The sequence below is a fragment of the Nocardia sp. FDAARGOS_372 genome, assembly GCF_002554515.1.
Lineage (GTDB): Bacteria > Actinomycetota > Actinomycetes > Mycobacteriales > Mycobacteriaceae > Nocardia > Nocardia farcinica.
On sequence record NZ_PDDW01000001.1, the window covers coordinates 1,614,336 to 1,672,006 of the forward strand.

Annotated in this window: 46 protein-coding genes and 1 pseudogene (2 of these 47 cut by a window edge); 17 read left to right on the forward strand and 30 right to left on the reverse strand. The window is 72.1% G+C overall.

Annotated elements, in window-relative coordinates:
- The 8 genes from CRM89_RS08085 to CRM89_RS08120 all read left to right on the forward strand — a co-directional run.
- Window positions 1–423, forward strand: partial view of an acyl-CoA dehydrogenase family protein gene (locus tag CRM89_RS08085; protein WP_098086918.1) — the final stretch only. 747 nt of this gene lie to the left of the window's left edge; 423 of the gene's 1,170 nt are visible here — the last part of the coding sequence; its start codon lies off the left edge, out of view; it ends in the stop codon at window positions 421–423.
- Window positions 424–452: 29 nt separating this feature from the next.
- Window positions 453–977, forward strand: coding sequence for a YiiD C-terminal domain-containing protein (locus CRM89_RS08090; protein WP_098083639.1), 525 nt, complete (start codon window positions 453–455; stop codon window positions 975–977).
- Window positions 974–1,864: an alpha/beta fold hydrolase gene (locus CRM89_RS08095; protein WP_098083640.1), complete on the forward strand. Its 891-nt coding sequence runs from the start codon at window positions 974–976 to the stop codon at window positions 1,862–1,864. Before CRM89_RS08090 ends, CRM89_RS08095 begins: the two co-directional genes overlap by 4 nt.
- A gap of 5 nt (window positions 1,865–1,869) precedes the next feature.
- Window positions 1,870–3,003: an ABC transporter ATP-binding protein gene (locus CRM89_RS08100; RefSeq protein WP_086846520.1), complete on the forward strand. Its 1,134-nt coding sequence runs from the start codon at window positions 1,870–1,872 to the stop codon at window positions 3,001–3,003.
- 45 nt (window positions 3,004–3,048) lie between these two features.
- Complete coding sequence (locus CRM89_RS08105; RefSeq protein WP_098083641.1) at window positions 3,049–4,422, forward strand: ABC transporter substrate-binding protein; 1,374 nt, start codon at window positions 3,049–3,051, stop codon at window positions 4,420–4,422.
- 78 nt (window positions 4,423–4,500) lie between these two features.
- Window positions 4,501–5,358, forward strand: a complete 858-nt coding sequence (locus CRM89_RS08110; RefSeq protein ID WP_098083642.1) for a metallophosphoesterase — start codon at window positions 4,501–4,503, stop codon at window positions 5,356–5,358.
- A gap of 2 nt (window positions 5,359–5,360) precedes the next feature.
- Window positions 5,361–6,305, forward strand: a complete 945-nt coding sequence (locus CRM89_RS08115) for a carbohydrate ABC transporter permease (protein ID WP_082668586.1) — start codon at window positions 5,361–5,363, stop codon at window positions 6,303–6,305.
- Window positions 6,295–7,128 (forward strand): carbohydrate ABC transporter permease, encoded by an 834-nt coding sequence (locus CRM89_RS08120; RefSeq protein WP_098083643.1) that lies wholly within the window; start codon window positions 6,295–6,297, stop codon window positions 7,126–7,128. Before CRM89_RS08115 ends, CRM89_RS08120 begins: the two co-directional genes overlap by 11 nt.
- A 74-nt stretch (window positions 7,129–7,202) precedes the next feature.
- Here the strand turns inward: CRM89_RS08120 and CRM89_RS08125 are convergent, their stop codons facing one another.
- From CRM89_RS08125 to CRM89_RS32210, 5 genes are read right to left on the reverse strand one after another with little or no spacing between them, the layout of a single operon-like run.
- Window positions 7,203–8,582 carry an acetyl/propionyl/methylcrotonyl-CoA carboxylase subunit alpha gene (locus CRM89_RS08125; RefSeq protein ID WP_229435030.1) on the reverse strand — a complete coding sequence of 460 codons (1,380 nt, stop codon included), beginning with the start codon at window positions 8,580–8,582 and terminating at the stop codon, window positions 7,203–7,205.
- The gene (locus CRM89_RS08130) at window positions 8,579–9,082 is read right to left on the reverse strand and encodes a biotin/lipoyl-containing protein (protein ID WP_194999069.1); all 504 of its coding nucleotides are present in this window, start codon (window positions 9,080–9,082) and stop codon (window positions 8,579–8,581) included. Before CRM89_RS08130 ends, CRM89_RS08125 begins: the two co-directional genes overlap by 4 nt.
- Window positions 9,079–10,824, reverse strand: coding sequence for an acetyl-CoA carboxylase carboxyl transferase subunit alpha (accA, locus tag CRM89_RS08135; protein WP_098083644.1), 1,746 nt, complete (start codon window positions 10,822–10,824; stop codon window positions 9,079–9,081). Before accA ends, CRM89_RS08130 begins: the two co-directional genes overlap by 4 nt.
- On the reverse strand, window positions 10,821–12,392 hold the full coding sequence (locus CRM89_RS08140) for a PfaD family polyunsaturated fatty acid/polyketide biosynthesis protein (RefSeq protein WP_098083645.1): 1,572 nt from the start codon (window positions 12,390–12,392) through the stop codon (window positions 10,821–10,823). The genes accA and CRM89_RS08140 overlap by 4 nt, the downstream gene beginning before the upstream one ends.
- Window positions 12,389–13,486 carry a hypothetical protein gene (locus tag CRM89_RS32210; protein ID WP_371392051.1) on the reverse strand — a complete coding sequence of 366 codons (1,098 nt, stop codon included), beginning with the start codon at window positions 13,484–13,486 and terminating at the stop codon, window positions 12,389–12,391. Before CRM89_RS32210 ends, CRM89_RS08140 begins: the two co-directional genes overlap by 4 nt.
- A gap of 412 nt (window positions 13,487–13,898) precedes the next feature.
- Here CRM89_RS32210 and CRM89_RS32215 point away from each other — a divergent pair, with 412 nt between their 5' ends.
- On the forward strand, window positions 13,899–14,405 hold the full coding sequence (locus tag CRM89_RS32215) for a hypothetical protein (RefSeq protein ID WP_368858363.1): 507 nt from the start codon (window positions 13,899–13,901) through the stop codon (window positions 14,403–14,405).
- On the opposite strand, the gene CRM89_RS08150 is transcribed toward CRM89_RS32215, so the two are convergent.
- The 12 genes from CRM89_RS08150 to CRM89_RS08205 all read right to left on the reverse strand — a co-directional run bounded on the left by CRM89_RS08150 (window position 14,347) and on the right by CRM89_RS08205 (window position 33,288).
- A complete protein-coding gene (locus CRM89_RS08150; protein ID WP_098083647.1) occupies window positions 14,347–20,898 on the reverse strand; it encodes a type I polyketide synthase in 6,552 nt (2,183 codons plus the stop codon). The genes CRM89_RS32215 and CRM89_RS08150 overlap by 59 nt on opposite strands.
- A 30-nt stretch (window positions 20,899–20,928) precedes the next feature.
- Window positions 20,929–21,531, reverse strand: coding sequence for an SGNH/GDSL hydrolase family protein (locus tag CRM89_RS08155; protein WP_098083648.1), 603 nt, complete (start codon window positions 21,529–21,531; stop codon window positions 20,929–20,931).
- Window positions 21,528–22,778, reverse strand: a complete 1,251-nt coding sequence (locus CRM89_RS08160) for an NAD(P)/FAD-dependent oxidoreductase (protein ID WP_098083649.1) — start codon at window positions 22,776–22,778, stop codon at window positions 21,528–21,530. The genes CRM89_RS08155 and CRM89_RS08160 overlap by 4 nt, the downstream gene beginning before the upstream one ends.
- Window positions 22,779–22,834: 56 nt before the next feature.
- Window positions 22,835–24,511, reverse strand: a complete 1,677-nt coding sequence (locus tag CRM89_RS08165) for a long-chain fatty acid--CoA ligase (RefSeq protein WP_098083650.1) — start codon at window positions 24,509–24,511, stop codon at window positions 22,835–22,837.
- A gap of 73 nt (window positions 24,512–24,584) precedes the next feature.
- On the reverse strand, window positions 24,585–25,529 hold the full coding sequence (locus CRM89_RS08170) for a LysR family transcriptional regulator (protein WP_098083651.1): 945 nt from the start codon (window positions 25,527–25,529) through the stop codon (window positions 24,585–24,587).
- 174 nt (window positions 25,530–25,703) lie between these two features.
- Window positions 25,704–27,419: a fatty acyl-AMP ligase gene (locus CRM89_RS08175; RefSeq protein ID WP_098083652.1), complete on the reverse strand. Its 1,716-nt coding sequence runs from the start codon at window positions 27,417–27,419 to the stop codon at window positions 25,704–25,706.
- A 34-nt stretch (window positions 27,420–27,453) separates the two neighbouring features.
- Window positions 27,454–28,683 carry a cytochrome P450 gene (locus CRM89_RS08180; protein ID WP_098083653.1) on the reverse strand — a complete coding sequence of 410 codons (1,230 nt, stop codon included), beginning with the start codon at window positions 28,681–28,683 and terminating at the stop codon, window positions 27,454–27,456.
- A complete protein-coding gene (locus tag CRM89_RS08185) occupies window positions 28,683–29,582 on the reverse strand; it encodes a class I SAM-dependent methyltransferase (RefSeq protein WP_098083654.1) in 900 nt (299 codons plus the stop codon). Before CRM89_RS08185 ends, CRM89_RS08180 begins: the two co-directional genes overlap by 1 nt.
- Window positions 29,579–29,830, reverse strand: a complete 252-nt coding sequence (locus CRM89_RS08190; RefSeq protein WP_216641964.1) for an acyl carrier protein — start codon at window positions 29,828–29,830, stop codon at window positions 29,579–29,581. Before CRM89_RS08190 ends, CRM89_RS08185 begins: the two co-directional genes overlap by 4 nt.
- Before the next feature lie 14 nt (window positions 29,831–29,844).
- The gene (locus CRM89_RS08195; protein WP_098083655.1) at window positions 29,845–30,849 is read right to left on the reverse strand and encodes an acyl-CoA desaturase; all 1,005 of its coding nucleotides are present in this window, start codon (window positions 30,847–30,849) and stop codon (window positions 29,845–29,847) included.
- Between the two features lie 237 nt (window positions 30,850–31,086).
- Window positions 31,087–31,869, reverse strand: coding sequence for a phytanoyl-CoA dioxygenase family protein (locus CRM89_RS08200; RefSeq protein WP_098083656.1), 783 nt, complete (start codon window positions 31,867–31,869; stop codon window positions 31,087–31,089).
- Between the two features lie 48 nt (window positions 31,870–31,917).
- On the reverse strand, window positions 31,918–33,288 hold the full coding sequence (locus CRM89_RS08205; RefSeq protein WP_098083657.1) for a GntR family transcriptional regulator: 1,371 nt from the start codon (window positions 33,286–33,288) through the stop codon (window positions 31,918–31,920).
- Window positions 33,289–33,394: 106 nt separating this feature from the next.
- On the opposite strand from CRM89_RS08205, the gene CRM89_RS08210 reads away from it, so the two are divergent.
- The 3 genes from CRM89_RS08210 to CRM89_RS08220 all read left to right on the forward strand — a co-directional run bounded on the left by CRM89_RS08210 (window position 33,395) and on the right by CRM89_RS08220 (window position 35,591).
- Complete coding sequence (locus CRM89_RS08210) at window positions 33,395–34,258, forward strand: hypothetical protein (RefSeq protein ID WP_082668585.1); 864 nt, start codon at window positions 33,395–33,397, stop codon at window positions 34,256–34,258.
- A gap of 32 nt (window positions 34,259–34,290) precedes the next feature.
- Window positions 34,291–34,968, forward strand: a complete 678-nt coding sequence (locus tag CRM89_RS08215) for an enoyl-CoA hydratase/isomerase family protein (protein WP_098083658.1) — start codon at window positions 34,291–34,293, stop codon at window positions 34,966–34,968.
- A gap of 119 nt (window positions 34,969–35,087) precedes the next feature.
- Entirely contained in the window at window positions 35,088–35,591 is a 504-nt protein-coding gene (locus CRM89_RS08220; RefSeq protein ID WP_011209551.1) for a hypothetical protein, read from the forward strand.
- A gap of 177 nt (window positions 35,592–35,768) precedes the next feature.
- On the opposite strand, the gene CRM89_RS08225 is transcribed toward CRM89_RS08220, so the two are convergent.
- Window positions 35,769–36,218 carry a putative glycolipid-binding domain-containing protein gene (locus CRM89_RS08225; RefSeq protein ID WP_107646859.1) on the reverse strand — a complete coding sequence of 150 codons (450 nt, stop codon included), beginning with the start codon at window positions 36,216–36,218 and terminating at the stop codon, window positions 35,769–35,771.
- A gap of 18 nt (window positions 36,219–36,236) precedes the next feature.
- Window positions 36,237–36,689: a GNAT family N-acetyltransferase gene (locus CRM89_RS08230; protein WP_229435032.1), complete on the reverse strand. Its 453-nt coding sequence runs from the start codon at window positions 36,687–36,689 to the stop codon at window positions 36,237–36,239.
- Between the two features lie 319 nt (window positions 36,690–37,008).
- Between CRM89_RS08230 and CRM89_RS08235 the strand changes: the two genes are divergently transcribed.
- Complete coding sequence (locus CRM89_RS08235; protein WP_060590881.1) at window positions 37,009–37,698, forward strand: sigma-70 family RNA polymerase sigma factor; 690 nt, start codon at window positions 37,009–37,011, stop codon at window positions 37,696–37,698.
- On the opposite strand, the gene CRM89_RS08240 is transcribed toward CRM89_RS08235, so the two are convergent.
- The 5 genes and pseudogenes from CRM89_RS08240 to CRM89_RS08255 all read right to left on the reverse strand — a co-directional run bounded on the left by CRM89_RS08240 (window position 37,616) and on the right by CRM89_RS08255 (window position 48,205).
- Window positions 37,616–39,061: a condensation domain-containing protein gene (locus CRM89_RS08240; RefSeq protein ID WP_098083661.1), complete on the reverse strand. Its 1,446-nt coding sequence runs from the start codon at window positions 39,059–39,061 to the stop codon at window positions 37,616–37,618. The genes CRM89_RS08235 and CRM89_RS08240 overlap by 83 nt on opposite strands.
- A 10-nt stretch (window positions 39,062–39,071) precedes the next feature.
- Window positions 39,072–40,514 (reverse strand): MFS transporter, encoded by a 1,443-nt coding sequence (locus CRM89_RS08245; protein WP_098083662.1) that lies wholly within the window; start codon window positions 40,512–40,514, stop codon window positions 39,072–39,074.
- Window positions 40,511–45,472: an SDR family NAD(P)-dependent oxidoreductase gene (locus CRM89_RS08250; RefSeq protein WP_371392052.1), complete on the reverse strand. Its 4,962-nt coding sequence runs from the start codon at window positions 45,470–45,472 to the stop codon at window positions 40,511–40,513. Before CRM89_RS08250 ends, CRM89_RS08245 begins: the two co-directional genes overlap by 4 nt.
- Window positions 45,473–45,538: 66 nt before the next feature.
- Window positions 45,539–47,067 (reverse strand): annotated as a pseudogene (locus CRM89_RS32220) (polyketide synthase); the annotation flags it as partial.
- A 136-nt stretch (window positions 47,068–47,203) separates the two neighbouring features.
- Complete coding sequence (locus CRM89_RS08255) at window positions 47,204–48,205, reverse strand: alpha/beta hydrolase family protein (protein WP_229435034.1); 1,002 nt, start codon at window positions 48,203–48,205, stop codon at window positions 47,204–47,206.
- Between the two features lie 139 nt (window positions 48,206–48,344).
- Between CRM89_RS08255 and CRM89_RS08260 the strand changes: the two genes are divergently transcribed.
- Both CRM89_RS08260 and CRM89_RS08265 read left to right on the forward strand, forming a co-directional pair.
- Window positions 48,345–49,010 carry a TetR/AcrR family transcriptional regulator gene (locus tag CRM89_RS08260; protein ID WP_098083664.1) on the forward strand — a complete coding sequence of 222 codons (666 nt, stop codon included), beginning with the start codon at window positions 48,345–48,347 and terminating at the stop codon, window positions 49,008–49,010.
- Window positions 48,961–50,181 (forward strand): oxygenase MpaB family protein, encoded by a 1,221-nt coding sequence (locus CRM89_RS08265; protein ID WP_098083665.1) that lies wholly within the window; start codon window positions 48,961–48,963, stop codon window positions 50,179–50,181. The genes CRM89_RS08260 and CRM89_RS08265 overlap by 50 nt, the downstream gene beginning before the upstream one ends.
- A gap of 24 nt (window positions 50,182–50,205) precedes the next feature.
- On the opposite strand, the gene CRM89_RS31970 is transcribed toward CRM89_RS08265, so the two are convergent.
- Window positions 50,206–51,183 (reverse strand): YafY family protein, encoded by a 978-nt coding sequence (locus CRM89_RS31970; RefSeq protein ID WP_098086922.1) that lies wholly within the window; start codon window positions 51,181–51,183, stop codon window positions 50,206–50,208.
- A 62-nt stretch (window positions 51,184–51,245) separates the two neighbouring features.
- Between CRM89_RS31970 and CRM89_RS08275 the strand changes: the two genes are divergently transcribed.
- The gene (locus tag CRM89_RS08275) at window positions 51,246–53,510 is read left to right on the forward strand and encodes an excinuclease ABC subunit UvrA (protein ID WP_098083666.1); all 2,265 of its coding nucleotides are present in this window, start codon (window positions 51,246–51,248) and stop codon (window positions 53,508–53,510) included.
- A 168-nt stretch (window positions 53,511–53,678) separates the two neighbouring features.
- The gene (locus CRM89_RS08280) at window positions 53,679–54,869 is read left to right on the forward strand and encodes a polysaccharide deacetylase (protein ID WP_098086923.1); all 1,191 of its coding nucleotides are present in this window, start codon (window positions 53,679–53,681) and stop codon (window positions 54,867–54,869) included.
- Between the two features lie 186 nt (window positions 54,870–55,055).
- Here CRM89_RS08280 and CRM89_RS08285 read toward each other — a convergent pair whose 3' ends face one another.
- The 5 genes from CRM89_RS08285 to CRM89_RS08305 form a co-directional block, all read right to left on the reverse strand.
- The gene (locus CRM89_RS08285; RefSeq protein ID WP_098083667.1) at window positions 55,056–55,427 is read right to left on the reverse strand and encodes a hypothetical protein; all 372 of its coding nucleotides are present in this window, start codon (window positions 55,425–55,427) and stop codon (window positions 55,056–55,058) included.
- 9 nt (window positions 55,428–55,436) lie between these two features.
- Window positions 55,437–55,916, reverse strand: coding sequence for a TetR/AcrR family transcriptional regulator (locus CRM89_RS08290; protein ID WP_098083668.1), 480 nt, complete (start codon window positions 55,914–55,916; stop codon window positions 55,437–55,439).
- A 90-nt stretch (window positions 55,917–56,006) separates the two neighbouring features.
- Window positions 56,007–56,756 (reverse strand): SDR family oxidoreductase, encoded by a 750-nt coding sequence (locus CRM89_RS08295; protein ID WP_098083669.1) that lies wholly within the window; start codon window positions 56,754–56,756, stop codon window positions 56,007–56,009.
- Between the two features lie 111 nt (window positions 56,757–56,867).
- On the reverse strand, window positions 56,868–57,524 hold the full coding sequence (locus CRM89_RS08300; RefSeq protein ID WP_098083670.1) for a response regulator transcription factor: 657 nt from the start codon (window positions 57,522–57,524) through the stop codon (window positions 56,868–56,870).
- Window positions 57,521–57,671, reverse strand: partial view of a sensor histidine kinase gene (locus tag CRM89_RS08305; RefSeq protein ID WP_098083671.1) — the 3' end only. 956 nt of this gene lie beyond the right edge of the window; only the last 151 of its 1,107 coding nucleotides appear in the window; its start codon lies beyond the right edge, outside the window — the gene reads right to left on this strand; the stop codon is at window positions 57,521–57,523. Before CRM89_RS08305 ends, CRM89_RS08300 begins: the two co-directional genes overlap by 4 nt.

Genomic DNA, 57,671 nt, shown 5'->3' on the forward strand with positions numbered 1-57,671 from the left:
TGGCTCGGCCTCGCGGTGCGGGCCCAGCAAATGACGCTCGACCACGTCACCACCCGCACCTCCTTCGGCGCGCCGATCGCCGAACACGGCATGGCACAGGGGCTGATCGCCGACAGCGAGATGGACATCGCGGCCGCGCGCGGTCTGATCCGCACCGCCGCCGAAACCATCGACGCGCAGGGGCCGACCGCGTCGCAGTCGCGGCACGAGGCGTCCATCGCCAAGACCTTCGTCTCCGAGGCGGTCTGGCGGGTACTCGATCGCGCCGTGCAGCTGCACGGCGGGCTCGGTGTCTGCGAGGACCATCTGGTGGCCCGTTTTCTCGTCGAGGCCAGGGCGTTCCGCATCTACGAGGGCCCCTCGGAAGTGCTGCGCTCCTCCATCGCCCGCCGGGCGTTGCGCGCCCGGCAACCGCGCGCCTGACCGGCGCCACGACACCGAAAGGCATCCCGATGACCACTGGTGAACGCACCGGTTTCGCGGCCGGGTTCCCCGGCCTGGACACCGCCGCCGTCGACTACGACTACCTGTGCACCGCCTCGCGCGCACTGATCCCGTTCGGCAACCATGTCGGCACCCTCATCACCGAGATCGGCCCGGGGCGGGCGACCGTCGAGATACCGGCGGGCGGGCCGGTGACCAACCACATGGGCACCGTGCACGCGGGTGCCCTGTTCACCGCCGCCGACATCGCCGGCGCGGCCGCCTTCGTCGGTGCCGCCGCCACCGGCCTGACCGCGGTCAAGCGCCTGGTGCTGCGCGGGGCGAGCGCCGCGTACAAGAAGCCGGCCGCGGGACGCATCCGGGCGATCGCCACCGTCACCCCCGACTCCGTGGCCGGCGTGCTGGCCTCCCCGGGTGGCGAGCGATTCGAGATCGCCGTCCCGGTCGCCCTGTTCGACGACGCCGACGTGCTGGTGGCCGAGTTCGGCTTCGACTACGTCTGCGACACCCAGCCCGGGCAGGACGCGCGATGAGCGGGACACCCTCGGGCGGGCGGCCCGGGCTCACCGACCTCGAGGCGCTGCGGGTCGAGACCGGCGACGGCGTGGTGTTCACCGTACGGGTGCTGCCCGCGGCCGACCCGGCCGCACCGGTGGTGCTGATCCTGCCCGCGATGGCGATGAAGGCCAAGCGTTATCTGGCGCTGGCGGCGAGCCTGCACGAGCAGGGCCTCTCGGTGGCGACCACGGATCTGCGCGCGCAGGGCGACGCGCGACCGGCGCTCGGCGAACACACCGACTTCGGGTACCGGGAGATGATCGAGATCGATCTGCCCGCGCTGGTGACGGCGGTGCGCGAACGCTTCCCGCAGGCGCCGGTCCGGTTGTTCGGGCACAGTCTGGGCGGCCAACTGGCGTTGCTGTTCGCCGCCGCGGAGCCCGAGCGCGTCGCCGGAGTGGCGACCATCGGCACCGGGACGGTGTTCTGGTGGGCGTTCGGACCGCGCCGCTGGTACGAGGCGCTGAGCCAGATCCAGTGGATCGGCCTGGTGGCGCGGTGGAAGGGCCACTGGCCCGGCGGCGTGCTGATTCCGGCGCCGATGGCGGGCGGGGTGATGCGCGACTGGTCGCTGCACTCGTTGACCAGCTATTACCGGCCCAAAGGCAGCACGCGACGGTACAACTCGCTGTTGCGCGCGATGCGACTGCCGGTGCTGGTGATCTCGCTGGACGAGGACATGCTCGGGCCGAAGTCCACGGTGGACTTCCTGGTCGGGCGCATGCCCGCCGCGGACCTCACCCGCTGGCACATCGACGCGGCCTCCGGTGTCACCCACCGCGACCACTTCACCTGGGTCGAGGACTCCCCCGTCATCGCCGCCCGCATCGCGGCGTGGGCGCGCGGCGAGCGGGCGGAGTAGCGGCCGTGGCACGATTGCGAATCGAGGCGGTGTCCAAGCGGTTCGGCGCCGCGACCGCGGTGCGCGAGGTCGATCTCGACATCGCCGACGGCGAGTTCATGGTCCTGCTCGGGCCCAGCGGCTGCGGCAAGTCGACGCTGCTGCGGATGGTGGCCGGCCTCGAGGAGCCCAGCGCGGGCCGGATCCTGCTGGACGACAAGGACATCACCCAGGTCGCTCCGCAGCAGCGGGATCTGGCGATGGTGTTCCAGAGCTACGCGCTGTACCCGCATCTGACCGTCGCGAAGAACATCGGCTTCCCGCTGCGGGCGCGCCGGACCCCGCGGTCGCGGATCGCGGCGCGGGTGGCGGAGGTGGCCGGCGCGCTCGGGCTCGCCGAGCTGCTCGACCGCAAGCCCGCCAACCTCTCCGGCGGCCAGCGCCAGCGGGTCGCCCTCGCCCGGGCGATGGTGCGCGACCCCGGCGCCTTCCTGATGGATGAGCCGCTGTCGAATCTGGACGCCAAGCTGCGCAGCGCGACCCGCGCGGAACTGATCGCGCTGCACCGGGAACTGGGCGCGACGTTCCTCTACGTCACCCACGACCAGGTGGAGGCCATGACGATGGCCGACCGGATCGCGCTGCTCGACGAGGGCAGGGTGGAGCAGGTCGGCACGCCCGCCGAACTCTACGACCGGCCCCGCTCGGCCTTCGTGGCCGGGTTCCTCGGCTCGCCGCCGATGAACCTCTTCCCCGCGACCGTGGACGTGCGCGCCGAGCGGCTGCACCTGAGCGCCGAGGGCGTCGACCTCGCGCTGCCGCACCCGGCGCGGGAGTTCCCCGGCCCGCTCGCGGTGACCGCCGGGATCCGCCCGGAACGGTTGCGCCCCACCGCCGTCGACCCGGCCATTCGCGGCCGGGTGCGCATGGTGGAGAACCTGGGCAGCGAGGAACTGGTGCACCTGGACACCGGCCCGCACACCCTCGCCATGCGGGTGCCGCGGCCCGCCGGGATCACCGCGGGCGACGCGCTCGGCGTGCACGCCGACCCCGCCGACGTCCACCTGTTCGACGCCGCCTCCGGGCTTCGGCTGAGCTGGCGCGACCCCGGACCCGGCGCCCCGATCGACCGCGACGCCGAGCGCGTCGCCGTCGCCTGATCGCGCGCGATCAGGTCCGCTCGAAGCGATGATGAGGAGAACACAGTGAAACGCACCGTGCCCGTCCTGGGCTTGGTGTCCGCGGCCGTCCTCGCACTCGGTGGGTGCGGCGGCCTCGGCCCGACCACCGGCGACGACGGCGGCGAGGCGGCCCGGATTCCCGAGCTCGCCCCGGACCAGAAGGTCTCGATCGTCTTCGAGTCCTACAACTACGGACTCGCGGGCGCCTGGACCGACACCTTCGACACACTGCTCGCCCGGTTCCGCGAGCAGCACCCGAACATCACGGTGACCGCGCAGAAGCCGCAGGGCAACAGCCCCAACCCGGCCACCGACACCATTTCCAGCATCCAGAACCAGATGGTCGCGGGCGCGCCGCCCGACGTCGCCCAGCTCGGCTTCAGCGATCTCGACTTCACCATCAACCAGCTCCGCGCCAAGCCGCTGGACCAGCTGGTCGGCGCCGACGAGGTGCAGGCCAATTTCGACGGCGCGAAGTACCCCTACGCGCCGCGCGCGCAGACGCTGGCGAACTGGGACGGCCACACCTACGGCGTGCCGTTCGTGTTCTCCACCCCGGTGCTGTACTACAACGCCTCGCTGTTCACCGAGGCCGGGCTCGACCCGGCCGCCCCGCCCGCCACCTGGGACCAGGTCGCGCAGGCGGCCGCGGCCATCACCGAACGCACCGGCAAGGGCGGTGTGTACATCGATTGCCTGACCAAGACCGCCAAGGACTGGTGCTTCCAGTCGCTGGTGCGTTCCAACGGCGGCCGGGTGATCAGCGAGGACCGCCGCACCCTCACCTACGCCGAGCCGCCCGCCGTGGCGGTCGCGGCGATGGGCCAGCAGCTGGTGGAGTCGGGGTCGATGCCGCGCTTGAACCAGAAGCAGGGCTACGAGGCGTTCTCCCGCGGCGAGATCGGCATGATCCTCGAGACCAGCGCCATCCAGGGCACCTTCGTCGCCGGCGCCAAGGACACATGGGATCTGCGGGCCGCGCCGATGCCGAGCTTCGCGGGCAAGCCGACGGTGCCGACGAATTCCGGTGCCTCCCTGCACATCCTGTCCGACGACCCGGCCAAACAGCGCGCGGGCTGGGAGCTGATCAAGTTCCTCACCAGCGAATCCGCCTACTCCACCATCTCGCAGGGCATCGGCTATCTGCCGTTGCGCACCGGCCTGATGGACGACCCGGCGGGCCTGCGGGACTGGGCCGCCCGTAACCCGCTGTTGCAGCCCAACGTCGCCCAGCTGGCGACGATGGAACCTTGGATCTCCATGCCGGGCAACAACTATCTGCAGATCCGCGACGGCATGATGGAGGCCGTCGAGGCCGTGGTGTTCCAGGGCAAGGATCCGGCGAGCACCCTCGCGGCGGCCCGCGAACAGGGTGCCCGGCTGATGCCCGAGCAGTAACGCCAGTTCCGTCCCAGACCCGACCACCGACCCGGCCGCGCGTCCCGTGTGGGAACGCGCGGTCTTCGAGGGGAATCCATGCCCGAGGTCACCATCGTCCAGCTCACCGACACCCACATCCGGCCGCCGGGCGAACGCCTGCACGGCGTCGTGGACACCTACGCCAACCTCACCCACGTGCTCCACCAGGTCCGCGCCTCGCACCGCGCGGTCGACGCGATCGTGCTGTCCGGCGATCTGGCCGACAACGGCGCGCCCGAGGCCTACCGCCGGCTGCGCGACGCCGTCGAACCGGTCGCCGAGGAGCTGGGCGCCCGGCTGATCTACGTGATGGGCAATCACGACGACCGCGGCGCGTTCGGCGCCGAACTGCTGCGCTCGGATGCGGCGCTGCGCCATCCCGACACCACCCACGATCAGGTCGTGCAGGTGGCCGGGCTGCGCATCATCGCCCTGGACAGCACCATCCCGCAGCGCCACGACGGCAGGCTCGAACCCGCCCAGCTGGCCTGGCTGGCCGACCAGCTGCGCGAGCCCGCACCGCACGGCACCCTGCTCGTGCTGCACCATCCGCCGATCCCCTCGCCGCTGCCCGCCACCGAATTCCTGCGGCTGCGGCAGCCCGAACTCCTCGCCGAGGTCCTGCACGGCTCGGACGTGCGGCTGGTGATCTGCGGGCACAACCACCTCACCGCCACCGCGGCGCTGGCGGGCATCCCGGTGTGGATCGGCCCGGCGCTGGCCTACCGGCTCGATCCGCTGGCCCCGGTGGGACGCCAGCGCGGGCTCACCGGATTCGGCTACAGCCGCATCGATGTGCTCGGCACGTCGATGGTCGCCACCGCCATCGAGGCCACCCCGGCCGGCATCGTCTACGACCGCGCCGAACAGGACGTGCTCGACCAACTCGCGGCACTGGCCGCCGAAGCGAGGTAGGCGTGTTCGTCCTCGACGCGCCCGCGCCTGCCCCGGCACCCGCCCCGGAGATCACCCCGCGTCCCGCCCGCCTGCGCCGGGCGGGACGCGGGGTGGTCCCGTATCTGTACCTGGCGCCCGCGGTGCTGCTGCTGGTGGTGTGGACCTACCGGCCGCTGGTGCAGGCCTTCGAGCTGTCGACCTACTCGTGGAACCTGCTGCCGACCTCGCCGATGCGGCCGGTCGGCGCCGGCAATTACGAACGGCTGCTGGAGCTTCCGGCCTTCTGGGACTCGCTGGGCCGTACCGGCGCGCTGATCGTGGGCCTGCTGCCGTTCACCGTGCTGCTGCCGCTGGTGATCGCGCTGGCCAGCCGCCGGGTGAGCGGGCGGGCCAGGACCTTCTACCACGCCCTGATCTTCGCGCCGTTCCTGGTGGCGCCGGTCGCGGCGTCGGCGGTGTGGCGCTGGCTGCTGCATCCCGGCGGCGGCTTCGTCGGGCAGGTGCTCGGCACCGACCGCAACTGGGTCTACGACGTGAGCACCGCGCACACCGTCATCATCGTCATCACCGGCTGGCAGCTGCTCGGCTTCGCCGTGCTGGTGGTGTGGGCCGGGCTCGCGGCGATCAGCAGCGATTACGACGAGGCGGCCCGGGTGGACGGGGCGAGCACGCGCCAGATCCGGCGCTGGATCACCCTGCCGATGCTCACCCCCACCCTGATGTTCCTGGTCCTGACCACGGTGCTGCTGACACCGACCCTGACCTTCCCGCTCATCGATTCGATGACCCAGGGCGGGCCCGCGCAGGCCACCACCAACATCTACTACCTGTTGTGGGACTACGCCTTCCACAGCTTCGACGCCGGACTGTCCGCCGCGGCCGGGGTGCTGCTGTTCGCCGGTTTCGGCGTGCTCGCCGGCCTCCTGGTCTGGATCTCGGAAAAGGTTTCCTTCCATGACGATTGAGCGCTCCCCCGCCCTGGCCGACCGACTGCGCGGCGCGGGCAGCCACCTGCTGCTCGCGAGCACCGCCCTGGTCGCGGCGTTCCCGATCTACTGGCTGTTCGCGACCTCGCTGCGCAGGCCCGAGGACGTCACCTCGCTCTCGCCGGTGCCGTGGCCGCTGTCGACCGCCAACTACACCGACGCCGCCGCCGAGGTCGACGTCGCCGGGCTGATCGGCAACACCTTCTTCGTCGCCACCTTCTCCGCGGCCGGGCAGCTGCTGGTGGCGCTGCTGGCCTCCTACGCCTTCGCCATGTACACCTTCCCGTTCCAGCGGGTGCTGTACCTGGCGTTCGTGGGCGTGTGGCTGGTGCCGTTCCAGGTCACCATGCTGCCGAACTACGTGCTGCTCACCCGGCTCGGGCTGATCGACACCCTGATCGGGGTCGCGCTGCCCACCCTGTGCTCGGCGCTGGCGGTGCTGCTGCTGCGCCAGCACATGGCGAGCTTCCCCAAGGAACTGGTCGCCGCCGCGCAGATCGACGGCCGCTCCTCCTGGTCGATCCTGTGGACGGTGGTGGTGCCCAATCTGCGGCCCGCGGTCGCCGCGCTCGGCATCCTGCTGTTCATCAACGCCTGGAACGAGTACTTCTGGCCCGCGGTGGTGCTGCGCCGGTCCAACGGCGTCCTGCAACTGGGCTTGAAGAGCTTCATGGGCACCGAAGGCGACCGGTGGGGGCCGATGATGGCGCTGGCCGGCCTGGCCTGCCTGCCGGTCCTGGTGCTGTACCTGCTGCTGCAACGCCACATCGTCAACGCCTTCGTGCGATCGGGGTTGAAGTAGTCCCGGGGCAACGTGCACCCAGCGTGGACACACGCCGGCGCGGGCAGGGAAATCCCTGCCCGCGCCGTTGTCCGTCAGGCCGGGACCGTTGTCTTGGTGGTGAGTTCGCCGACGAGGGCGGTGTCGTGGTCGGCGGCGCGAAAGCGGGGATGGTCGAGGATGTCGTGCAGGAATTCGGCGGTGGTGGCGATGCCGCGGCCGGTGATACGGGTCTCGGCCAGGGCCCGGCGCATGCGGGCGATGGCGGCCTGCCGGTCCGGCGCCCAGACCACGACCTTGGCCAGCAGCGAATCGTAGTGCGGCGGAATCGAGTAGCCGGGGCGCACGTGGGTGTCGACGCGCACGAACGGGCCGCCGGGGAGCTCGCAGTCGACGAGTGTGCCCGGCGCCGGAGCGAATTCGCGGTCGGGGTCCTCGGCGTTGATCCGGCATTCGATGGCGACACCGCGCGGGATGAGCTGATCGGCGGTCAATGTCAGCCGTTCGCCCGCGGCGATCCGCAATTGCTCGGCCACCAGGTCGGTGCCGGTCACCATCTCTGTCACCGGATGCTCGACCTGCAGGCGGCAGTTCACCTCCATGAAGTAGAACTCCCCGGCCGCCGGGTCGAGCAGGAACTCGAAGGTGCCCGCTCCGACGTAGCCGACAGCGCGGGCGCCGCGCACCGCGGCCTCACCGATGCGCGCGGCCAGCTCCTCGGACAGACCGGGCGCGGGCGATTCCTCCACCAGCTTCTGATGCCTGCGCTGCAACGAACAGTCCCGGGCCCCGAGATGGACGACGGTGCCGTGCGTGTCGGCGAGGATCTGCACCTCGACGTGGCGCGCCGAGTCCAGGTAGCGCTCGAGGTAGAGCCTGCCGTCGCCGAAGACCGCGGCGGCGTTGGCCCTGGTCTCCTGCCAGGCGGCCGGGAAGTCGGCGCTCGCGCGCACCACCCGCATGCCACGGCCGCCCCCGCCGGCCACCGCCTTGATGATCACGGGGTAGCCGATCTCGTCGGCCAGGGTGTGCGCGGCGCCGACGGTCTCTATCGGGTCGCGGCTGCCGGGCAGCAGCGGCAGCCCGGCCTCCGACATCAGTGCCCGGGCGCTCGACTTGTCGCCGAGGTCGGCGAGCACGGCCGCGGGCGTGCCGACGAACACCAGGCCCTCGGCCTCGCACACCTCCGCGAAATCCGGATCCTCGGAGAGGAACCCGTACCCGGGGTGAATGGCGTCGGCGCCGGTCGCGCGGGCGGCTTCGATGATCGCGGGGATGTAGGAATAGCTGCGTTTGGCCGGGCCGGGCCCGATGCGGAAGGCACGGTCGGCCATCCGCGCCGCCGCGGAATCGGCGTCGGCGGCGGAGTACACCGCCACCGTGTTCAGGCCGAGTTCGGCGCAGGTGCGCAGTACGCGCACGGCGATCTCGCCGCGGTTGGCGACGAGCACCGTGCGGATCGGCCGCACGCTCACGCGACCACCTCCAGCACCAGCAGCGGCGCGCCGTATTCCACCGCGTCGCCGTTGTCGACCAGGAATTCGGCCACCCGGCCCTCGCGGGTCGCCACCACCGGGATCATCAGCTTCATCGCCTCGACGATGCCGACCTGCTGCCCGGCTCGTACGGGGTCGCCCTCGGCGACGAAGGGGTCGGCACCGGGTTCGGGCGCACGGTAGAACACACCGACGGTCTCGGCGAGGAGGGTGAAGGTCTTGTCCCGCAGCGGTTCCGGCGCGGCGACGGCGGGTTCGGCGGGCAGGGCGACGGGCGCCGGCCGCGGCGCGGGGGCCTGGGCGGCGGGCGTGTCGTCGCGGCTGATCTCCAGCACCAGCGGACCGTTGGCCAGGGTCACCGTGGACGGCGCGGCCTCGGCCAGGATGGTCAACGCGTGCCTGGCCAGCACGGTCAGGGCGGCGTCGGCCTCGACGGGATCCATCGCGCGCGGCGCGCGGGTGGTCAGGGACTGGGTCATGTCTGCTCCTGGTCGGTCGATGTCGGCAATCCGAAGGCGCGGAACCGGCGGTGACGCCGTTCCAGCAGGTCGGGGGTGGGCACAGCCGCGAGGGAGCCGAGTTCGTCGCGCAGCGCGGCGCGCAACGCGGCGGCCGCGGCGGCTGGGTCACGGTGCGCACCGCCGGACGGTTCGGGCACCACGCCGTCGGCGACGCCGAGCCGCACGAGCGAGGTCGAATCGACGCGCAGCGCGGCGGCCGCCGTGGGCGCCGCAGCCGCGTCCTTCCACAGGATGGCGGCGCAACCCTCCGGGCTGATCACCGAATACACGGCGTTCTCGCACACCAGAACCCGGTCGGCCACGGCCAGCGCCAGCGCGCCGCCGCTGCCGCCCTCGCCGGTCACCACCGCGATCACCGGCACCGGCAGTCCGGCGAGCAGTTTGAGCGATTCGGCGATGGCGGCGGCCTGGCCGCGTTCCTCGGCGGTGATGCCCGGGTAGGCGCCGGCCGTGTCGACCAGGGTGATCACGGGCAGACCGAGTTTGGCCGCCAGCCGCAGCGCCCGGGCGGATTTGCGGTAGCCCGCGGGGCTGGGCATGCCGAAGTTGCGGTGCGAGAGTTCGGCGGCGTCGTGCCCTTTCTGGGTGCCGATCACGACCACCGGTGCGCCGTGCAGCCGCGCCAGCGCCGTCACCATCGCCGGGCAGTCGGCCGCGAGGCGATCGCCGTGCAGTTCCACGAACTCGTCGAACGCGGCGGCGAGGTAGTCCAGGGTGGTGGGCCTGCCGAGTTCGCGGGCCGCGCGCACGCTCTGCCAGGCGTCGCGTTCCGGGAGCGCGGCGGGATCGAGGCGCAGCGGCGATTCGCCGGCTGCGGTCTCGTCGCGGCCGAGATCACCGGCACCGCCGGCACCGCCGGCACCGATGTCGCCGGTGCGGGGCGTCCGCCTCCGGTCCGCGTACAGCGCCAGCACGCGCGCCAACCGGTCCCGCAGCGCCGATCGATGACAGATCATGTCCACGAAGCCGTGCTCGAGCAGGAACTCCGCGGTCTGGAAGCCTGCGGGCAGGGTCTGGCCGATGGTCTGGGCGATCACCCGGGGACCGGCGAAACCCAGTCGTGCGCCGGGCTCGGCGATGACCAGGTCGGTGGCGGTGGCGTAGGAGGCGGCCACGCCGCCGTAGGTCGGGTCGGTCACCACCGAGACGGTGAGCACGCCCGCGTCGTCGAGCCTGCGCAGCGCCTGGCTGGTCTTGGCCATCTGCATCAGGGCGACGATGCCCTCCTGCATCCGCGCGCCGCCGGAGGCGGTCACGATGACCAGCGGCACCCGCCGCGCCCATGCCGCTTCGGCCGCGGTGGTCACCGCCTCCCCCACCGCGCCGCCGAGACTGCCGCCCAGGAAGCGGAAGTCCATGACCGCCAGCACCAGCGGCGCGCCGTCGATGGTGCCGTGCGCGCACCGGATGGCGTCGGTCATACCGGTTTGCCTGCGCGCCTGCGCGAGCCGCTCGGGGTATCCGCGGGAGTCGGTGAAGCCGAGCGGGTCGGCCGCCGTCTCCGCGGGCTCGATCCGGCGCACGCTGTCGGCGTCGAGCAGCGCGGCGATGCGCTGGTCGGCGGTGAGCATGCCATGGCCGTCGCAGTCCGGGCACACCCGCCCGGCTCGTTCGTAGCGGCGGCCGTAGATCATCCCGTCGCAGAACGGGCACACCATCCACGACGTGCCCGTGTTCCGGCCGGTTTCGACAATGGTCATCGCTGCTCCCTCGGTCGGGGGACGAACTCGGCGCAGCCCGCGGGCAGCCGCACTCCGGCGGATCGCAGCTGGGCGACCCGCGTCAGGTAGGCCGCGCCCAGCAGGATCTGATCGGCGACCTCGGCCACCTGCCGGTTCGGCAGCGCGGCCAGATGGGTGCCCGCGGCCCACGTGTTGAAGGCGCCCATCGCCGGGCCGCACCACACCTGGTAGTCGGTGACCCGGTCGGCGTCGCCGCGGATGCTCCACCCCGACGACAGGCCCAGATACCACCGGAACACCAGCGCCATCCGGCGTTTCGGGTTCTCGGCGGCGCCGGTGAGCTGGGCGGGGTCGCGCTCGGTGAAGAAGCGCACGCAGTCCTGCCACACCGCGTCGAGACCACGACGGAACACCGTCTGCTCGAGGTCCTCGCGCAGCGCGGCGGGCAGTTCGTCCAGCCCGCCGTAGGTCCGATAGGTCTCGTACAGACGCTGGGCACGGGCGGCGAACATTGTGCCGCGCCGCAGCACCTGTACCTGCACGCCCATCTCGAACATGTCCGCCGAGGGCGCCATCACGCAGTCGGCGAACTGGGCGCCCGCCAGCAGCTCCTTGCTGGCCGGGCACTGGGCGGCTTCGACACATGCCTGATTCACCGAGCCGGTCACCACGTAGGCCGCGCCGAGGGCGAAGGCCGCCGCGGCGGCCGCCGGGGTGCCGATGCCGCCCGCCGCGCCGATGCGCACGGCGGCGGCGCCGGGCACCGCGCGCGCCACCCGGTCCCGGGTGTTGAGCAGCTCCGGCAGCAACACCAGCAGCGGCCTGCGGTCGGTGTGCCCGCCGGAATCGGCTTCGGCGGTGATGTCGTCGGCCATCGGCACCTGCTCGGCCAGCCGGGCCTGCTCGGCGGTCAGGTCACCGGCGGTCACCAGCTCGCGCAGCAGCCGCTCCGGCGCCGGACGCAGGAATGCCTCGGCCACCTCCACCCGCGAGACCTTCGCGATCACCCGGTGCGCCGAAACGATCCGGCCGTCGCGTCCGACGCTCAGCCCCGCGGCCCGGTAGCGCACCACCTCGGTGGTGAGGTTCATGAACGCCGAGGCCTCCACGCACCGCACCTGGTGCCGCAGGCATGCGTCGACGATGGCGCGTTCCAGGGCGGGCTCGGACGGACTGTGGATGAGGTTGCAGGCGAAGGGCAGCTCGCCGAGATCGCGGCGCAGCTGCGCCAACGCCGCGTCCACCAGGGGTGGGGCGACGCCGGCCGCACCGTAGGACCCGAGGTATCCCGCCCGCGCCAGCGCCGACACCAGGGCGGGTGCGGCGATCCCGTTGGCCATCGCGCCCGCCATGTAGTTGGCGCGCAGCCCGTGCGCGGTGCGGAAGGCGCCGTCGCCCAGCATCTCCGGGGTGAGCGGGCCAGCCGCGGCGAGCACCTGCGCGCCCGGAACGGCCGTGCGGTCGGCGGTGACTCCGATTCGGCCATCGTGTCGCAGGACCCAGACCGGGCGGGTCGGGTCGCCCAGCACGGCGGCGATGTCGGGCGCGGTCGTGGCGACGGCTGCGGTCTGCGGCAGGGTGGTCACGACTGCACCTCTCGTTCGCCGAGTTCGACGGCCAGATCGGTCAATTCGTAGATCCGCAGCCCTGGCTTCCACAGCGAGGCGTCCACCACGGCGGTGACGCCGCACCGGTCCCGGCGCACGTGTTTGATGTGCGCTTCGAGTTCGACCGTGCCGTCGGTGGGGAGGAACTGGCCGCGGTAACGCCAGCTGAAGGCGATGCCCGCGGGAATGCGGAACACCGGATCGGCCAGGCCCGCGGCGTAGCCTGCGTCCAGCATCCATTCCTGCACGGCGTGGATCACCGACTCGACACCCAGCGAGCCCGGGATCACCGGATCGAGGTGGAAGTGGCGGGCGAAATACCAGTCCCGAGGGTCGATCTCGCGCAGCGAATGCAGGTATCCGGCACCGTGACGGCCGCCGCCGTCGACCACCGTCACCCGGTCGACGAGGGCGAGGGTGTCGCGCGCGCACAGTCGTGCGGCGCGGTCGGCGCGGCGGGCGGCCACGTCGAGCACCCGGGCCCGGGCATCGGGATGCTCGGCCAGCCAGGTCGGTGCGGGGCGGCCGCCGTCGAGGCCGGTCTGGTTGGCCAGCGCCTCGTCACTGAAGTAGCCGAACATGGTCTCGCCGGTGTAGAACGGCTCGCCGTCCACCGCCAGGGTGTAGTCGAAGGTCTGCAGCGAGGAGCCGGGCAGGATCGTGGTCGACAGCAGGCGCGAGTTCTGTGTGATCGTCTTGTCCCGCAGGTCCACGTGCCGCAGCACGGTCGCCGTGCCGCCCAGGTTGCGCAGGCTCAGCGTGGTGCCCGGCTGGGTGCGAGTGGGGCCGGCGTAGTAGCCCATCAGCAGCGCCGCCTGCAGGGAGGTCTCCATGTAGACGAAGTGCGGCATGGACTCGTTGGCGGTGGCGCCGTAGTACCAGGAGTCGGCGGGCGAGTCGTATTCGGTGGTGGAGGCGGCGGCATCGAGCTGCCCGCGGGCACCGTCGAAGTCGAGCACCCGATCCACCAGCAGCAGGCCGCCGGTCGGCAGGCGAGTGGCACGGACGCCGGTGTACTCGGCGAACTCCGGCCCCATCGCGACGGCCTGATCACCGCGCGCGAGGTGCGCCATGTGGAACTCGTTGAGCAGCAGGGCCTCGTCCGGTTCGCCGGGGCCGACACCGGTCCCCTCCGGCTCCCGCGCGGTCACGGTCACCGGCACCGGTGCGGCGCCGGTACCGTGCGCGATCGCCCGCAGGTGCGGGCGCGGCACCAGATCGATCTCGGTGACGGTGAGTTCCAGCTGACCCGGGCCCGGTTCGGCCGGTGCGGCCGGTCCTTCGGCGACCAGCGTGCTGCCCGACAGGCACAGCGTCAGGCCGGTGTAGAGCGCGAACACCTCGGCGGCCTGCACCGCGGCCGCGTGCGGGTCACCGTCGAAGCGGGCCAGCACCCTGCCGCGACCCTCGCCGCCGTACAGCTCGAGACGATCGACCGCGGTGAGCGCCAGCGGTGCGTGCGCGGCGAGCACGGCCGCGGCCCGGATGCCCCGCCGTCGGTACGCGGGGCCGAACACGCCGACGGTGTCGCCCGCACACAGGCGTTCCAGCGCGGCACGGTCGAGGTGGGTTCGTGCGGTGCGGGCCAGTGGTTTGAACGCCCATTCCGGGGCGTGCGTGACCACCGGTGGCCCGTGGACCGGACGTGGCCGCGGCGCCGCTGCCGCGCCGGTCGCCGCCGATCCGGTCGGGACCGAGACGGCCGGCGCGGCCGTCGTGGCGCGCTCCCACAACGCGCGCTGCATCGCGAGTTGCGCGGTGAGCGCCGCGCGGTGCGCGGCCACGACGCCCGCGCGGAGCTCCGCGACCGGATTGGGGGCACGGGTCGCCGGTACCACCGCGGGATCTGCGTCGGCCGCAGGGTTTGTCTCGCTCCGGGCTGGAAGGCCCGGGCCCTCCGGGTCGAACGCGATTCCGTCGAATTCGAGGGTCGTCATACCGTCCACCGCCTCACCGAGGATCGGAACTTCTCCGTCAGATCGGGCGTCGTGACCACCACGACATCCGAGAACCGTTGCAGGACCGTGCCGTCCGCGGTGCAGGCGGTGGCGTCCACCCGGGCGTCGAAGCGGCCCTGGCGGGCGTTGTCGACGACGAGGCTGAACGGCTCGTGCACCGGCAGCGGCCGGTAGTACTCGACGCGGCCGATGCCGAGGGGCAGGCAGGCGGCGCCGAGTACCCGGTGCCCGAGCACAGGCGGGCCCTGCATCATCAGGTCCGCGCGCACCGGGTCGTGCAAACGGCTCGCATAGGCCCCGCCCGCGACCGGCTCGGCGTCGAGCAGGCAGTCGAAGACCAGGGCCGCGCCGGTGTCGGCCACCAGCCGCCGCAGGCCCTGCAGGGCGGGGGCGTGGAACTGGATCGCTTCGCGATAGATATCCAGGTCGCTGCCCGGACCGTCCGGCACCGTGATGCGCGGCGGTTCGCCCGGCGCCGATGCCAGCTCCAGCGTCGCCCGGAAGTGCGTGACGGCGCCGTCGCGCACGGTGACCCGGACGGGCAGGATGTCGCCGTCGAGGGCGCCGGGTTCGAGTTCGAGATCGACGGCCTCGACCGGGTGGTCGAACACCAGTCCCTTGAGAACCTGGAAGTCGCGTGCGGCCACGACGATTCGACCCGGTAGGGCCCGTTCGGCGGTGTGCGCCATTGCGCCGAGCCCGAAGGTGGCGGGCAGTACCAGGTGCTCCCCCACCCGGTGTGCCCGCACGACCGGCTCGTCCGTGAGCCCGTGCAGCGCGCGCCGCAGCCGCACCGGGGCGGCCGGGACGGGGGCCGGTTCGGCGAGGCCGGCGGCCGGGCCGATGAGGACGACGGTGTCGGCGGCGCGTTCGGCCGTGAACTGTTCGGTGAACGCCGCCGCACCGTCGGCCGGGGCGAGCAAGCTCACCCCACGTGCCCGGAAGTGCTCACGCAGGCCGGGCGTCACCATCCCGCCGTCCCAGGCGCCCCAGTCGATCGCGGTGACGTGGCAGTGCGGATGGGCCCGCCGCCACGCCGCCGCGAAACGCGACAGCGCCTCGTTGGCCGCGGCGTAGTCGGCCTGTCCGGTGTTGCCGAACAAGCCCGCTACCGAGGTGAACAGGATCAGATGTCGCGGCGGCGGCACCGCCGCCAGCAGTGCGGCCAGGCCGGCGATCTTCGGGTCGAGCACCCGGGCGATCGACTCGGGTGTCTTGGCCGGGATGTGCGAATCGGCCAGCACGCCCGCGCCGTGCACGAGGCCGGTCACCGCGTCGCGCCACGGCGCCAACGCCGTCCGCACCGCGTCGGCGTCGGTGGTGTCGACCGCGAGGTATTCGGCGCGGTCGCCCAGATCGGCCAAGGTGGCCCGGATCTCGCGCCCCGCGCGGACATCGGCGCAGGCGCGCTCGAGGTCGCGTGGGGTGGCACCGCCGCCGGCCAGCGCGCGCACCGCGGCCTGCCGCAGGTCGGCGTCGGCGACGTCGCGCGCCCAGTCCGGTTCCGGTGCGAGCGCGGTCCGGCCGAGCAGCAGGAACCGGCCGGGACCGCGGCGCGCCAACGCCCGCACGCAGGTGGCCGTGACGCCGCGGGCGCCGCCGGTCACCACCAGCAGATCGTCGGCGGTCAGTGTGGCGGGCGGCTGGTTCTCGGCGGGCCGCACCGCGGTCACCGTGCGACCGGGGCCGTGGCCGCCGGGGACCAGGGTGTGCCGGGTGCCGTCGGCGGCGACACCGACCTCGGCGGTGTCACGGGCCGGGTCGAGCAGTTCGGCCGCCACCAGGTCCGCGCAGCGGCCGGGGTCGGCGGCCGGATCGATGTCCAGCGCGCGGCAGAACAGGTCGGGACGTTCGGCGGCGAGCGTTTTCACGACCCCGCCGACACCGCCGAGCAGCGCGGCGACCGGGTCGGTGACGGCACGCAAGCCGAGTCCGCCGTCGAGCCGGATCAGTGTGACGAAGGCCGCCCGCCCGGTCTCGGTGGTCATGACGGGCGTGACCCGGCCCGCTGTCAGGATCGTCTCGGCGAGCAGCCGCGAGGCGGTGGACCAGTCGGCGGCACCACCCAGGAGAACCAGGCACAGGTCGACCGGGTCGCCGGGCTCGGGCAGTCCGGTCACGCGCCGTACCTGCCAGCCGTGGTCGGTCAGCGCCGCGGCGAGCGCGTCGCACTCCGGGTCGTACGAGCCCGGCAGGTCGACGAGCACGGCCCGGGGGTGGGCGCGGTAGGCGCGGAGGGCGGTGTCCACGGCGGGCAGGGTGACAAGTTCGACGGCATGCCGCGGCGCACCCGCCGCGGCCTCAGCTTTTGGGTGGACATCACCCCCGGCCACCGCGCCGAGCTCGGCGACGATCTGATCCAGTGTCCGCAACGTGCCCAACTGCTCGGGCCCGAGATTCGGCAGGTCCGGGAACCGCTCCTGCAGCGCACCGATCACCTGCACCCGCTTGATCGAATCGACCCCCAGATCCGCTTCCAGATCCATCCCGGTGTCGACCATCTCCACCGGATAACCGGTCTTCTCGGCCACCACCTCCCGCAACGCCTGCCGTAACGCCTCCACTGACCGGTCGGCGGAGTTCGAGTCGGCGGGCGAAGCGATCCCGGGAGCCTGGGCCGCGGTCGCCGTCGAGCCCGACGCCGCAGCCGCCACCGAGCCGGGGGCCGCCGCCGCGGCCGAGCCGGTGTCGGCCACCGGAGCAGAGCCCGCCGGAGCGTGGGCCACCGACCCGGGCACACCGAGCAGGTCCGCGATCTGATCCAGTGTCCGCAACGTGCCCAACTGCTCGGGCCCGAGATTCGGCAGGTCCGGGAACCGCTCCTGCAGCGCACCGATCACCTGCACCCGCTTGATCGAATCGACCCCCAGATCCGCTTCCAGATCCATCCCGGTGTCGACCATCTCCACCGGATAACCGGTCTTCTCGGCCACCACCTCCCGCAACGCCTGCCGTAACGCCTCCGCCGACCGGCCGGCGGGAGCCGCGCCGTCGACCGGCGTATCGGTGTCGGGAGCCGCAGCCGGCGCCGATGTGGTGGCCGGGTCGTCTACTGCGACAACGCCCTGCGCGCTGACGCGCTGCATGTCGTGGTCGGCGGCGACCACCCGGTCGACCCGGTCCTGGCGCGCGGGTCGGCGGGCGATGCCGCGGTCGCCGTTCGCGCTCGCACCGTCGGCGTGCCCGTTGGCCGACTCCGGACCGGCAGCCGCGGACAAGGCCTCCGGCCGGTGCTCTCTCATTGCCGCCCGCCGCTCGGCGGGCGCGGGCCGTAGCGCGGCGGGCCGGGCGAATCCGGCCTCCAGTTCGGCCAATTGCGCCAGCACGTCCGAGGCGCGGGTGTGGCTGGCGCTGATGGCGACGCCGTGCTCCTTCACGGCCTCGATGGCACGTACCGTCGTCTCGGTGAGCACGCCGCTGTCGAGCGCGCCGACCAGCGCGCGGGCCATGTCCAGCTGACCGTCGAGAAACTGGTGGTGGGTGCGTAGGTGCTGGGCGAGCGCGCTGTCCAGCGGCTCACCCGACCCGGAAAGCGGATGCGGGGTCGAAGGCACGGGAATCTCCGATGTGTGGGTGGAAGCCGAAGGAGCGGAAGGGGTTTCGTAGTAGAAGTGGGATTCCGGCGCGGACTCGGCGCCACGGTCGGCGAGTGGGGCCGCGAGGGCGACGTCCGCGGCCGCACTCGGCTCGGCCGGCGCGGCCACTGCGACGCGGTACCCGTCGCCGAGGGCAGCGGCGTACGCGGCGCGGCGCGACTCGGGCACGTATTCCGGTGCCGAGATGGTCACCGTCATCCGGCCGCTGGGCACCGGCTCGGTGGGATCGGGTGCCACGTGCCGGTTGATCGCCGTCAGCTCGAAGCCGAGCACGGCCAACCGCACGGCTGCCCTGGTCAGGGTCAGGTCGCTGTCGCCGATCGGCCCCGAGTCGGTGGGGATGGCGATCACGTCGTCGCCGAGGGTGCGGCGCACCAGCGAGGTCAGCACCTGTTTGGGACCGAACTCGACGAACACCGTGCAGCCCGCTTCGCGCATCGCCGTCAGCGCAGCGACGAACTCGACCGGCCGGCCGAGCTGCCCGGTGAGCACCGCGCGATTGGCGGCGCTGTCGGCACCATAGGCGGCGTCGGCGCTGTTGGCGTAGACCGGGGCGTGGGGTGCGCCGACGGTGACCTCGCCGAGCGCGGCGGCGAAGGCGTCGACCGCGTGCGCGACATAGGGGGTGTGGAAGGCGCCCGAGACCGGCAGCGCCCTGGTCGCCACACCGCGCTCGGCGCATCCCGCGACGGCGGCGGCCACCCCGTCCGCGCCACCGCCGATCACCACCTGGTCGGGGGCGTTGTGGTTGCAGATCCAGACGTCATCGATGCCGTCGACGATCTCGCGCGCCACCTCGATCGAGGCGTTGAGCGCCACCATCGTGCCCGCCTCGACGCCCTCACGCGGCGCCATCGCCGCCCCGCGCGCCTTGGCGAGGGTGAAGAAGTCGGGTCCGGTCAGCGCCCCGGCCGCCCACAGCGCGGTCAGCTCGCCGAAGCTGTGGCCGAGGTAGCCTTCGGCCCGGAAACCACGCTCGCGCAACGCCGCGAACTGGCCGGCGGCCAGCGCGCCGATGGCGGGCTGGGCGAACTCGGTGCGGCGCAGGGTGGCCTCCTGCCGCGCCACGGTGTCCTCGTCGAACGCGGGCGGCGGGAACACCACCGCGGACAGCCGCACCGGCTCCCCGGCGAACACCTGGTTGGCGGCGTCGAACGCGGCGCCGACCTGCGGCTGGGCCATCGCGGCCGCGGCGCCCATCTCGACGTACTGGCTGCCCTGTCCGGCGAACAGCGCGCCTGCCTTGCGGCCGGGCAGCGCCGCGGCGCGGAAGTAGACGCCCTCGGGATGATCCCAGGCCTCGGCGTCGGGTCTGCGGACGAGTTCGTCGACGGCGAGTGTGCGCAGGTGTTCGGCGTTCTCGTCGTCGACCGAGACGAAACCGATCCGCGCGTGCGCGTCCGGGATCGGGCCGCCGTCGACCGGCGCGACACTACGCACGGCGTCGATCAGCCCGGCCACATCGGGTGCGTGCCACAGGTGCGCGCGGGCGGTGCGGTGCAGCACGCGCTGCTGCGCGCGGTCGGCGTCGGCCTCCTCGAGCACGACGTGGAAATTGGTGCCGCCGAAGCCGAATGCCGAGGCGGCGGCACGGCGCACGGGCCGCTGCGGGTCGCGAATCCACGGCCGGGTGCGGGTGTTGACGTAGAAGGGCGCCTCGGGCGGAGCCACCTCGGCGTTGGGCGCGCTGACGTTGATGGTGCCCGGCAGCACCTTCTGGTGCAGTGCGAAGGCCAGCTTCATCAGGCTGGCCGTGCCCGCGGCGCCCTTGGTGTGCCCGATCTGGGACTTCACGCTGCCCAGTGCGGCGAAGCGGCGCTCGTCGGTCGCGTCGGAGAGCAGTTCCTTCAACGCCGTGAGTTCGGTGCGGTCACCGACCGGGGTGCCGGTGGCGTGCGCCTCGAGCAGGGCGATGTCGGCCGGGGAGATCTCGGCGTCGGCGTAGGCGCGGTCCAGGGCGACGCGCTGCCCGCCCGCCCGCGGCGCGTAGATGCTCTTGGCGCGGCCGTCACTGGAGGAGCCGAGGCCGCGGATCACCGCGTAGATTCGGTTGCCGTCGCGGCAGGCATCGGCCAGCCTGCGCAGCGCCAGCATCGTGATGCCCTCACCGAGTAGGGTGCCGTCGGCGTCGGCGCCGAACGGCTTGATCCGCCCGGACGCGGACAGTGCGCCCACCTTGCTGAAGCACAGGTAGATGAAGATGGTGTTTTCGGTGTCCACGCCGCCGGTGATCATCATGTCCGCGCGGCCGTCCTGAAGTTCGGCGATCGCCGTGCGCAGCGCTGCCAGCGAGGCCGCGCAGGCGGCGTCCACGGTGCAGTTGATCCCGCCGAGGCCGAGCCGGTTGGCGATGCGGCCCGCGGTGATGTTGGACAGCAGACCGGGGAAGGAATTGGCCTCCCACGGCGCGAAGGCTGCCACGTACTTCGTGGCGATCGCGTCCGCGTCGCGTTCGGTGAGGCCGATCGAGCGGGCCGCCTCCTTCAGCACCGGCGTGGACAGCCGGGCGGCCAGCGGGTGCATGAGCGGGACTGGCCCGGTGGTGCCGAGCACGACGCCGGTCCGACTCGCGTCGTACCAGGACGAGCCGGTCGCGCCCGCGTCGACGAGCAGATCCCGGGCGACCCCCAGGCTCAGGGTCTGCATGGTGCTGGTGACCTCGAGCTGATTGGGCGGAAGGCCGAATTCCATTGGGTCGAAGGCGATGTCGGGCAGGAAGGCCCCGCGCCGGGAGTAGGTCTTGTCCGGTGTCGCGGCGTCGGGGTCGTAGTAGTCGTCCAGGCTCCAGCGCGAGGCGGGTACCTCGGTGGTGCAGTCGACACCGTCGATGATGTTCTGCCAGTACTCTCGGTGGTTGCGCGCGTGCGGCAGCAGACCCGACATGCCGACGATGGCGATGGGGTTGCGGGCGAGGCGTCTGTCGTCTGTCACGGAACGTTCCTCTCGGACCGAGCGGGTCGCTCAGGCGGCGACGATGGTCGCGGTGTGGGCGGCGATGAGGTCGGCGGCGGTCACGGCGAACAGGTGGTGGCCCAGCGGGGCGGGGTGCAGGCCGTCGGCGGTCCACATCTCGGGGCGTTCCCAGGCGGGATCGCTCGCGAGATCGAGCAGCAGCGTCCCGGTGTCCGCGGTGACGGCGCCGAGCACGGTGTTGGCGAAGGCGAACCGTTCGCGCAGCAGCGTGCACATGCCCGGCGGCACCGGCAGCCGCGCCGGGATGTCGGGGTATCCGGCGGTGAACACCGTCGCGCCGGTGGCTCGCAGGCTGGTGAACAAGGTGCGCAAGTTGCGTTCGAACCGGGCCTCGTGGAAGTCGCTGACCAGGTCGTTGACACCGACGACCACGCCGTACAGCGCGGCCCGCGCCGAGAACGCCTGCGGCAGTTGGTCGTCGAGCACCGTCGTGGTGGTTGCGCCGTGCTGTCCCAGGTTGCGCACCGCGGCGGGCCGCAGCCCCAGCTGCCCGCCCAGGCGCGGCACCCAGCCGCGGTAACCGCCGCCGGGCGCGGTGTCGCCGCGCCCTTCGACGAAGCTGTCGCCGAGCGCGATCAGCGCGGTGCTCACGCGACCACCCCATCCTTGCTGACGTGGCGGGCGGCCTCGGGGAAGTTCACCTTCTCGTACAGCGCGGCCAGTTCCTGCTCGCCGAAGTACTTGTCCGGCGGGTAGATACCGGCGATGAGGCCGAAGAACTTCTTCGTGTAGTCGGCGTCCATGCTGGTGGCCCGGAACACCGAGTCGTAGTACGGGGTCAGGGTGAGCTCGGAGATGCTCAGTGTCAGCTCGAAGGTGCTGGCGCTCTGGGCATCGCGCTCGCGCTCGTACTCGGCCAGCGCCTCGGCCAGCGGGCGGTCGCCGGACAGGCCCTCGTCGGCCCGGTCGGCCAGCAGCTGCGCGTACTTGAACGCGTCGGTGATGCCCCACCCGGTGAACGGGTCCTTGTGGTAGCCCGCGTCCCCGACCAGCGCCCAGCCGGGTCCGAAGGAGCGGCGGCGGTAGTTGTCCGGATACAGCATCGGCCGGAAGGGCTCGACGCGGGTGCCCTTGTCCCGCAGCAGCGCACCGAGTTCGGGATCGATCTGGTCGACGATCTCCTGCACCCCGGCGTCGGGGTCGGCGCGGAATTCGCGGAAGCGGTCGCGCTTGCGCATCACCGCCACCAGTAGCCGGCCGTCGTTGGTGGGCCAGCCGGCGAACTGCTGCTCACCGAATCCGGTGCGGTGCTGCATCCCCCAGTCGAAGCCCTCGTAGTAGGAGTAGTAGATGAAGCAGGATGCGGGCGAGCCTTCGTAGACCTGCGCGTCGACCGCCTTGGCGACCACCGAGTTGGCACCGTCGGCGCCCACCACCAGGCGGGCGCGGAACTCCCGGACCGCGCCACCGGCGACCTGGCCGCGGATGCCGACCACCCGATCGTCCTCGAAGACCAGTTCGGTGACCGAGAAGCCCTGGATCACCTCGGCGCCCGCCGTGCCGGCGGCCTCCACCAGCACCTCGTCGAGCACGGTGCGCCGCGGGCAGTACACGGCGTCGATGCCGTCGGCCGACGGGTCGGCGAAGCCCTTGATATGGATGTCGGTGTAGGAGAAGTTCAAGTGCCGGATCGGCGGGCAGCCGGTCGCCACGACCGCGTCCAGCAGGCCCCAGGACTTCAGGAGACCGAGCCCGGCCTGGTGGATGTAGTGGGTCGAGGGGGTGTCGCTGGGGAAGGTGGCCCGGTCCACGGCCAGGACCCGGTACCCCTTCCTGGCGAGCAGCATGGCCAGCGGCGCGCCGGCCACCCGGGTTCCGACAACGATGACGTCGTACATTGTTCACATCACTTTCGGCGGAGAGGAACGTCGAATTCGACTGCGAGCGGGAACGGTTATCGCGCGACGGTGCGCGGGGCATACAGAGCGGCGATATCGGCGGCGTAGGCTTTTTCGATGGCAGCACGGCGCAATTTCCGCGACGAGGTGATCAGACCGGATTCGACGGTGAAATCGCCGTCGACGATCCGGAACGCGCGCACCGATTCCGCGCGCGAGACCAGGGCATTCGCCGCCTCGATCGCGGTGGCGACCGCGGCCTCGACGTCGAGGCCGGGATCGGCGGCGCGGTGGCGGCGCAGCTGGTCGGCGTCCAGGGTCACCAGCGCGGTCACGAAGTCGCGGCCGTCGCCGACCACCATGCAGTTGCTCACCAGCGGGTGCAACCGGATGCGGTCCTCGAGCGGGGCGGGCGCGACGTTCTTTCCGCCGGAGGTCACCAGGATCTCCTTCTTGCGGCCGGTGATGCGCAGGTAGCCGTCGGCGTCGAGGGCACCGAGATCACCGGTGTGCAGCCAGCCCTCGGCGTCGGCCATCACCACATCCGCGGCGGCACCCCAGTAGCCCGGGGACACGTGCGGGCCGCGGACCAGCACCTCGCCGTCCTCGGCGACGGCGACCTCCGTGCCGGGGATGGGCCTGCCGACGGTGCCCAGCCGGTGAATGTGCGGCGCGTTCACCGTCACGGCGGTGGCCGCCTCGGTCAGTCCGTAACAGTTGAGCACCAGCACACCGAACCCGGCGTAGAAGCCGATCGTCGACTCGTCCAGCGATGCACCGCCGGAGATCACCGCGCGCAGGCGGCCGCCGAGCGCCTCCGACACCGGATGCGTCACCGGCCCGGGCACCGCGCCCGCCCGCAGCAGCTCGAGTCCGCGGGCCACCGCCGCGTCCTCCTCGCCGGGCTCGGCGAGCACGGTGCGGCAGTACTTGCGGATCTTCTCCAGGCCGTAGGGGATCATCGCCAGGAAGGTCGGGCGCAGCGTGGGCAACGCGGGCACCAGGTCGGGGATGGCGGGCAACAGGTGGGTGCGGCTGCCGCCGAACAGGCAGGCGAACAGGATCGTCTGGCCGAACACGTGCGCCAGCGGCAGCGCGAGCACCGTCGTCCCGTCGAACAGCGGGTCGGTGCGGCGGACGGTGTTGGCCGCGGACACGTACATGTTGCGATGGGTGATCACGCATCCCTTCGACACCCCGGTGGTCCCGCTGGTGTAGACGATCATCGCCGGGTCGTCGGCCCGCACCGCCGCGATCATCGGCGCGAGCGCGGGGTCCTCGGCCAGCAGCGACCATTCGGCCAGCAGCGGGAAGGTCCACACCTGCCGGGCCCCCGCCGCGCGCAACCGCTCGGCGTCCGCCTCGGTCTCGGCGGCGAAGTGCGCGCTGCCGCTGTCGGCGACGATGTGGGCGATCTGCGCGGGCGAGGACGTCGGATACACCGGGACCACCACGGCGCCCAGAGCCAGGACCGCGCAGTCCAGCAGGGCCCACTCCAGGCCGGTCCGGCCCAGGACCGCCACCCGGTCGCCGGCCCGCACGCCGTGGGCCAGCAGCGCCGAGGCGAGCGCGCGCACCCGTCGGTCGACCTGCTGACAGTTCAACTGCGTGCCGTCGGCGCCGGCCAGTGACAGCCGGGTCGGGTGCGATTGCGCCGCGCCCGCCACGACCGAATACAAACCCTCGGAATCCGCGATATCGAAACCGTTTTCGGCCACAGAAACTGTGTTCACGGTGTAGATTCTTCGTGGCCCGGTGCGGCTTTTCAGGGCACGGCGGCGTTTTCTACCGCGCGAACGTCATCGTCTATCCAACGGCGCGCGCCTGCATGGCGTCGGCAGACTCTGCGTGTAACGAATCGCTGTATTCCAGGCATTCCAGGAAGATCTCGACCGCGGGCTTGGACTCGTCGGCCCGCCAGACCGCGTACAGATCCAGCGTGGGCACCGGGTCGAAGAGCTTCACCGCCACCGAGCTGTTGCCGGGCGAGCCCATGCCCATCGAGATCGCCCGCGGCAGGGAGGCGAAGCCGACCAGCGGACGCACCGACACCATGTGCGCGGTCGCCCCGGGATCGTCGGCGGTGTGGGTGACCGCCAGGGAGATCTCGTTCTGGGCGGCCGCCCGGAAGATCGCGTCGTACATCGCCGGGCACTGCTCGCGCGCGAACAGCACACAGTTCTGCCCGGCCAGTTCCGCGAAGGGCACCCCGGGCCGTTCGGCCCAGCGGTGCATGCGCCCGACCACCGCCACCAGCGGAACCCGGTGCAGCAGCCGGCGATACCGGAAGGTGGGCGAGCTGGGATGGCCGTAGACCAGCGCGACGTCGAGCGTGCCGTCGGCCAGCGCGGCCAGCTGCGGGCCGGTCCGCTTCTCCCACAACGACACCTCGATGTCGGGGTACCGGTCGGTCATCCGCGCCAGCGCGGCGGGCAAGACGTGTCTGCTGGCGGGCAGGTTGTAGCCGACGTCCAGCGTGCCCGCCCGGCCTGCGGCGGTGGCCTTGGCGGCCTCGGCGGCGCGTTCGAGCTGGGCCACCACCAGCCTGGCCTGCGCCTCGAATTCCCGGCCCGCCGGTGTCAGTTTGACCTCGTGCGAATTGCGGGCGACCAGTTGGACGCCCAAGGACTTCTCCAGCTTCTGCAGCTGAGCGCTGAGGCTCGGCTGGGTCAGATGCAAGCGCTGCGCCGCGCGGCCGAAATGTAGTTCTTCGGCGATCGTGATGAACGAAACCAGATGACGGAACTCCATGACGCCAGCCCCTTCTATGAGCGTAGCTGGAACGGTAGCGCCGAGAGGTAACCGCAGATGAACCCAGCACGGCCGCCGGGTCTTCGGTCGGGTGACGTGCGGGTTAACCGGCGGCGAATATCTGGCCGGAGCGGGAATAACGCGCGGCGATTTCGATGCGGAACACGGCAACGATCAGTTCCGGGGCGGTGCGGCGGTCCGCGCCCACTGCTCGAATCCGGCGCCGAGGTGGATCGCGCGCGCCGCCGCGCGCATGATCTTGCCGCTGCTGGTCTTGGGCAGCGCGCCGGCTACCGTCAGCACGACGAGACTCGCGAGATCGTGCTCGGCCGCCACGGCGGCCCGGATCGTTGCGGCGATCTCCGTGCCCGCAGCCGGTGACCACGGGTAGGCGCGGTCGATCTCCTGCACGATCACCACGCGTCCGCCGTCCGGCGCATCGACGGAGAACGCGGCGCTGCCACCGGCCCGCGCCGCGGGGTGCGCGGCCTGGGCGGTGTGCTCGAGATCGTGCGGGTAGTGATTGCGGCCGCGTACGACGATCAGGTCCTTGCAGCGCCCGGTGACGAAGAGCTCGCCGTCGACGAGCCGGCCGAGGTCGCCGGTGCGCAGGAACGTCCGGTCCGCTGCGCCGACGACGCGTGCGCCGAACACCGCGGCAGTCGCCTCCGGGTTGCCCCAGTAACCCGCCGCCACCTGCGCACCTGCCACCCAGATCTCGCCGATCCGCGCCGACGGGCACTCGCGGCCGGTCGCCGGGTCGACGATGATCACCTCGGTGCCCACCGCGGGACGGCCGGACCCGGTGAGCGTGCGAGCCGGCCCACCCGGCTGCGCGGCGATCATCCGGCCTCGGCCGACTTCGGCCGCGTCGGCCTCGAACCAGCGTGGGCCCCTGCCCTTGCCGCTGCCGCTCACGAACAGCGTCGCCTCGGCCAGCCCGTAGCACGGGTACATGGCCCGCTCGTCGAAGCCGTAGGGCGCGAACGTCTCGGTGAACCGTCGCAGCGTGTCGGCGCGGATCGGCTCGGCACCGTTGAAGGCCACCGCCCAGCTGCGCAGGTCCAGCTCGGGCACTCCGAAACGGGTCGCGTGCGCGACGCAGGCGTCGAAGGCGAAGTTGGGGCCACCGCTGGTGTGTGCGCGGTAGCGCGAGATCGCCGACAGCCACAACAGCGGGCGGCGGATGAAGCTCACCGGCGCCATCAGCACCGCGGTCGCGCCGACGTAGAGCGGTTGCAGGATGTTCCCGATGAGTCCCTGGTCGTGGTAGTGCGGCGCCCACGCGACGAAGGTGGAGTCGGCGTCGTGACCGAACGCGCGCCGGATCATCTCCTGGTTCGCGATCAGGTTCCGGTGCGTGACCATCACCCCCTTGGGGGCGGCGGTGGATCCGGAGGTGTACTGCAGGAAGGCGATCGACTCGGGCTCGACCGCAAGCGGTTCGAGACCGCCCGTGCGTGGATCGATCTCGTCGACGGCGAGCAATTCCAGCGGTACCGCCGACGGCAGGTCCGCGGCCACGGCGAACTCGGCGACCGTCAGCACCACGGTGGGGGCACAGTCGGCGACGATCCCGCGGGTGGCGTGGTGCGGCCTGCCGGGCCGCGGTGGGATCACCGGTACCCCGATCACCCCGGTGTAGAGGCAGGCGAAGAACGCCACGACGAAGTCCAGGCCGGGCGGGAAGACCAGCAGGGCTCGGTCGCCGGGTGCGGCGACGCGTGCCAGCCGCCCGGCGACCAGGCGGGTGCGGCGCTCGAGTTCGGCGTAGGTGAGCACCGCGGTTTCGGCACCGTGATCGTCGAGGAAAACGTACGCCGTGCCGGCGGGGTCGGCGGTGGCGCGGTGGCGCAGGATCTGCGGCAGCGTCGGGGCACACGTGGTCATCGCGGTCCTCTCCTCACCTGAAAATCCCTGGTGGTCATCGGCTTTCGACGGTGACCGGGAACGTCCGCAGGCCGCGGACGAGGAAACTGTGGTCCTGCCACCGCAGCCGATCGGTGTCGGCGGCGAGCCGCTCGGGGCGACCGAGCAGGCAGCCGAGGGCGATCTCGGCCTGCAACTGCGCCAGCGGCGCGCCGAGGCAGCCGTGCAGTCCGTGGCCGAAGGCGACGTGAGCGGCGGTGTCGCGGGTGATGTCGAAGGTGTCCGGATCGGGAAAGGCCGCCGGGTCCCGGTTGGCCGCGCCCAGGCACAGCAGTACCTGCTCACCCGAATGGATCACCTGATCGGCCACCGGGATGTCGCGGGTGGCGCGTCGTTTGGTGTGCTGCAACGGGCTGTCGTAGCGCAGTGTCTCGGCGACCGCGGGCCCGAGCAGCTCCGGCTGGGCGCGCAGCCGCTCGTACTGCTCCGGATACCGCAGCAGGGCCAGCACGGCATTGCCGATCAACGATTTCGTCGTCTCCACCCCGGCGACGAAACACATGATGCCGACGCAGGCGAGTTCGTCGTCGCGGAGTCGGTCGCCGCCGACGCGTGCGGCGAGCAATCGGCTGATCAGGTCGTCCCCCGGCCGGGCGCGCCGCTGGCCGATCACCTCGTGCATCGCGGCGGTGAATTCGTCAACCACCGCGTGCACCCGCTCGAAATCGGTGGCCGTCATCAGGCCCGGTTCGAGCAGGAAGCGGATGTCGTGTGTCCAGCCCGCGACGTGGTGGCGCATCCCGGTGGGCAATCCGAGCCAGTCGCAGAGCACCAGCACCGGCAGCGGCCCGGCGAAATCGGTGATCAGGTCCATGCCGCCGCGCCGCCACGCCTGCTTGGTGAGGTGTTCGGCGACGACCGCGACGCGTGGCCGCAGCCGGGCGACCGCCGCGGCGGTGAACACCGAGTTCACCAGGGCGCGCAGCCGCGCGTGCGCGGGATCGCCGGTGAACACCAGCGAGGTCCGGCCGAGCCGGTCGATGGGCTCGACGTCGGGGACGCTCAGCCGCGCGGCCTGTCGCCGCAGCATCTCCGGGATCACGTCGACGGCGAAGTCGCGGTCGCGCAGCACCGCTCGGACCTCGGCGTGCCGGGTGAGCACCCACATGCCCATCGTTCGGTGCACCGGTGCGGCCGCGCGCAGGCTGCGGTACATCGGATAGGGGTCCGCGCGGAAGTCGTCGGTGAAAGGGTTGAACCGCGCCACCGCGGCCTCGGCGCCCATCAGCGGTCCCGCCGCCCGACGAAGTAGCCGTGTCGATGCGGATCGAGCACGATCCGCAGCAGCCCGATCTTGCCCATCCGGAATCCCAGCGCCGACAGCTTCAGATAGCGCTCATACCGCTCGGTGACCTCCGGGCCGACCAGGGCCAGTGCCTCCGCGCGGCGCGCGCGCAGCCGGCGCGCCCACTGTTCGCAGGTCCAGGCGTAGTCGAGCCGGTCGTTGCGCAGTGTGCGCACCTCGAACAGGCCCTCGGCGGCGGCGGTGATCTCGGCCAGGGTGGGCAGATCGGCGTCCGGGAACACCTCGCGCTGGATGAAGCTGTTGGCCTGCCCGGCCGACATGTTGCCGTAGGCGATGGTCTGCACGGACAGCGCGCCGCCGTCGTGCAGCCAGTCCCGGCAGCGGGAGAAGAACTCGCGGTAGCGCGCGATCTTGTCGACTGTGCTGTCCGCCGGGGTGGCGAAATGCTCGAAGGCGCCGATGGAGACGATGCCGTCGAAGCGGCGGTCGGCCTCGTAGTGGCGCCAGTCCCGCACCTCGACCGACACCCCGGGCAGCTCGAGTGCGCGGACATGGGCGGCCTGTTCCTCGCTGAGCGTCAGCCCGACCGCGCGTGGCACGCCGAGCGCGGACACCCGGCTCAGCAACGAGCCCCAGCCGCAGCCGATGTCGAGCACCGCTCGCGCGCGGTCGGCGTGGACGGCGTCGAGGTGGTGACGCAGTTTGCGCTCCTGCGCCGCCGCGAGGGTGTCCGTCGGCTGCTGCGGCATGGCGCAGGAATAGGTGAGCGAGGGGTCGAGCCAGAGTCGATAGAAGTCGTTGCCGATGTCGTAGTGGTGGCGGATGGCGGCGGCGGCCGCGTCCGTGCGCGACTCGCCCGAGGATGCGGCGGCGCTCACGCGACCTGCTCGGACCGGCCCGCCACATAGCCGACGACGGCGTTCAGCGTCGGCTCGGCGAACAGTTCCTCCGGCGGGATGTCCACGCCGTAGCGCTGCTCGATCTCCATCAGCAGCGCGACGGCGACCACGGAGTCGACGCCGAGCCGGTCGAAATCGGCGCCCGGGTCGATGGTCGCCGGGTCCACGTCCAGTGCTTCGGCGAGGTAGGCCTGGCACCACTGCTGGATCTCGGTTCTGGTGTCCACGATGGGTCTCCTTTTCAGAGCGCGGCCGCGTCGGCGGCGGCGGGGCTGATGCGTTTGGCGGCGATACGTTCTCGCGAGGGCAGCCGCACGTCCCAGGCCAGTCCGACCAGGGCGAGCAGCCGGATCAACCAGTAGCCGGGATCGAGCCGGTACCAGTCCAGGCCGAAGGACGGCGACTCCGGAAAAGCGTGGTGGTTGTTGTGCCAGGACTCCCCAAAGGAGACGAGCGCGAAGATGCCGCCGTTGCGACTGTTCCCGCGGGCCCGGTAAGGGCGGGTGCCGTACATGTGCAGGAAGGAGTTGATCGCCCACACGATGTGTTCGAGCACGAACATCCGCACCATCCCGCCCCACAGCAGCCCGCTCACCGCGCCCTGCCAGCTCTGATACACCAGTGCGCCGATCGCCGCGGGAATCACCATGCCCAGCGCCACCCACCAGTGGTAGCGGCGCGAGATCCGCACGAGCATGCGGTCTTTGAGCAGATCCGGCGCGTAGTGGACGATGTTGGGGTATTCGTGGCGGCGCATCCACAGGAAGTGCGAGTGGGCCAGCCCGCGCAGCCTGCCGCGCCAGCCACTGCCGGACAGGTTCGGTGAATGCGGGTCGCCCTCGCGGTCGCTGCACTCGTGGTGGCGGCGGTGGATGGCGACCCACGACAGCACCCCGCCCTGGCCCGCCATCGACCCGAGCACCGCGAGCACGGCCACCACCGAGGGGGCGGCCCGGAAGGTGCGGTGGGTGAACAGGCGGTGGTAGCCGACCGTGATCGCCAGCCCCGTCGCCATCCACCCGCCGACCAGCAACGCGAGCTCGGTGACCCCGACCGGGTGCACGAACGCGAAGGCGACAGCGGCGAGGGTGCCGACGATCGGCAGCACGTCGAACAGCAGGAAATGGCGGCGTTGCAGGCGATGCAGGTAGGGACTGTCGACCGTGAGCTTGCGCGGCGGCGTGCGCCGCGGCGGCTGCGGCGCCGTCGATTCCGGCGCGGCGGGGTCGATGTCGATGTCGGACATGGCGGCTCCCTTCACGAGACGCGGCCTGCCCCGCTCAGACCGGGGGTGCAGGCGATGCGACCATTCGAGCAGGGACACGTGAACACCACCGGTCCCTCGAGCGTCTCATCTCCGATTCCTATCGACCGATCCGACAACCCTTTCCACCTCGCGCGGATGTGGAAGAGTGCGCCGTGCTGCTGCCGGTCGTGTGGGAGGCGGCCGCGTGTGCCTGCGTGCAGGAAGGCCGGGCGCCGCTCAGTCGCGCAACGCGCGCCGGATCGCCTGCTCGACCGGTGCGAGGTCCGTCTCGGGGCCGTCGATGCGGAACCGGGCCCGCGGGGCGAGTTTGGGCTGGCCGAGGATGCGGGGGCGGGTGCCCCGGTTGGGCTGTCCGGCGTGGACGAGGAAGGGGTGGCACAGGTAGACGTCGCCCGCGGCTCCGGTGGCGTGGGCGATCTCGCGATCGGTGGTGGCCGCGGCGGCGCGGGCGGCGAGGTCGCGGGCATCGAGGCCGGTGTCGCCTTCGGGATGCAGGATGCGCGCGACGTCGCGGTGGGAGCCGACCCGCAGCCGGGTGGGTGCGTCGGCCTCGCCCACGTCGGTGAACAGGAACAGCATGAGCAGGGCCCGGTCCCGGGAGACGACGTTCGCGCGCCAGGTCAGGTAGTCGCCGGGATCGGAGTCCGTACCGGGGAAGCTGACGTCGACGTGCCAGCCGTCGACGACCGACGGGTCCGGGGCCGGGAAGCGGATCACGAAGCCGCCGAGCGTGGTTCGCCGCTGCCAGCGGCCCGCGCCGACGAGGGTGTCGAACGCGGTGTGCAGTGCGGGGGTGTTCGCGGCGGTCAGGAAGGGCGGCCGGTCGAGGTCGCCGAGGGTGGCGACGGGGCCGGGCCAGGTGGCGGGATCGTCGGGGTCGGCGCCCAGTTCGCGCCAGACGAGCGCACGGCAGGCCGCGGCGGTGTCGGGCGCGAACGCGCCCGGGATCCGGACGAAACCGCGATCGAGGAAGTCAGCGACATCTGCGTCGTCGAGCATGCCGCCATGGTGGTGCGCCTGCGGCGGGTGCGGCAATCGAATTTCCGCTCAGACGCTCGCCGCCATCCGCCGGGTGTACTCGGCCCACGCGGCGGCGAGGCGGTCGACGGCCAGGTCGAGGGTTTCCGGTGGGTGCGTGGCCGAGAGCCAGAGTTGATCGCGCACGCTCGCGTCGGCGGTGCCCTCGTGTCCGGGGCGGACACGGACGCCGAAACGGGCGGCCACGTGGACGAACGTGGCGGCGTCGAGAACGGGCAGGGCGGCACGTACCCCGTCGAGAGTCGTGGCCGGAACCCAACTGGGCAGGACGGCCGTGAGGCGCCGGTGCAGATGCGCAGCCCGGTCGGCCAGTACCTCGCGCCGTGCCCGCAGCCAGTCGGCGTCGATGGCGTCGAGCAGGCGGGCGGCGTGCAGTTGCGCACAGATGGCCGGACGCGGCAGCGGCGACGCCGGTGCCGCGCCGGTGGTCCGGAGCCAGCCGATGCCCGCGCCCGCCCAGAACAGCCTGCCGAGGTCGCCGAGTGCGATCACCCGCTCGGACAGGGCGGCCAGTGGCGGCCGGTCCGGGTCGGCGGCGACCTCGACGGGCAGCGCGGACACGTCTTCGACCGTCACCGCGGCACCGTCGGTGAGTGCGGCGGCCAGCCGGGGCAGGCGCGACACCGCGGTCGGCAGTCCGCACGGGCCGGACTCGGTCGGATCGAGCACCACGACGGGCGAGCCGGTCCGGCGCAGCACGCGACGCAGCAGGGTCGGGTCGATGCCGGCGGCGTCGACGGTCAGGGGTACTCGTGCGGAGTCCTGTCCCGCGATCACCGCGTGCAGGGCGGGCCAGGCCGGGCCGGCGACGATCGGGCGGCCGCGGTGCGCGCGGAGCAGCGCGTCGAGTGCGGCGCCGGCGTCGGTGGTCACGACGACCTGCTCGGGCAGCGTCGGCAGGTTCATCCGGTGGGTGAGGAAGCGGGACAACGCGTCCCGCAGCTCGGGCAGGCCACCGGTGGGCATGCCCGCGCCGAAATCCGCCGGGTGCACCGACCAGTCGACGGGCGGCAGGTGCGTGGCGTCGGCGGGCACCGGGTGGGACAGTTCGATCGGGTCGTCGACCGCGCTCTCGGCCGTCGCAGGCCCGGCCGGACGCGGCGGGCGGGTGCGCCGGGCCCGCACGAACGTGCCGCTGCCGTGGACCCGCTCGACGACTCCGCGCGCGACGAGTTCCTCGAAGGCGCGCACGACCGTGCCGCGGCTGACGCACAGTCCCGCCGCCAGCGTCCGCTCCGCGGGCAGCCGCCGCCCGGGCCCGACCACCCCGGCCTCGACAGCACGCTCCAGATCGTCGGCGATTCCCCGATATCGGGGCGCGCCGTCGGCGCCGCGCCGGAACACGACGGTCGTCCACCAGAGCAACGGAGGCTGGTCCACTCGTCAAAATTGGCACTGTCCGGGGGGTGCCGGCAAGCGCGATGCTGTCGGTCGAATCGGCCGCGACGGCCGGGCGGAGCAGCCGACGAAGTGGAGAGGACGACGGATGGCGCAACCGGTGGCGACGTTGGCGCGGCGGCTGTGGGAGGCGATCGAACCGCTGCACGCGGTGGCCTATTTCTCGCCGCACCACCGCCGGGTGTCGGTGGAGCTCGGCATGAGCGGCTACTGGATGGGCTACTTCGCCGGACGCGCCGCACCGCTCGGCGCGCTCACCGCCGCGCCGGTGACGGCGATGTTCTTCAGCTTCCCGGAACGGCGCGTCGCGCATGCGCTGCCCGCCGCCTGGGACCACGCGGACCCCGGGACCGTCCTGGCCGCCCGGATCGAGACCGCCCGTACCGCACTGGCCGAGCATCTCGGCGAGGTGCCCACCGCCGACATCGACACACTGGCCCGCCGGTTGGAGGCCGCGGTGGACGGCTGCGACTACGGCGGCCGCCCGCTCGCCGCCGGGTGGGCCCGCGCACCGCGCCCGGACGACCCGCTGGGTCGTCTGTGGCTGGCCGCGACCGTGCTGCGCGAACACCGCGGCGACGGACACGTCCTGGCCTGTGTGCACGCCGGAGTGAGCGGCATCGACGCGGTCGTCGCGCACGCCGCGACCGGCAGCGTCTCCCGCGAACTCATGCAGCGCAATCGCGGGTGGCGTGACGCGGAATGGGATGCCGCGCTGCGCCGATTGCGGGCACGCGGCCTCGTCGACGTCACCGGCAGGCTCACCAAGGCGGGCGGCGCGCTGCGGCGCGGCGTCGAAGACCACACCGACGTCCTGGCCGCCGATCCGGTGACGATCCTGGGGCCCACCGGCATCGAGGACATCCTGGCCCGTGCCGCCCCGTTGAGCCGCAGGCTCTTCGATCGCGGCGCGATACCACTGCCCAACCCGATCGGCGTCCCCCGCCCCTGAGCATCGGCCGACACCGCCCCGAAGGAAGCCCCGTGACCGACACTCCGCTCGACATCGACACCGGCGATCTCGCCGCCCACGGCGTCGCCGTGCTCACGCTCGACCGCCCCGAGAAGAAGAACGCCCTGTCCCACCGGCTGCGCGGCGAACTCGCCGACGCGCTCGACGCCCTCGCCGCGGACCCGCGCTGCCGGGCGGTCGTGCTGACCGGTCGTGGCCCGGTCTTCAGTGCGGGCTTCGACCTGACCGAATTCGGCGTCGTGGACGAGGCGCGGCTGTGGGAGTCCTCGGACCGCATGAACGCCGCGGTGGCGGACCACCCGGTACCGGTGATCGCGGCCTTGAACGGCCCCGCCTACGCGGGCGGCGCCGACCTCGCGGTGCTGGCGGACCTGCGCCTCGGTGACGCGCGAACCACCTTCTCCCACACCGAACGCACCCGCTTCCCCGTCGTCTACCGGCCGCTGGCGGACTGTGTCGGCCCCGCACGCGCGCGGGAGCTCGTGCTCACCGGCCGTGTGGTCGAGGCCGAGGAGGCGCTGCGTCTCGGCCTGCTCACCGAACTCGTCACCGACCGCCCCGTGCTCGACCGGGCCCGCGCGATGGCCCGCGACATCGCCACGGCCCCCCGTGCGGTGCTCGAACGGATGCGCCGCAAGTTCGTCGCCGCCCGCGGCTACGACGCCCGGACGCCCACACTCGACCTGTGAACTCCGCGAAGTTCACCCGGGCGGGGTGAGGCGAACCCCCGTCCGGCTGCCTAGCGTCGCAGTGGTTCTCCCCCGACGAGGGCCCACTCCCGAGCCCTCCGGTATGGAAGGAGCCGACCATGACCACGCACACCCCGGGTCAGCCCGGGCAACCGACCACGGCGACCGGCCAACCCACCACCGCGCCCACCGGACACGCGACCGGCGCGACCACCCCGGTGAGTCACGCCGGGCACACCACCGGCCGTCAGGTGGCGGCGGGCGTCACCTCGATCGCGGCGGCCGCCCTGCTCATCACCTCGGGCATCGTCGGCCTGCTGCAGGGCATCGCCGGTGTCTCCGAGGACGAGCTGTTCGTCGTCGGACCCCAGTACACCTACGAATTCGACCTCACCACCTGGGGCTGGATCCACATCGTTCTCGGTGTGCTGCTGATCGTCACCGGCCTGGCCGTCATCACCGGCGCGACCTGGGCGCGGGTGACCGCCATCGGCCTGGCCTGCCTGTCGATCATCGGCAACTTCCTGTGGCTGCCCTACTACCCGCTGTGGTCGATCATCGTGATCGCCCTGGACGCCGTGGTGATCTGGGCCCTGGCCACCTGGAATCCCGAACGCTTCTGACGGCCGCGGCCCGCCGGTGGCGTGCTCGACCGTCACCGGCATCGGCCGTACTCCTCGCCGTCCCGCGACGGGTCGCGGTGCGGCCCGGCCGATTGGTCGAGCTCGCGCCCGCCTTCGCCGCGGCCGCGGGATCGCGCGTCGCCGAACCGTAGCCCCGGTCGGCCCACGCCGTGGGTGTCAGGGGTGCAGGCGGCGGAGGTAGTCGTGGTAGAGGACCACGAACCCGTCGTCGTCGAAGTCGATGTCGGCGGCGAAGTCACCGGCGACGAAGTGGACGGTCCGGCCGCCGCGGGGCGCGTAGCGCTGCGGGCCGAGGACGGCGGTGAGGTCGGGGACGGCGACGAACCGCATGGTGTAGTCGCGGCTGCGCGGCCGGGGCCAGCAGCCGGTCCCGCACGACCGGCAGGGCGTTGAAGAACGCCGAATGCTGCAGGTCGAAGAAGTCGGCGCCGTCGAGCAGGTGGGTGATCGGGCCGCGCCCACGTCGACGGTCAACGCCGGACCGTCGAGTTCCCAGCGCAGCTCGTAGACCAGGCCCAGCTGGGTGCCGCGCGCCCGGTCCAGCGAGGTCACCTCGACGATCTCCATCCGCGGCTCATCGATTCCCGCCCAGACGAATCTGCGCATGGGCGAAGGATAACCCGCTCAGCGCGAGGTGCGGTCCCGGCGCAGGTGCAGCAGCGGGAACGGCCTGCCCTGCCCGTCGATCTCCGATCGGCCGACCTCCTCGAACCCCTTCGCGGCGTAGAACTTTCGTGCCGTGGGATTGTCCTCGTTCACGTCGAGGCGAAGGACGGGGTGGTCGCGGGCGACGTCGTCGAGCAACCGGGTGCCGATGCCGTGGCCGTGCAGGGAGGGCTCCACGAACAACGCATCGATCTCGCCGTTCTCCTGCGCGAGGAAACCCAACGGGCCGCGCTCGGCGTACTCGGCCACCCGCAGATCGCTCATCGCGGGCAGATAGCCGGCGAGGAGACCCGCGTACCAGTCGATGTCGGCGGGGGTGAGGAAGTGGTGGGTGGCCTCGACGGCTCGGCGCCAGATGACGAGCAGCAGCTCGTGTTCGCCCGCCCGCGCGGGCCGGATCCTGATCTCCACCGCGCCACGGTAGCCGCGGGCCCGCACGCCCGGCCAGCGAATTTCGCCGGGGCAGGCCGCTCGCGCACCACCAGCCGGGCCGGGCCGGGTTTGACGAGCGCGGACCCGGGTATCGCTGCGAGGCAAACCACTGGACAACGAGAGCGTGGCCGTACCGGCGCACCGGCAGTGTCTCGGATATCGAGCAATCGCACCGCTTTTACCGACGGATGCTGGGCGAACCGCCGCATCTTTGGCGATGTGCCGACATTGCTGGAATATTGCTAGCTGTGCGCTGAACATGCGTGCCGGGTCGGGCAGAGGACAGGAGCACAGCGGGATGACGGATGAGTCCGGGACGGCGCTCGGTGCGGTCGCGGAGCGGGTCGGCGACGCGGAAGACGCTGAGCGACAGGAGTTGTTCGGCGCCGCGGCGGTGAACGGCGAGCTGGCCGCGTTGCTCGCGCGGATCGCCGCCGGGGACCGGGCGGCCTTCACCGCGTTCTACCGCGCCACCCATGCCCGGGTGTTCGGCATCGCCCTGCGGACCCTGCGGGTGCACCCGGCCGCGGAGGAGACCGCGCAGGAGGTCTACCTCCAGGTGTGGTCGAGCGCGGCGAGCTACGACCGGCGCCTCGGCACCCCGCTCGGCTGGTTGCTGATGCTGACCCACCGCCGCGCGATCGACCGGATCCGCGCCGATGCCGCCGCGGGGAATCGCGAACGCACTTACGGCACAACATTTCTCGAGCGGGACTACGACCAGGTCTCGGATGTGGTGTTGCGCCGCCTGGAAGGCCAGGAGGTCGCCCGCTGGGTGCAGACTCTCACCCCGATCCAGCGCCAGGCCATCTGCCTGGCCTACTACGGCGACCGCAGCTACCCCCAGGTGGCCGCCGATCTGGGGGTGCCGCTGCCCACGGTGAAGACCCGGATCCGGTCCGGGCTCAAGCGCCTGGAGTCGTGCCTGCGGCCATTGCCCGCCCCGGCGAATCCGCTGCCTCCCGTCCGTCGGCGACCGCGCGCATGACCGCGCGCAGCGCGGTGATGTAGCGGTCGACCGAGTCGTGCGCCACCGCGGTGTCGGGGTGGATGACGCTCAGCGTGGTCACACCCGGGAGCCGGTTGATCCAGATCAGCACCTCCTCGGCGGCGCCGCGGTTGCCGTAGAGGCCGCCGCGGGCCAGGTCGAAGTACTCGCTGCCGCTGAATTCGCGGGCATCGACGTAGGACAGCATCGGGTTGGACCAGCCCGGCCGCACGGCGATGCCGTCGGCGCCGGTGGCGAGTTCGAGCACGCGGTGGAACGGCACCGTGGTCAGCCGCAGACCGGCGTCGTAGGCGCGCTGCGCGCGCACCACGGTCCGGTCGAAACCCGCACGGGCGCCGATCGGGAACGCGACCGGCACCAGGGTCACGTACCAGCCCACCGAGGCCAGTTCGGCGACGGTGTTGCGGGTGCTGATCGGGGTGAGGGTGAAGTAGTAGTCGCTGTCGAGCAGCCTGCGTTCGGCCAGCGCGGCGGCGGCGAACACGCCCCCGGTGAACTCCGCGCCGTGCGCGCGGCAGACCCGCTCGAAACGCACCGCGTCGGCTTCGTCGAACACCACGATGCTGCGATGGGCACTGCGGTGGTATCCGTCGCCGTCCACGCCCAGATCCAGCGGGAAGGAGGGCAGTTCGCCGTCGTTGCCGCGCACCAGCTCGATCCAGCGGCGCACCCCGGGATCGGCCGGCGTCAGGCGCGCCGTCTCGGCCCGTTGCCGTGCGCAGTAGTCGAGGTAGCTGCCGGGCTGCTCGACCAGCGGTTGCTGCCCCCACATCTCGCGGGCGTAGAGCTGGGCCAGCTCGAAACACGAGATGTGCTGGGCGACCCCGTCGGTGTGCAGGTGGTCGACGGCGAGGTAGACGGTGGTGGATTCGCCGTGCTCGATCGCACCGAAGGTGAAGCAGTTCCATTGCAACGGGCCGGGGGTCTGCGTCTGTACCAGGTCGCGCACGGTCTCGGCGTCGTCGATGACGCCGTGGTCGACGGGCACGAAGTCGACCACGTCCGGCTCCACCATGTGCCGCGTCACCGCGCCGCCGGGCTCGATCGAGAACCAGCTGCGGAAGGTGTCGTGGCGCAGCAGGAACGCGTTGATCGCCCGTGTCATCGCGTCGCGGTCCAGCGCCGCGGGCACCTCCGCGGTGACCACGCACAGACCGGAGAACCGGAAGTCGGCGGCGGCGTTGCGGTGGGCCAGCTTCAGGTATTCCTCCTGCTGGTGCGAGGGTGGCACCGGGTGGGCCGGGGCCGCGGCCGCGCGCGCCACCGACTCGGCGGCGGCCACCCACGTCACGACCCGGCCCGGAGCCGGCTGCCATTCATCGATCAGGCCGAATTCGACCACGGCGTTCTCCTCATCTCCGCGCGCCGAGGGGGTGTGCGGCGGTCCCGGCGGCAGCGTCGGGCAGCCGCAGTGTCGGCACCGCCAGCAGGGTCGCGATCACCGCGATCGCGGTGAGCATGGTCAGGCTGCCGGTCAGGTCGTGCGTGCGGAAGAACGCGGCGCTGAGCACCGCCAATCCGACACCGTTGCCGATCTGTTCGATGGTGGGCAGGGTGCCCGAGGCCTCGGCCATCCGGTGCTCGTCGAGCCCGGCCAGCATCAACGGTTGCAGCGGCACGCCGAACAGGCCGACGCCGAACCCGGCCGCGAACACCGGGCCCGCGGCCAGCGCGAGATTCACCTCGCCGCCGGTGAGGTGCAGGTAGATCACCCACGACAGCACGCAGCCGCCGTAGAGCGCGATGCCGGCGGCGAGCACCCGCACACCCCAGCGGCGCACCAGCCACGGTGAACTCAACGCACCCGCGCCCGCGCCGAGCGCGAACGGCGTCATCGCCAGGCCGGTACGCAACGGCGAGAAGTCCAGCGTGTCCTGCAGCATGATCGACACCGCGAACACGAACGCGGTGAACAGCCCGAAGAAGATCGTCACCAGCACCGACCCGAGCGCGAAACCCCGGTCGGCGAACAGATCCAGCCGCACCAGCGCGCCCGCGCCGCTGCGGTTCCGCCGCCGCTCCCGGAGCAGGAAGATCGTCGCCGGCGCGAGTGCCGCGACGATCCCCAGGCACGGCAGCGGTCGCCAGCCGTGCTGGTGGATCTCCGCGAGCGCGGAGAGCAGGCCGAACAGGGCCAGCGTCGACAGCGCCACCCCGGCCGGGTCCAGCCGTTCCCCCGCCCGGGGCCGGTCGATCCGCAGGAACTTCCAGCCCAGCGCGAACGCGAGCACACCCAGCGGCAGGTTCATCAGGAAGACGCTGTGCCAGCCGGTTCCGGCGATGTCCGCGGTCACCAGCGCGCCGCCCAGGATCGGCCCGAGCATGCCCGCGAAGCCCGCGACCGCGCCGTAGAGCGCGAACACCTGGGTGTGTTTGCTGCGCGGGAAGCTCGCGGTGAGGATGGCGATGGTCTGCGCCGCCATCCCCGCGCCCGCGATGCCCTGCACCACCCGGGCCACCACCAGCTCGCTCGCGCTGCCGGACACCCCGCACCAGATCGAGGCGGCGGTGAAGGCGACCACCGACACCAGGAACATGGTGCGCCGCCCCACCATCGCGCCCAGCCGCGCCGCGGTCAGCAGCGTGCAGGCGAAGGCGAGCGAATAGCCCGAGATCACCAGCACCTGCTGTGCGCCGGAGGCGGACAGGTCCGCGGTGATGCTCGGCAGCGCGGTGTTCACGATGGTGACGTCGATCATCTGCATGAACACGGCGATCAGGCAGCCGGCGAAGGCGAGCCAGGCCGCCAGGTCGCCGCCCGCCACCGCGGCGGGCGGCGTGCGGACCTCCGTCACAGACGCGCTCCCTCGGCTCGCGTGGCCGCGTCGGCGACGTGCCCGTTGCCCGCGCCGTTGGCGGCGGCCGCGAGCGATTCGGTCAGCGCCGCGGGCACCGTCAGCCCCGACCCCGCGGGTTTCGCGACGGGCGCGGCCGGGTCGAGCGGGCCGGTGTCGGCGGCGAGGATCAGCTCGGCCACCTTCGGTCCGGCCTGCTCGAGACTGAACGAACGGCCCATCTGCAGCGACATCAGTTCGATGCCGAGCGATTTGCTCACCCGCGCACCGAATTCCACCGCCATCAGCGAGTCGAGCCCCAGTTCGGGCACCGGCACGGTCAGGTCGACGGTGTCGGCCTGCACGCCCATCACCACGGCCAGCTGTTCGGCCAGCATCCTGGCCACCGCCTGCCCGCGCTTGCCCTCCTCCAGCGCCAGCAGTTCGGCTTTGAGCTGGGCGAGGGCGGAGTTGTCGGCCACCGCGGCCGCCACCTGTGTCGCGAGCCTGCCGGTGCGCGTCATCTGCGGGAAGGCGGCGGTGAGCTTGGACCAGTCGGTCGGGATGATCGCGGCCCTGGTCACGTCCAGCCGTAGCGCCTGCTCCAAATACACGGTGCCGTCGGTCATCTCGATCGGGCTGAACCCGGCCACCTCGAGATACTTGGCGACCTTCTCGTCGGCGGCCATGCCACCGGTCGCGCCGGACATGTGCCCCCAGCCCACGCACAGCACCCGCTCCCCCGCCCGGCTCCACTCCTCGGCCAGCGCCTCCACCGCGAGATTGGCGGCGGTGTAGTTGTACTGGCCGAAGATGCCGAACATCGACCCGCCGGAGGAGTACAGCACGATCATGTCCGGCTCGATACCGGCCTGCTCGACGGCGTCGTGCAGTGCGCGCGCACCGTGCACCTTGGCGCGGTACACGCGGGTGAGCTGATCGAGGTCCATGAGCTCGATGCGGTTGTCGGCCACCGCGCCCGCCGCGTGGAAGATCCCGCGCAGCGGGTGCTCCGGCTGGTGCGCGCGTGCCACGATCCCGGCGACGGCCGCCCGGTCGGCGACGTCGGCCCGTTCCTCGAGCACGGTCACGCCCAGTGCCGCCCAGGCGGCGATCTGCTGCTTCGCCGCCGGGGTCGCGGCGCCGCTGCGCCCGACGAGCACCAGCCGGCGCGCGCCCTTGCCGATCAGCCAGCGCGCGGTCGCCAGGCCGAAACCACCGAACCCGCCGGTGATCAGATACGTTCCGGCACCGTCGATCTGCACCTCCGGCAGCATCGGACGCACCGGCGGCGCCTCGTCCGTCATACCGAGGGCGATCCTGCCGAGCCGGTTGGAGCGGATCACGTCGTCGAACGCCTTGACCACCTCGTGGGTGCCGTACACCTCGTAGGGCAGCGGGGTGTAGATGCCGGCGGCGATCTTGTCGTAGACGCGGCGCAGCAGGTCGGCCAGTTGCAGCGGCCGCACCGCGCACATCCGGTCGAGGTCGACCGAGAAGTACGACAGGTTCTTGTCGAAGGCGGCCAGCTCGAGCAGGCCGCCGGTGTAGATGTCGGCCTTGCCGACCTCGACGATGCGGCCGAACTCGCGCACGGCGTGGAAGTTCTGGCGCAGCGCCTCGCCGGGGGCGGTGCTGAGCACCACGTCCACGCCCGCGCCGCCGGTGAGCGCGAGGACCTCGTCGGCGAAGTTCAGCGAGCGCGAGTTCAGCGCGTGATCGGCCCCGAGCGCGAGCACGTGCGCCCGCCGCTCGGCGCTGCCCGCGGTGCCGATGATCCGCGCGCCCACCTGTCGGGCCACCTGGATCGCCGCCTGCCCGACGCCACCGGCCGCGCCGTGGATGAGCACCGTCTCCCCCGGCTGCAGCCGGGCCAGGTCGAGCAGCGAGTACTCGGCGGTGCCGAACGCGGTGGTGCTGGTGCACAGTCCGGGCTCGGCGCCCTCGGGCAGCGGGATGACCGCGTACTGGTCGACCAGGTGGTAGCGGCGCATCATGCCCTTGGCGGCGATGGCGACGGTGTCGCCGATCCCCACCGACTCGACGTCCGCGCCGACGCGGACCACGGTGCCGACGCCTTCCATGCCCGGCTCGGTGCCGAAGAAGGTCTCGGCGAGCTCGCGCTCCCCCAGGATGCCCATCACCTTGAGCGGGTCCTTGTAGTTCATGCCGATGACCTGCATCCGCACCTCGACCTGCCCCGGGCCGGGGTCGCGGCGCGGGACCTGCCGCCAGGCCAGCGCCGACAGCAGCCGCGACCGCGGAATCTCCAGCGCGAAATCGGCTTCCGGATCGGTCAGCGGCGCCGCGGTGTCCAGCGCCTCGATCCGCTCGCCGAGCGGCTTGGTGACGACCGGCACCCAGCGGGCGCCGCCGCGCAGCAGCACTTCGTCGGAGTTGTCGTAGCTGAACGCGCCGGGCACCGACAGTTCGGCGACGGCGGTACCGGGTTCGACGTCGACGAGCCGCCAGCGCAGCCGGGTCTGCTCGTTGAGCAGCACGCGGCGCGCCCCGGCCAGCGCGGCCTGCCGGGAGTCCGGCGGGATGGGACTGTCGGGCAGCGTGAACGCCCGCTCGGTGATCAGGGTGACGTGCAGGGCGCCGTCCTCGACCGGCGGCAGCGCGGCGGCGGCCGGGGAATCGGCGAACCGGTCCAGCGCCACCGCGATCCGCTTGAGCGTCCACAGGTCGGCCAGGTCGTCGGCCACCGCGCCGGCGACCACGCAGACGTGCACGCGCTGCACGTCCGGTTCCGCGGCCACGGAATCCAGCAGGGCGAGCAGGTCGTCCTCGAGATCCGGCGCGTCCGCGGCCACCCGCATGCGCGCGTCGGGAATCGCGGCGGCCAGTTGGCCGGCGCGGGCGTCTGCGGTGAGCGCGACGATCACCGTGGCCGCGGGCGGCAGCTGCGCGAGTGCGGCCGGGTCGATCGGATCGCGTCGTTCCATCGTGTCGGCGTAGTAGAACTCGGCCATCCGCTGCAGCGGCCCCGCGCCGGGGTTCAGCGCACCGATCTGCACACCGACCAGGCGCAGGCAGGGGTTCCGGTCGGCGTCGAGCAGGTCGACATCGGCCAGCCGGGCGCGCGCCGGATTCCGCCGGGCCACCACCGTGACCTCCTCGGGCAGCGGCGCATACATCCGGACCGCGTTCACCCCGACCGGCACGAGCGCGCCCTCGCCCAGGCTCTCGTCGGCGAACAGCAGCGCCACGGTCTGCATGGCCGCGTCCACCACGGCCGGGTGCGCGAGGTGTCCGGAGCCTGCGCCGATGCTCGCGTCCACGGTGGCGACGACGGTGTCGCGGTCGGCGCGGACCGCGGTCACGCGGCGGAAGGACGGACCGTAGTGGAGGCCGCGGGCGGCGAGCGCGGCGTAGAACAGGTCGGGATCGAAGTCGACCTCGGTCTCGATCTCCGGCACCGGCACCGGTTCCGGCTCGTAGGCGCCGGTGAGCAGCCGTCCGGTCGCGTTGACCGTCCACACCGTGCCGGTGGCGCTGCGCGAGCGGATCAGGAATCGCCCGCTGCCCTCCTCGACGCTGGTCTCCAGGAACGGCACGTCGGGCTGGCCCATGATCAGCGGCGCCACGAACCGCACGTTCGCCACCGCGACCCGCTTGTCGCCGGATCGGCTCGCCGCCGCGCTCAGTGCCGCGTCGAGATAGGCGGCGCCGGGCATGATGCGCACGCCGCCGACCACGTGATCGGCCAGCCACGGCAGCACTTCGGTGCCGACCTGCAACAACCAGCCCGGCCTGCCTTCGGCGTCCGGATCGCCGAGCATGGCGTAGCCGCCGGGGGTGCCGAGGCGCATCTGTTCGAAGACCGGCAGCGGCGCGTACAGGCGGGTGCGCTGCCAGGGGTAGCGCGGCAGCGGCCGATGCGGGGTCGGCGTGTCGGCCGGGAACAGGCGGTCCAGGTCGAGGACACCCGCGCTGTAGAGTCCGGCGATCGTGGCGCGCAGGCTCTCGGAATCGGGGCGCTTGCGGTCCAGGGTGGCGACCGTCGCGCCGTTCTCCCCCGCCGCCAGCAGGATCTCGCGGAGGTTGCCCGACAGCACCGGATGCGGGCCGACCTCGAGGAAGACCCGGCTGCCCGCGCCGAGCAGGGCGGTGACGGCGTCGGCGAAGCGCACCGACCGGCGCACGTTCGCGCACCAGTACTCGGCATCCCACAGGTCGTCGGTGACCGGCGCGCCGGTCACCGTGGAGTACAGCGGAATCCGCGGCGACCGCGGCCGCAATTCGGCCAGCGCGGTGCGCAGCTCGTCGAGGATCGGATCCATCAGGCGGCTGTGGTAGGGCACCTCGACGCGCAGTCGACGCGCGAAAACGCCGTCGTCGGTGAGCTTTTCGGCGATCTCGTCGAGCCGGTCGGCGTCGCCGGACAGGGTCAGCGCGTGCGGGCTGTTCACCGCCGCGATGTCGACCGTGCCGTCGGCGAGCAGCGCACCGGCCTGTTCCAGGCTGAGCCCGACCGCCAGCATGCCGCCCGAGCCCGCGGTGGTCGCCTGCAGGCGGGCCCGGTGGTAGGCGACCAGCACGGCCTCCGGCAGTGTCAGCATCCCGGTGACGTAGGCGGCCGACACCTCCCCGACACTGTGGCCGACCACCGCCGCGGGTTCGATGCCGAGCGCGGCCAGTTCCCGCACCAGCCCCACCTGCACCAGGAAGTTGGCCGGTTGCGCCACCTCGGTGGCGGTGACCCGCGATTCCTCCTCCGGCCGCAACAGTTCCTCGATGATCGACCAGCCGGCCACCGCCCGGAAGGCCGTGTCGATCTCGCGCGCCGTCGCGGCGAAGACACCGTCGGCGAGCAGGAGTTCGCGTGCCATCCCCCACCACTGCGGGCCCATACCGGAGAACACGAACACCGGTTCGGCGACCCGCCGCGACACCGTGCGGACCGCGTCCCGGCCGTCACCGGCGGCATAGGCGCGCAGGGCGTCGACCAGTTCGGCCCGCTCGCCCAACGGCATCCCGATCCGGAACTGGTGGTGCGCCCGGCGCGTCCACGCCGCTTCGGCGACCCGCTCCACGTCGGCGCCGCCCGCGAGCAGATCGGCGAACCGGCCCGCCATCGCCCGCACGGCCGCCGCACTGCGCGCGGAGACGGGCAGCACCCCGAGATGGCGCGGTTCGGCGCGCGGCACCGGCGGCGCCCCGCGGTACTCCTGGAGGATGGCGTGGGCGTTGGTGCCGCCGTATCCGAACCCGTTGACCGCGATCGTCATCGGCACGGTCTCGGACTCGTACGGTTGCGCCTCCAGCTGGACGTGCAGGTTGAGGTCGGCGAAAGGAATGTCGGGATTGAGTTCGTTCAGCCAGCCCTGCGGCGGCAGGGTGCGATGGGTGAGCGCCAGCGCCGACTTGATGACACCGGCGATGCCGGAGGCGGCCTCGGTGTGCCCGAGGGTGGCCTTGAGCGAGCCGACCCCCAGCGTCGTCTCGCGCCCCTCGACCGCGCCGTAGACCCGCCCCAGGGCGCGCAGCTCGATCGGGTCGCCCACGGGCGTGCCGGTGCCGTGCGCCTCCACGTAGCTGATGCGTTCGGGCGCCAGTCCCGCCCGCTCGCACACGGCCCGGGCCAGCGCCTCCTGGGAGTCGGCGTTGGGCACGGTGATCGCGGTGGTGCGCCCGTCCTGGTTGGCGCCCGTCGCCTTGACCACCGCGTAGATCCGGTCGCCGTCGCGCACGGCGTCGTCGAGTTTCTTCAGCACCACGATGCCGCCGCCCTCACCGCGGCCGTAGCCGTCACCCGCGGCGTCGAAGGACTTGCAGCGCCCGTGGCGGCGAGGAATCCGCCCTTGCACATCATCACGAACGTCTCCGGCTGCAGCATGACGTTCACCCCGCCCGCCAGCGCGACCTCGCAGTCGCCGTTGTCGAGCGCCTGGCAGGCCAGGTGGAAGGCCACCAGCGACGACGAGCACGCGGTGTCCACGGTGAGCGCGGGCCCGACCAGGTCGAGGGCGTAGGCGATGCGGTTCGACAGCATCGTGTAGGAGGCACTGGCCGCGGTGTGCATGTCCACGTGCGCCAGCGCCGGTCCGACCACCCCGACCACCGATTGGTCGACCACGAAACCGCCCACGTAGACGCCGACCTGGCGGCCCGCCGTGCGCGGCGCGATCCCGGCGTCGTCGAGCGCCTCCCAGGTCACCTCGAGCAGCAGCCGCTGCTGCGGGTCCAGCACGGTCGCCTCACGCGGGGAGATGCCGAAGAAGTCAGGGTCGAACTCCCACGGGTCGCCGGTCATGAAGGCGCCGCGTTTGGTGTAGCTACGGCCCGGGGTGCGCTTGTCGCGGTCGTAGTAGCGGCGGTAGTCCCACCGGTCCGCGGGGATCTCCACGACGGCGTCGCGCTTGTCGACCACGAAATCCCAGAAGGTCTCCGGTGAGTCGATTCCACCGCCGAATCGGCAGCCGATACCCACGATGGCAATGTCGGACATCCTTGATCCTCCCGAATGGGGGTGTCGTGCAGTCGCTGTCTCCGCTGCCGGGCGACGATCTGTCGAACCTGGGCCGTCCTGGAAGTTGTCCGGTATCAGCGCTGCAAATCCGCAAAACATCCGGTGCCACACCGGCAGTGGACCGATCGTATGCACCCGACGACGACGCGGTGAACAGCTCGGTTCCAACGTTCCGTCATCGCACAAAGCCCGTGCGCGGCCAACTGTGATCGCGGCCAAGCCTTTTCGGTCGCGCTCACGCGGGCGCGGCCAGCGCGGCGGCGAACAGCGGCCAGCAGCGGCGCAGATCCTGCTCCCAGTACCCCCACGAGTGGGTGCCGTCGGGGCGCACCTCGACCGTCGCCGGGATGCCCGCCGCGCGCAGCCGCGCGCCGAGTTCGCTGGTGCAGTCGGCGGCCACCGCCTCGAGCGCACCGCCGATCAGCAGTTGGTCCGCCAGCGCGAACGGATCCGCGTCGATTCCCGGGCCCTGCAACGAATCCAGGGCCCCCGGCCGCCCGGTGCCCGCCGTCACGTACACCGTGGTGTCGCGCAGTTCCGCGGCCCGCAGCGACGGATCGTTGGCCGCCCACGCCGGGTCCTCGGGCGGGCCCCACAGATTGACCGGGTCGCCGCCGTAGGCGCGCACCACCGTGTTCACCACGGCGCGGCCCCGCGCGTCGCTGGTCGGCACACAGCCGCTGAAGGAGCCGATCGCCCGGTACACCCCCGGCGCGTGCAGAGCGAGCTGGAACACCGAGGTCCCGGCCATCGACACCCCGATCACCGCGTTCGCGCCGGTGCCGTGAAACGCGTTGTCCAGCAACGGCGGCAGCTCGCGGGTGAGGAAACTCGCCCAGCGCTGGAGCCCCAGCACCGGGTCGCGGGCGCGCCAGTCGGCGAAGTAGCTGCCCGCACCCCCGATCGGCATGGCGACGTTGACCTGTTCCCCGGCGAAGAAGGCCGCCACCCCGGTCCGGTCGAACCAGTTGCCGCCGTCCCCACCGCCGGTGATCCCGTTGAGCAGATACAGCGTCGGTGCTGCCCGGTCGGGGTCCGCCGCCCGCAGCAGCCGGATCGGGATCTCGGCGGCCATGGCCGCGGAGTGGACGATCACCTCGACCTCCCGGTCCGACCGCGGCGTGACCCGGACGATGTGCGGCTCGCCGATCGGTTGCGCGGCCACCGGGCCGGCGAGCGCGGCCACCACCAGAACGGCGGTCGTGGCGACCAGCGCGCGAAGCAGGGAGTGTGTCACCGTCGGCAACCTAATCCGCCGCACCGCCGCCGGCCACGCTCCGCCCGCGATCCTGTGAGGGCTACCAATTCGCCGTCCGCGGTCATGGGCGCCTCCGGCACGCGTTGACGCAATGAAACAGGATTTGTATTGTCGTTACATGTCCGAGCGCTACGACGAGGTCGACGAGCGGATCATGGACGCCGCGCTCGAACGGATCCTTCAGGTCGGCATCCGGCGGTCGAGCCTCGAGGACATCGCGCGCCGCGCGGGCATCAACCGCATCACCATCCACCGGCGCTTCGCCGGAAAGGAGAACCTGATCGAGGCGGTGCTCGAGCGCGAGACCCGCCGCATGCTCGCCGAGGTCACCGCGATCGCCACCACCGCCCCCGGCGTGGACGCGCAGATCGAGGAGACCGTGCTGTACGTGCTCACCCAGACCCGCATCCACACCCTGGTCACCCGGTTGCTGCGGGTGGCGCCGGAGGAGGCCCTGAGCTTCTACACCGTGCAGGGCGAGCGGCTGGTCGGGCTCGGCATCGACTACATCACCGGCATGCTCACCCACGCGCAGCAGGCCGGGCTCATCGACCGCTACGACCCCAGTCCCGTCGCCGAACTCGTCGCCCGCCTCGCCCATTCGCTGATGCTCACCCCGGGCGGCGGCGGCAACGTCGACTTCGGCGACCCCGACCAGGCCAGGGCCTTCGTCCGCGCCTTTCTCGTGCCGTTGCTGAAACACGGCATCGCCGCATCACGGGAGGAACACCCCCATGACCGCCCCCACGCTCGTCCCCACGCGCCATCCCGACCGCCCACGTAGGGCCCCGGGACTCGGCCCGTTCGCCGCGCTGCTCGGCATCGGCGAGCCCTCCCCGCAACGCTGGCGAGCGCTCGGCGAATCCCTGCTCGTCGGCGACGAACCGATGGACCGCCTGGTCGAGTGGATGTACGCCGAGGGCATGGCGACCACCCGACCGCTGTTCGACCGCGCCCTGCACACCGGCATCGACAGCGTGCCCGCCGCCCCCGCACCACTGCGGGAGTTCTTCGAGCTGGTCGAGACCACCCCCGACTGGGTCGATCCCGCGCTGCTCCGCCAGGGCGAGCGGGTCTTCCGCTCCGGCGGCACCGACGGTCTCTACTTCGCGCGCGACGTCTCCTTCCTCGGCGGCTACCTGGCCTCCGGCTTCAACAAGACGCTCCTGCGCACCGGCGCCCTCGAGAAGGGCCCGGCGCGGCGCTTCGCCGAGACGTTGCAGTGGGCCATGGACGTCTCCAGCGAGAACGGCATGGACACCTTCGGCGCCGGCTACCGGTCGACGCTGCACGTGCGCTTCATCCACGCCCTGGTGCGCAGGCACGTGGCCGCCATGCCGGACTGGCGCGGCGAGGAATGGGGGGTGCCGATCAACCAGACCGACATGGCCGCCACGCTCGTCGGCGCGCTGCTCGCCCCCTTCGTCGGCGGCATGGCACTGGGGATCGTGCCCTCCCCTCGCGAGACCGCCGCCGCCGCGCACCTGACCCGCTACGTGGGCTGGCTGATCGGCGTGCAGGAGCAGTGGCTGCCCACCGGATTCCGCGACGGCGTGGCGATCCTGCACCACTGCCTGGGCGCGATCACCAACCCCGACGAGACCAGCCGCCGGCTCGCCCGGCCGATGGCCGACGATCCGCTGCACTGGCACCACCCCAACCTGCCGCGCCTGCGCGGCCGCATCGCCCGCGCCCAGCACCTGTCGGTCGCCAGCGCCTTTCTCGGCCCCAAAGCCATGCGCATCCTCGGCCTGCCGTACGTGCCGCCGTGGTACCCGGCCCTGCGCATCCCGGTCAACCTGGTGCGCAGCGGACTGGTCCGCCTCGTCCCCGGCGGCGCCGACCGCGCGGCCGTGCGCGGCCGCCGCGAACAGGAAGCGTTCCTGCGCAAGCTCATCGGCGACAGCGCGGCCGTCATCGGCGCATCCGCGCCCCGGCCGGGTACCGCCGCCTGACCGATCGTCCCCGAACCGCGGTGGTCACTCGCTCGGCATCCGCCCGGACCCGGCACCCCCGCGCAGGCGGTCGCCGAAGCGGTGGAGCGCCGCGCGGAATTCCGCGGGCTCCTCGACGGTGACCTCGGCGTCGAGGAAGGCCAGGGCGAGCACCAGCCACTGCCAGGTGTCGAGCATCAGCACCGCGCGGGTGCGGCCGTCGGGCAGCGCGGTGAGTTCCATGTCCTGGCCGGTCAGCGCGCCCGCGACGGCGGCGACCGGGGCGTCGACGGTGAGCACGACACGCTGCCGGTGTTTGTCGAATCCCGCGCGCAGGTAGTCGATTCCGGTGTCGGCGGGCAGCGGGCGCGGGGTGAAGACACGCTCGCCGACGCGCACCCCGGTGATGCGGTCGGTGCGGAAGACCCGCCAGTCGCGGCGGTCGGTGTCCCAGGCCAGCAGGTACCAGCGCAGGCGCAGGTGGATCTGGCGGTGCGGCTCGACGCGGCGGGCCGACGACGCGCCCTCGGCGCCGGTGTACTCGAAGGTCACCACACGGTGCTGGTGGATGGCGTCGGCCAGGGCGCCGAGGGTGGCCGCGTCCGCGCCGGGGGCGGCGAGGGCGCCGGTTTCGAGGCCCGCGCGCAGGGCGGCGGCGCGGGGGCGCAGGCGTTTGGGCAGGAACTGGTCGACCTTGCCGTAGGCGCGGGTGGCCGCGTCGTCGAGGCTGCCCGCGCCCGCGTTGCCGGTGGCCGACAGCAGGGCCAGGCCGAGCAGGGTCGCGAGGGCCTCGTCGTCCTCGAACAGCAGCGGCGGGACGGTCGTGCCCGCGGCGAGCCGGTAGTAGCCGCCCGGCCCGGGCTGGGTGCGGACCGGATAGCCGTACTCGCGCAGCCGCTCGACGTCGCGGCGCAGCGTGCGCGGGCTGACCGCCAGCCGGGCGGCGAGTTCGTCGCCGGCGAACGCCCGCCCGGTCTGCAGGGCGGCCAGCAGCGCGAGGAGGCGGCGGGTGACATCGGCCATGCGCTCATTCTCGCCGGAATCGCGGTCGGAATCCGGCCACATCTCGTCGTAGCGTCGCGGGCATGGCCGAACCCATGATCCGTCTCCGGGGCGCCCGGACCAACAATCTGAAGTCGCTCGACCTCGACGTGCCGCGCGGGCAGCTGGTGGCCTTCGTCGGCGTGTCCGGATCGGGGAAGTCCTCGCTGGTGTTCGACACGATCGCGGCCGAGGCGGGCTTCCAGCTCACCGAGACCTTCCCGCCCTTCGCCCGCAACCGGATGCCGAAGTGGACGCGACCCGACGTCGAGCACATCCACGGGCTGTCGCCGGTGGTGGTGATCGATCAGCGCCGCCTCGGCGGCAACGCCAGGTCCACCGTCGGCACGATCACCGACACCTGGACCTACCTTCGTCTGTTGTTCTCCCGCCTGAGCACACCGCACCTCGGCGAGTCCAACCGCTTCTCGTTCAACGATCCGGCGGGCATGTGCCCCACCTGTTCCGGTCTCGGCGAGGTGGTGGTCAGCGCGGTCGAGCGGTTCCTCGACCCGGACAAGTCGCTGCGCGAGGGCGCGATTCTGCTGCCCGGCTTCGGCAACGGCGGCTACTGGTACTCCCAGTACGCCGACATCGGCAGTTTCGACGCCGACACCCCGCTGCGGGAGTGGAGCGAGCAGGAACGCGCGGCCCTGCTCTACGGCGGCGAGCACGCCGCCCGCCTCGGCACCGCGCCGCCGAAGGACTACGAGGGCGTGGTGACCCGCTTCGAGCGCATCTACCTGCACACCGCCGACAACCTCTCCGAGCGCAAACAGCAGACCCTGGCCCGGTTCACCCGCTCGGCCACCTGCCCCGACTGCCACGGCGACCGGCTGACCGAAGCCGCCAGGACGGCGACCGTCCACGGATACACCATCGCCGACCTGGCCCGGCTCGAGATCGCCGAACTGGCCGGGCTGACACCGGAATTCACCGAGCCGACGGTGGCCCCCGTGGTGGCCGCCCTGCGTGAGCGGCTCGACGCGCTGGTCACTATCGGCCTGGGCTACCTGCACCTCGGCCGCGCCACCACCACCCTCTCCGGCGGCGAGTCCCAGCGCATCAAGACCGTCAAGCACCTGGTCAGCAGCCTCATCGAAATGCTCTACGTCTTCGACGAACCCACCGTCGGCCTGCACCCGCACGACGTCGCGGCCATGACCGCGCTGCTGCGCCGGCTGCGCGACAAGGGCAACAGCGTGCTGGTCGTCGAACACGACCCCGCGGTGATGGCCATCGCCGACCAGATCGTCGAAATCGGTCCGGCGGCGGGCGAACACGGCGGCGAACTGGTCTTCCAGGGCCGCTACGCCGACCTGCTCCGCGCCGGCACCCCGACCGCGACCGCGCTGACCCGCACCCGCCCGCGCACCCGCGCGCCGCGCACCCCGCGCGGGAAGATCCGTGTCACCGGCGCCACCCGCAACAACCTCCGCGACCTCACCCTCGACCTGCCCACCGGGGTGCTGACCGTGCTCACCGGCGTGGCCGGATCCGGGAAGTCCAGTCTGGCCGCGGAACTGCGCGCCCAGCACGAGGCGGTCGTCATCGATCAGAAGCCGGTGGCGACCAACCGCCGCTCCACACCGATCACCTACACCGGCATCGCCACGCCGATGCGCAAGCTGTTCGCGCGGCGCAACAACGTGCCCGCGGCGCTGTTCAGCGCGAACTCCGCGGGCGCCTGCCCGGACTGCCGTGGTCTCGGCGTCGTCTACACCGACCTGGCCTTCATGGAGGGGCAGGAGACGGTCTGCGAGACCTGCGGCGGCCGCCGCTTCACCCCGGAGGTGCTGCGCCACACCGTCGACGGGCTCTCCATCGCCGACGTCGACGATCTCACCATCGCCGAGGCGCTGCACCGCCTCGACGACCGCGCCATCGCGGCCGCGCTCGGCCACCTCGACGAGGTCGGCCTGGGTTATCTGCGCCTCGGCCAGCCGCTGACCACCCTCTCCGGCGGCGAATGCCAACGGGTCAAGATCGCCAAGGAACTGCGGGAGGCCACCGCACCGGCCCTCTACATCCTCGACGAACCCACCACGGGACTGCATCTGCGCGATGTCGACACGCTGCTGGACGTGCTGGACCGGCTGGTCGAGCGGGGCCACACGGTGGTGGTCATCGAGCACGATCTCGAGGTCGTGCGGCGGGCGGACTGGGTCGTCGACCTCGGGCCAGGTCCGGGCAGGCACGGCGGGCGCGTGCTGTTCGAAGGGCATGTCACCGACCTGCGCGCCCACGACACCGCGACCGCGCGCGCACTGCGGGCCGCCGAGGCGTCCACAGCCGGCATTTGTGGATAGCCAGTTTCTCGCTGTCGCCCGGCTTGTCGGTTGGCTCTCGGGGACGCGACCACCTACGTTGCTGAACGTCCGATGATTTGCTGAACGATTGCTCTGCGAGGGGTGGGCGATGGTGGCACGGGTCAGTTCGTCTGGTGCGCACAGTGTTCGCGGCCGCCGGGACCGCCGGTGAGCGCGCGGGCACGTCGGGGGCGCACCAGGCGACTGCTCGTGGCGGCCGCGGCCGTCGTCACGATGGTCGCCGCCGGTGGCTGCACCATCGGCGTCGCCGAACCCGCCGCCGATCGCCCGGCCGGTACGACCGGCACGACCACCGCGCCGGCACCGTCGCCCGCGCCACCGCAACGCAAGGCGTCGAACGTCGCCATGACCAAGCTGGCGCCGGGCCAGAAGCCGCCGCAGTTCATCCTGTTCTCCTTCGACGGCGTCGGACTCTCACCCAATTGGGACATGTTCCTCGAGGTCGCCGAGCGGGTGGACGCGCGCTTCACCGCCCTGATGACCGGCCTGTACTTCCTCACCGACGACAACCGCCACCACTACCGCGGCCCCGGCCACCGCCCCGGCGAGGCGGCCATCGCCTTCGGCGGTCATCCCGAGGACGTCTACGCCCAGATCGACTACCTCAACCGCACCTGGCTGGCCGGGCACGAGATGGGCACCCACTACGTCGGCCACTTCTGCCGGGGCGGCGGCTATCACGGCGACCAGTGGAACACCGCCGACTGGAACCACGAACTCGACCAGTTCTTCGCGCTGATGACCGGCTGGCGCGCCAACAACCAGCTCTTCGACGGCCCCGATCTGCTGTTCGGCCCGCAGGAGGTGCGCGGCGGCCGCACCCAGTGCCTGGAAGGCGCGCTGTCCCAGCTGATTCCGGCGTGGAAGCAGCACGGCATGACCTGGTATTCCTCCATGCCCGCCGACCGTCCCGGCCTCTACTGGCCCGGCCGCGTCGACGGAATCTGGGAATTCCCCATCCCGTTCGTGTTCGCCCCGCCCTTCGAACGCCGCCAGACCGCCCTCGACTACAACTTCTGGTACACCTTCAACAAGGCCCAGGATCAGCCCGCGACCGCACCGCAGGTGCGTCGCATGGTCAAGCAGACCTACGACTACATGTACGAGCGGGCCTACCACGGCAACCGGGCGCCGCTGGTCATCGCCAACCACTTCAACGACTGGAACGGCAACGCCTTCAATCCCGCCACCGCCGATTTCATGGCCGAGGCCTGCACCCGCCCGGAAACCGTCTGCGCCACCTACTCCGACGTGATCGCCTGGATGGAGTTGCAGGACCCGGCCGTGCTGGCGCACTGGCAGGCGATGCCGCCGGTCGCGGTGAGCCCGCACGACTGATCCTTCGCCTCGCCCACCCCGACGCGCGCCGCTGTGCGGTGGTGCGGGAGCCGTTCGAGGGGATCGCCGGCGCGGAGCCGGTCGTGCTCGACAGCGGGCACGCCCCGGCCGCCGAGCGGGCCGTCGGATGGACCGCCGTCACCGAATTCCTGGCGCGGACGTCGCGCGGCCGCGCCGGGCCGGTCCCTACTGCCCGCCCGCGGCCGCGATCGCCTTGTCGACGAGTTCGACGGTGGCGCGCGGGTCGTCGACCTGGATGATCAGGCGGGCGTAGCGTTCGTCGCGCAGTTCGATGACCACGGCGCGGCTTGCGTCGCGGACGTCCCAGAACACCCGCTCGCCCTCGGTGTAGAAGGTGCCCGCGGTGATGACGCCCGGCAGGTAGGTGCCGGGCGCGCGGATGCCCTTGGACTCCTTCGCCACACCGGGGTCGACCGTCGCGCCGCGGACGTTGGCCAGCGGAATCTCCAGGCGGCTCTTGAGCGCCCAGAGCTTGCTCAGCCCCTCCACCTCGACGACCAGCGTTCCCTCGTGAATCTCTACCTTGGCCAACGCCATTCCTCTCGATCAGGGTTCGGACGGGTGGGGTGGGCGGCTGCCGCTCGCCCTGGCTCGCAGGCGCAGACCGAGGACGGTCGCCGACAGCGCGGCGGCGTCACCGTCGCGTGCGGCACCATCGGTCACGGCCGCATCGAGCGCGTCCAGAGCGGCGGCGATCTCACGAGCGACCTCCGGATCCACCGGCGCGCGCTCGACCGCCGCGAGCAACAGGAAGTCCAGCTCGGCCGTGGCCGAGCTGGATTCGAGCAGGCCCGGCTCGGCGCGAAGCCGAGCCACCGCCGGGCGCAGCCGGTGCTCGACGTACCACCGCAGCGCGGCCAGATACAGCCCACGCTTGCTGCCGAACACCTTGTACAGGCTGTTGCGGTGCACGCCGAGATGGTTCACCAGGTCGTCCACCGAGACGCCGTCGTAGGCGCGCTCGGCGAACAATCTCGCCGCCGCGGCGATCACCTCGTCCTCGTCGAATCCCCGCGGCCTTCCCATGACCACAGCATGCCAGTTGAGGAACGATCAGTCAAGAACGATCGTTCCTCAACTGCGCGCCGCGGCACCCCGATCGAGAGCGGTGCGGCGTCAGCGGGTGGTGTACCCGCCGTTGGCGAAGAGGGTCTGGCCGGTGATCCAGCCGCCATCGGTGACCAGGAACTCCACCAGCGGGGCGATGTCCTCGATCTGCGTCAGGCGCCCGCCCATCGCCTGGGACTTGTGGAACTCCACCCGCTCCGGCGTCTCCTGCGGGTAGAAGAACGGCGTGTCCATCGGCCCGGGCGCGACATTGTTCACCGCGATGCCGCGCGCGGCGAACTCCTTGGCGGCGGCGCGGGTGAAGTGCTCGACAGGGCTCTTGGATCCGGCGTAGGTGGAGTAGCCGTCGGTGAAGGCCGCCAGCAGCGAGGTGACCACGGTGACGATCCGGCCGTTGTCGGCCAGCCGCCTGCCCGCCTCGGCGAGGAAGAAGTAGGCCGCCTTGGCGTTGACGGCGAACATCTCGTCGTATTCGGCCTCGGTGGTGTCGACGATCGGCTTGCGCAGCACTTTGCCGACGGTGTTCACGGCGATGTCGACGGTTCCGAACGCTTCGATCGCCGCGTCGAACAGCCGGGTCACGTTCGCGGGTTCGGTGAGGTCGGCGCGGAACGGCACCGCGCGGGCCCCCGCCGCCTCCACCGCGGCGATGGTCTTCTCGGCATCGGCCTCGCCCGCGGCGCTGTGGTAGTGGACGAGCACGTTCGCCCCGCGCTCGGCCAGCCGGGTACTGATCAAGCCGCCGAGGTTCTTCGCCCCGGCCGCCACGATCGCGGATTTGCCCGTCAGCTCGGTCATGTGTCAGCTCCTTCATGTCGGTCGGACACTTCCGACGCTAGGAGCCATATCCACAACTGTGAAACAGAAAATTCTCCCGGAACAACAATCATCGGTTGTCGATCCGTGGGTTCAGCGGCGGCGCGGGGCCACCAGGCCGGATTCGTACGCGCGGATCACGAGCTGGGCGCGGTCGCGGGCGTGCAACTTCGTCATGGCGCGGTTGATGTGGGTCTTGGCGGTGAGCGGGCTGATCACCATGCGCTCGGCGATCTCGTCGTTGGACAGCCCGCGCGCCGCGAGCACGACGGCCTCGCGCTCCCGCGTGGTCAGTCCGGCCGTTTCGACGTCGGGAGCGAGCGGCTCGGTGACGAAGCGAACGATCAGGCGCCGGGTGATCGAGGGGGCCAGCAGGGCGTCGCCGCGGGCGGCGACCCGCACCGCGTGCAGGAAGTCCTCCGGCCGGATGTCCTTCACCAGGAACCCGGCCGCGCCCGCGCGCAGGGCGTGGAAGACGTACTCGTCCATGCCGTAGTTGGTCAGGACCACCACGTGCACGCCCGCGAGCGCCGGGTCCGCGGCGATGCGGCGGGTGGTCTCGATGCCGTCGAGCACCGGCATGCGGATGTCGATCAGGGCGATGTCGGGCAGATGGCGGGCCGCGAGCGCGATCCCCTCGGCGCCGTCACCCGCCTCGGCGACCACCTCGATGTCGTCCTCGAGATCGAGCAGCGCGCGAAAACCGCTGCGGATCAACGGCTGGTCATCGACGAGCAGGACGCGGATCACCGGGCACCCACCACGGGCAGTTCGGCATGGACACAGAAGCCACCCCGGTCGCGCGGCGCCGCCCGGAGCCGCCCACCGAGCGCGGTGACCCGTTCCCGCATGCCGAGCAGGCCCACCCCCGGTACGGGCGCGGCGGCGGGGGTGGCG

Bases quoted from the DNA above. Each gene is read 5' to 3' on its own strand.
- CRM89_RS08195 (WP_098083655.1), bottom strand. From the start codon at position 30,849: ATGTCCGACATCGACATCGACCCCGCCGCGCCGGAATCGACGGCGCCG.
- CRM89_RS08175 (WP_098083652.1), bottom strand. From the start codon at position 27,419: ATGACCACGTGTGCCCCGACGCTGCCGCAGATCCTGCGCCACCGCGCC.
- CRM89_RS08290 (WP_098083668.1), bottom strand. From the start codon at position 55,916: ATGGGAAGGCCGCGGGGATTCGACGAGGACGAGGTGATCGCCGCGGCG.
- CRM89_RS08235 (WP_060590881.1), top strand. From the start codon at position 37,009: ATGACGGATGAGTCCGGGACGGCGCTCGGTGCGGTCGCGGAGCGGGTC.
- CRM89_RS08170 (WP_098083651.1), bottom strand. From the start codon at position 25,529: ATGGAGTTCCGTCATCTGGTTTCGTTCATCACGATCGCCGAAGAACTA.
- CRM89_RS08090 (WP_098083639.1), top strand. From the start codon at position 453: ATGACCACTGGTGAACGCACCGGTTTCGCGGCCGGGTTCCCCGGCCTG.
- CRM89_RS08120 (WP_098083643.1), top strand. From the start codon at position 6,295: ATGACGATTGAGCGCTCCCCCGCCCTGGCCGACCGACTGCGCGGCGCG.
- CRM89_RS32210 (WP_371392051.1), bottom strand. From the start codon at position 13,486: ATGGCGCACCTCGCGCGCGGTGATCAGGCCGTCGCGATGGGGCCGGAG.
- CRM89_RS31970 (WP_098086922.1), bottom strand. From the start codon at position 51,183: ATGGCCGATGTCACCCGCCGCCTCCTCGCGCTGCTGGCCGCCCTGCAG.
- CRM89_RS08220 (WP_011209551.1), top strand. From the start codon at position 35,088: ATGACCACGCACACCCCGGGTCAGCCCGGGCAACCGACCACGGCGACC.
- CRM89_RS08160 (WP_098083649.1), bottom strand. From the start codon at position 22,778: ATGTACGACGTCATCGTTGTCGGAACCCGGGTGGCCGGCGCGCCGCTG.
- CRM89_RS08180 (WP_098083653.1), bottom strand. From the start codon at position 28,683: ATGGGCGCCGAGGCCGCGGTGGCGCGGTTCAACCCTTTCACCGACGAC.
- CRM89_RS08225 (WP_107646859.1), bottom strand. From the start codon at position 36,218: ATGCGCAGATTCGTCTGGGCGGGAATCGATGAGCCGCGGATGGAGATC.
- CRM89_RS32215 (WP_368858363.1), top strand. From the start codon at position 13,899: ATGCCCCGCCGTCGGTACGCGGGGCCGAACACGCCGACGGTGTCGCCC.
- CRM89_RS08200 (WP_098083656.1), bottom strand. From the start codon at position 31,869: ATGCTCGACGACGCAGATGTCGCTGACTTCCTCGATCGCGGTTTCGTC.
- CRM89_RS08275 (WP_098083666.1), top strand. From the start codon at position 51,246: ATGGCCGAACCCATGATCCGTCTCCGGGGCGCCCGGACCAACAATCTG.
- CRM89_RS08095 (WP_098083640.1), top strand. From the start codon at position 974: ATGAGCGGGACACCCTCGGGCGGGCGGCCCGGGCTCACCGACCTCGAG.
- CRM89_RS08285 (WP_098083667.1), bottom strand. From the start codon at position 55,427: ATGGCGTTGGCCAAGGTAGAGATTCACGAGGGAACGCTGGTCGTCGAG.
- CRM89_RS08210 (WP_082668585.1), top strand. From the start codon at position 33,395: ATGGCGCAACCGGTGGCGACGTTGGCGCGGCGGCTGTGGGAGGCGATC.
- CRM89_RS08250 (WP_371392052.1), bottom strand. From the start codon at position 45,472: ATGCCGTTGGGCGAGCGGGCCGAACTGGTCGACGCCCTGCGCGCCTAT.
- CRM89_RS08130 (WP_194999069.1), bottom strand. From the start codon at position 9,082: ATGACCCAGTCCCTGACCACCCGCGCGCCGCGCGCGATGGATCCCGTC.
- CRM89_RS08265 (WP_098083665.1), top strand. From the start codon at position 48,961: ATGACCGCCCCCACGCTCGTCCCCACGCGCCATCCCGACCGCCCACGT.
- CRM89_RS08260 (WP_098083664.1), top strand. From the start codon at position 48,345: ATGTCCGAGCGCTACGACGAGGTCGACGAGCGGATCATGGACGCCGCG.
- accA (WP_098083644.1), bottom strand. From the start codon at position 10,824: ATGACCATTGTCGAAACCGGCCGGAACACGGGCACGTCGTGGATGGTG.
- CRM89_RS08110 (WP_098083642.1), top strand. From the start codon at position 4,501: ATGCCCGAGGTCACCATCGTCCAGCTCACCGACACCCACATCCGGCCG.
- CRM89_RS08295 (WP_098083669.1), bottom strand. From the start codon at position 56,756: ATGACCGAGCTGACGGGCAAATCCGCGATCGTGGCGGCCGGGGCGAAG.